42 protein-coding genes and 1 pseudogene are annotated in these 41,268 nt (G+C 63.9%); 24 read left to right on the top strand and 19 right to left on the bottom strand.

What is annotated here, in order from left to right; genetic code table 11:
* The 3 genes from C8E00_RS16875 to C8E00_RS16020 all read left to right on the top strand — a co-directional run.
* On the top strand, positions 1-60 hold a 60-nt coding region (locus C8E00_RS16875; protein WP_133698526.1), incomplete at its 5' end, for an IS3 family transposase.
* A 91-nt stretch (positions 61-151) separates the two neighbouring features.
* Positions 152-574: a TRAP transporter small permease gene (locus C8E00_RS16025; protein ID WP_243833211.1), complete on the top strand. Its 423-nt coding sequence runs from the start codon at positions 152-154 to the stop codon at positions 572-574.
* Positions 575-620: 46 nt separating this feature from the next.
* Entirely contained in the window at positions 621-1,904 is a 1,284-nt protein-coding gene (locus C8E00_RS16020) for a TRAP transporter large permease (protein ID WP_133698523.1), read from the top strand.
* Between the two features lie 109 nt (positions 1,905-2,013).
* Here the strand turns inward: C8E00_RS16020 and dctP are convergent, their stop codons facing one another.
* On the bottom strand, positions 2,014-3,039 hold the full coding sequence (gene dctP, locus C8E00_RS16015; RefSeq protein ID WP_133698522.1) for a TRAP transporter substrate-binding protein DctP: 1,026 nt from the start codon (positions 3,037-3,039) through the stop codon (positions 2,014-2,016).
* A gap of 147 nt (positions 3,040-3,186) precedes the next feature.
* Between dctP and bamJ the strand changes: the two genes are divergently transcribed.
* The gene (gene bamJ / locus C8E00_RS16010; protein WP_133698521.1) at positions 3,187-3,903 is read left to right on the top strand and encodes a BamJ family beta-barrel-assembly machinery protein; all 717 of its coding nucleotides are present in this window, start codon (positions 3,187-3,189) and stop codon (positions 3,901-3,903) included.
* A gap of 378 nt (positions 3,904-4,281) precedes the next feature.
* Here bamJ and C8E00_RS16005 read toward each other — a convergent pair whose 3' ends face one another.
* A complete protein-coding gene (locus C8E00_RS16005) occupies positions 4,282-4,773 on the bottom strand; it encodes a hypothetical protein (protein WP_133698520.1) in 492 nt (163 codons plus the stop codon).
* A 118-nt stretch (positions 4,774-4,891) separates the two neighbouring features.
* On the opposite strand from C8E00_RS16005, the gene C8E00_RS16000 reads away from it, so the two are divergent.
* Positions 4,892-5,806, top strand: coding sequence for an AEC family transporter (locus C8E00_RS16000; protein ID WP_133698519.1), 915 nt, complete (start codon positions 4,892-4,894; stop codon positions 5,804-5,806).
* Positions 5,807-5,809: 3 nt separating this feature from the next.
* Here the strand turns inward: C8E00_RS16000 and C8E00_RS15995 are convergent, their stop codons facing one another.
* The 5 genes from C8E00_RS15995 to C8E00_RS15975 all read right to left on the bottom strand — a co-directional run bounded on the left by C8E00_RS15995 (position 5,810) and on the right by C8E00_RS15975 (position 10,558).
* Positions 5,810-6,805 carry a 2-hydroxyacid dehydrogenase gene (locus C8E00_RS15995; protein WP_279586116.1) on the bottom strand — a complete coding sequence of 332 codons (996 nt, stop codon included), beginning with the start codon at positions 6,803-6,805 and terminating at the stop codon, positions 5,810-5,812.
* Positions 6,806-7,139: 334 nt separating this feature from the next.
* Positions 7,140-7,880: a tRNA (guanosine(46)-N7)-methyltransferase TrmB gene (gene trmB / locus C8E00_RS15990; RefSeq protein ID WP_133698517.1), complete on the bottom strand. Its 741-nt coding sequence runs from the start codon at positions 7,878-7,880 to the stop codon at positions 7,140-7,142.
* A gap of 57 nt (positions 7,881-7,937) precedes the next feature.
* Positions 7,938-8,738: a thiazole synthase gene (locus tag C8E00_RS15985; RefSeq protein WP_133698516.1), complete on the bottom strand. Its 801-nt coding sequence runs from the start codon at positions 8,736-8,738 to the stop codon at positions 7,938-7,940.
* An 82-nt stretch (positions 8,739-8,820) separates the two neighbouring features.
* Positions 8,821-9,021: a sulfur carrier protein ThiS gene (gene thiS / locus C8E00_RS15980; protein ID WP_133698515.1), complete on the bottom strand. Its 201-nt coding sequence runs from the start codon at positions 9,019-9,021 to the stop codon at positions 8,821-8,823.
* Between the two features lie 55 nt (positions 9,022-9,076).
* Positions 9,077-10,558, bottom strand: a complete 1,482-nt coding sequence (locus C8E00_RS15975) for an alanine/glycine:cation symporter family protein (RefSeq protein ID WP_133698514.1) — start codon at positions 10,556-10,558, stop codon at positions 9,077-9,079.
* Between the two features lie 184 nt (positions 10,559-10,742).
* Between C8E00_RS15975 and C8E00_RS15970 the strand changes: the two genes are divergently transcribed.
* Positions 10,743-11,126, top strand: coding sequence for a DUF423 domain-containing protein (locus C8E00_RS15970; protein ID WP_133698513.1), 384 nt, complete (start codon positions 10,743-10,745; stop codon positions 11,124-11,126).
* A gap of 28 nt (positions 11,127-11,154) precedes the next feature.
* On the opposite strand, the gene C8E00_RS15965 is transcribed toward C8E00_RS15970, so the two are convergent.
* Positions 11,155-11,577: a PaaI family thioesterase gene (locus tag C8E00_RS15965; RefSeq protein ID WP_133698512.1), complete on the bottom strand. Its 423-nt coding sequence runs from the start codon at positions 11,575-11,577 to the stop codon at positions 11,155-11,157.
* 237 nt (positions 11,578-11,814) lie between these two features.
* A complete protein-coding gene (locus C8E00_RS15955; protein WP_133698510.1) occupies positions 11,815-14,031 on the bottom strand; it encodes a malate synthase G in 2,217 nt (738 codons plus the stop codon).
* 230 nt (positions 14,032-14,261) lie between these two features.
* Between C8E00_RS15955 and C8E00_RS15950 the strand changes: the two genes are divergently transcribed.
* The 4 genes from C8E00_RS15950 to C8E00_RS15935 all read left to right on the top strand — a co-directional run bounded on the left by C8E00_RS15950 (position 14,262) and on the right by C8E00_RS15935 (position 17,987).
* Positions 14,262-15,263 carry an alpha/beta hydrolase gene (locus C8E00_RS15950; protein ID WP_133698509.1) on the top strand — a complete coding sequence of 334 codons (1,002 nt, stop codon included), beginning with the start codon at positions 14,262-14,264 and terminating at the stop codon, positions 15,261-15,263.
* Positions 15,260-15,751, top strand: coding sequence for a hypothetical protein (locus tag C8E00_RS15945; RefSeq protein ID WP_133698508.1), 492 nt, complete (start codon positions 15,260-15,262; stop codon positions 15,749-15,751). The genes C8E00_RS15950 and C8E00_RS15945 overlap by 4 nt, the downstream gene beginning before the upstream one ends.
* Positions 15,752-15,828: 77 nt before the next feature.
* Positions 15,829-16,938: a pyridoxal phosphate-dependent aminotransferase gene (locus C8E00_RS15940; RefSeq protein WP_133698507.1), complete on the top strand. Its 1,110-nt coding sequence runs from the start codon at positions 15,829-15,831 to the stop codon at positions 16,936-16,938.
* Between the two features lie 2 nt (positions 16,939-16,940).
* Positions 16,941-17,987 (top strand): Lnb N-terminal periplasmic domain-containing protein, encoded by a 1,047-nt coding sequence (locus tag C8E00_RS15935; protein ID WP_133698506.1) that lies wholly within the window; start codon positions 16,941-16,943, stop codon positions 17,985-17,987.
* Here C8E00_RS15935 and C8E00_RS15930 read toward each other — a convergent pair.
* Both C8E00_RS15930 and C8E00_RS15925 read right to left on the bottom strand, forming a co-directional pair.
* Positions 17,984-19,498 carry a YifB family Mg chelatase-like AAA ATPase gene (locus tag C8E00_RS15930; protein ID WP_133698505.1) on the bottom strand — a complete coding sequence of 505 codons (1,515 nt, stop codon included), beginning with the start codon at positions 19,496-19,498 and terminating at the stop codon, positions 17,984-17,986. The two genes, C8E00_RS15935 and C8E00_RS15930, sit on opposite strands and share 4 nt — an antisense overlap.
* A 154-nt stretch (positions 19,499-19,652) precedes the next feature.
* Complete coding sequence (locus C8E00_RS15925) at positions 19,653-20,006, bottom strand: accessory factor UbiK family protein (RefSeq protein ID WP_133698504.1); 354 nt, start codon at positions 20,004-20,006, stop codon at positions 19,653-19,655.
* Between the two features lie 257 nt (positions 20,007-20,263).
* Here C8E00_RS15925 and C8E00_RS15920 point away from each other — a divergent pair, with 257 nt between their 5' ends.
* From C8E00_RS15920 to glnK, 3 genes are all read left to right on the top strand, one after another.
* Positions 20,264-20,602 carry a P-II family nitrogen regulator gene (locus C8E00_RS15920; protein ID WP_011508451.1) on the top strand — a complete coding sequence of 113 codons (339 nt, stop codon included), beginning with the start codon at positions 20,264-20,266 and terminating at the stop codon, positions 20,600-20,602.
* A gap of 27 nt (positions 20,603-20,629) precedes the next feature.
* Positions 20,630-21,880 (top strand): ammonium transporter, encoded by a 1,251-nt coding sequence (locus tag C8E00_RS15915; protein ID WP_133698503.1) that lies wholly within the window; start codon positions 20,630-20,632, stop codon positions 21,878-21,880.
* Positions 21,881-22,038: 158 nt separating this feature from the next.
* A complete protein-coding gene (gene glnK / locus C8E00_RS15910; protein ID WP_133698502.1) occupies positions 22,039-22,377 on the top strand; it encodes a P-II family nitrogen regulator in 339 nt (112 codons plus the stop codon).
* Between the two features lie 114 nt (positions 22,378-22,491).
* Here the strand turns inward: glnK and C8E00_RS15905 are convergent, their stop codons facing one another.
* On the bottom strand, positions 22,492-23,013 hold the full coding sequence (locus tag C8E00_RS15905; protein WP_133698501.1) for an ankyrin repeat domain-containing protein: 522 nt from the start codon (positions 23,011-23,013) through the stop codon (positions 22,492-22,494).
* A 110-nt stretch (positions 23,014-23,123) separates the two neighbouring features.
* On the opposite strand from C8E00_RS15905, the gene C8E00_RS15900 reads away from it, so the two are divergent.
* The 6 genes from C8E00_RS15900 to C8E00_RS15875 all read left to right on the top strand — a co-directional run bounded on the left by C8E00_RS15900 (position 23,124) and on the right by C8E00_RS15875 (position 29,854).
* Complete coding sequence (locus C8E00_RS15900; protein WP_133698500.1) at positions 23,124-24,008, top strand: LysR family transcriptional regulator; 885 nt, start codon at positions 23,124-23,126, stop codon at positions 24,006-24,008.
* A gap of 199 nt (positions 24,009-24,207) precedes the next feature.
* The gene (locus tag C8E00_RS15895; protein ID WP_133698499.1) at positions 24,208-25,104 is read left to right on the top strand and encodes a HalD/BesD family halogenase; all 897 of its coding nucleotides are present in this window, start codon (positions 24,208-24,210) and stop codon (positions 25,102-25,104) included.
* A gap of 57 nt (positions 25,105-25,161) precedes the next feature.
* Positions 25,162-26,430 (top strand): M24 family metallopeptidase, encoded by a 1,269-nt coding sequence (locus C8E00_RS15890; RefSeq protein ID WP_133698498.1) that lies wholly within the window; start codon positions 25,162-25,164, stop codon positions 26,428-26,430.
* A gap of 79 nt (positions 26,431-26,509) precedes the next feature.
* Positions 26,510-27,364 (top strand): glycine betaine ABC transporter substrate-binding protein, encoded by an 855-nt coding sequence (locus tag C8E00_RS15885; RefSeq protein ID WP_133698497.1) that lies wholly within the window; start codon positions 26,510-26,512, stop codon positions 27,362-27,364.
* A 145-nt stretch (positions 27,365-27,509) separates the two neighbouring features.
* On the top strand, positions 27,510-28,490 hold the full coding sequence (locus C8E00_RS15880; RefSeq protein ID WP_133698496.1) for a GlxA family transcriptional regulator: 981 nt from the start codon (positions 27,510-27,512) through the stop codon (positions 28,488-28,490).
* A 92-nt stretch (positions 28,491-28,582) separates the two neighbouring features.
* On the top strand, positions 28,583-29,854 hold the full coding sequence (locus C8E00_RS15875) for a TauD/TfdA family dioxygenase (protein WP_243833210.1): 1,272 nt from the start codon (positions 28,583-28,585) through the stop codon (positions 29,852-29,854).
* A 125-nt stretch (positions 29,855-29,979) separates the two neighbouring features.
* Here the strand turns inward: C8E00_RS15875 and C8E00_RS15870 are convergent, their stop codons facing one another.
* The 6 genes from C8E00_RS15870 to denD form a co-directional block, all read right to left on the bottom strand.
* Positions 29,980-30,465, bottom strand: a complete 486-nt coding sequence (locus tag C8E00_RS15870) for a thioesterase family protein (RefSeq protein WP_133698494.1) — start codon at positions 30,463-30,465, stop codon at positions 29,980-29,982.
* Entirely contained in the window at positions 30,465-31,454 is a 990-nt protein-coding gene (locus C8E00_RS15865) for a 3-hydroxyacyl-CoA dehydrogenase NAD-binding domain-containing protein (protein ID WP_208291952.1), read from the bottom strand. Before C8E00_RS15865 ends, C8E00_RS15870 begins: the two co-directional genes overlap by 1 nt.
* Positions 31,455-31,471: 17 nt before the next feature.
* Positions 31,472-32,353, bottom strand: a complete 882-nt coding sequence (locus C8E00_RS15860) for a beta-keto acid cleavage family enzyme (RefSeq protein ID WP_133698493.1) — start codon at positions 32,351-32,353, stop codon at positions 31,472-31,474.
* Positions 32,354-32,507: 154 nt separating this feature from the next.
* Positions 32,508-33,680, bottom strand: coding sequence for an L-rhamnonate dehydratase (locus tag C8E00_RS15855; protein WP_133698492.1), 1,173 nt, complete (start codon positions 33,678-33,680; stop codon positions 32,508-32,510).
* Positions 33,681-33,715: 35 nt separating this feature from the next.
* Complete coding sequence (locus tag C8E00_RS15850) at positions 33,716-35,104, bottom strand: GntP family permease (protein WP_133698491.1); 1,389 nt, start codon at positions 35,102-35,104, stop codon at positions 33,716-33,718.
* A 125-nt stretch (positions 35,105-35,229) separates the two neighbouring features.
* Positions 35,230-36,189 (bottom strand): D-erythronate dehydrogenase, encoded by a 960-nt coding sequence (gene denD, locus C8E00_RS15845; protein ID WP_133698490.1) that lies wholly within the window; start codon positions 36,187-36,189, stop codon positions 35,230-35,232.
* Between the two features lie 211 nt (positions 36,190-36,400).
* On the opposite strand from denD, the gene C8E00_RS15840 reads away from it, so the two are divergent.
* The 5 genes from C8E00_RS15840 to otnI are packed head-to-tail and all read left to right on the top strand — an operon-like array spanning position 36,401 to position 40,869.
* Positions 36,401-37,156, top strand: coding sequence for a FadR/GntR family transcriptional regulator (locus tag C8E00_RS15840; RefSeq protein WP_133698489.1), 756 nt, complete (start codon positions 36,401-36,403; stop codon positions 37,154-37,156).
* A complete protein-coding gene (ltnD, locus tag C8E00_RS15835; RefSeq protein WP_279586117.1) occupies positions 37,077-38,132 on the top strand; it encodes an L-threonate dehydrogenase in 1,056 nt (351 codons plus the stop codon). The genes C8E00_RS15840 and ltnD overlap by 80 nt, the downstream gene beginning before the upstream one ends.
* The gene (otnK, locus tag C8E00_RS15830; RefSeq protein WP_133698487.1) at positions 38,129-39,400 is read left to right on the top strand and encodes a 3-oxo-tetronate kinase; all 1,272 of its coding nucleotides are present in this window, start codon (positions 38,129-38,131) and stop codon (positions 39,398-39,400) included. Before ltnD ends, otnK begins: the two co-directional genes overlap by 4 nt.
* Positions 39,397-40,056, top strand: coding sequence for a 3-oxo-tetronate 4-phosphate decarboxylase (gene otnC / locus C8E00_RS15825; protein WP_133698486.1), 660 nt, complete (start codon positions 39,397-39,399; stop codon positions 40,054-40,056). The genes otnK and otnC overlap by 4 nt, the downstream gene beginning before the upstream one ends.
* A 24-nt stretch (positions 40,057-40,080) precedes the next feature.
* Positions 40,081-40,869: a 2-oxo-tetronate isomerase gene (gene otnI, locus C8E00_RS15820; RefSeq protein ID WP_133698485.1), complete on the top strand. Its 789-nt coding sequence runs from the start codon at positions 40,081-40,083 to the stop codon at positions 40,867-40,869.
* Positions 40,870-40,953: 84 nt separating this feature from the next.
* On the opposite strand, the pseudogene C8E00_RS15815 reads toward otnI, so the two are convergent.
* Positions 40,954-41,268, bottom strand: a pseudogene (locus C8E00_RS15815) (hypothetical protein); the annotation flags it as partial.

Here is a 41,268-nt window from a genome sequence, read left to right as displayed (position 1 = left end):
CAGAGACTAAAGGGCCTGAGCCCCGTGCAATACAGGACTCAGGCCATGGTCGCCGATTAAGAGAACTAACCGTCCAACGATTGGGGGTCAGTTCATAGTCGGCAACCTGCTATTCGGACAAGGCATCGCCGGTACCTACGAAGTCACCGAGATGCTCATCGTGGTGATCACCTTCATCGGGGTCGGCTATGCGGCACGCAATGCCCGCCATATCAGCATGTCCGCCATCTATGACCAACTCAGCGGCCGCTGGCGCAAGGCGCTTCTTATCTTGATTTGCCTGGGCACCGCGCTCTTGATGTTCTATTTCGCCATCAAGTCCATCGAGTACGTCATGGCCATTTATGACCGCGGGCGCACCAGTGCCTCCTTGCGCATCCCTATGTGGACCGTCTATCTCGCCCTCCCCGTCGGCTTCATTCTCGCCGGCATTCAATACGTGCTCACGGCCGTGCGCAACATGGTCAGCGACAACATCTATCGTGCCTTCAACCAACAGGAGGAATACGACGACGTGCCCCCGGAAGCGGAAGAAGACAGTGACAATAACCACGATGCACGTCGCGATACCTGAAGCGTTTTCCGCCACACGACCGCCATCAACGTGAGGACATAATACAATGCTAACTTGGCTAGCCGTGATCATGCTGGTTCTGCTGCTGCTCGGGTTCCCGATGATGGTTCCCCTGGCGGCAGGTACGCTGTTCATGATGTTCACCGGCATGACGTTTTTCGGGCCCGATCAAGCCGTGAGCTGGATGATCAACGGCATCGGCAGTTGGGTGCTCGCCGCCGTGCCGATGTTCATCTTCGCCGCCGACATCCTGACCAAGGGCCATACCGCCAACCGGTTGCTGGATGTCGTCGACGCCTTCACCCGCCATATCCGTGGCGGCTTGCCCATCACCACCGCCGCCTCCTGCGCCCTGTTCGGGGCCGTGTCCGGCTCCACCCAGGCCACGGTCGTGGCGATGGGCGGCCCCATGCGCCCACGGCTGCTGGCCAAGGGGTATAAAGACGACTTCGCCCTGGGGCTGATCGTCAATGCCAGCGATATCGCACTGCTGATTCCCCCCAGCATCGGCTTCATCGTCTACGGCGTGGTCATGAAAACCTCGATCGGCGATCTGTTCCTCGCGGGCATCCTGCCCGGCCTGCTGATCCTGGCCATGTTTGCCGTGTATTGTTACATCTATTCGCGCATCAAGGGCATCGAGGCGGAGCCCAAGGCCAGCTGGAGCGAACGCTTGCGTGCCATGCGCCGCGTGATCCTGCCGATGGGCTTCCCGGTACTGGTGGTCGGTGGTATCTACGGTGGGTTCTTCAGTGCCGTTGAAGCCTCGGCGGTCGCGGTAGCCTATGCCCTGCTGCTGGAAGTGGTCATCTATCGCCAAGTCTCGATCCGCGATCTGGGCAGCCTGGCACTGTCCACCGGCATGATTACCGCCGTGGTCTTCATCCTCGTCGCCATCGGCGCCGCCTTCTCCCAGACCCTGGGCACCGCCGGCGTGCCGGACAAGATTCTCGGTCCGATCATCGACGGCATCGGTGACAACCAGTTCCTGGCACTGCTGCTGATCGCCGCCGCCTTCTTCGTCGGCTGCATGTTCGTCGACCCCATCGTGGTCATCTTGATTCTGGTGCCGATCTTCAAGCCACTGGTCGAATCCACCGGCCTGGATCCGGTGCATGTCGGCGTGATCGTCACCCTGCAGGCCGCCATCGGCTCGGCCACACCGCCATTTGGTTGCGATATCTTCACCGCCATCGCCGTGTTCCGGCGCCCCTATATGGAGGTGATTCGCGGCACGCCCCCGTTCATCTTCATCCTGCTGGTGGCGACGCTGGTTCTCATCGCCTTCCCGCAGATATCGCTGCTGCTGCCCTCGCTGGGCGGCGACTAGGCATTGTCACCCACCCACCACGGCCAAGCATGAAAAACCCCGGAAGCCGAAGCTTCCGGGGTTTTTGCTTGCGCCATATGGCGCATCGGTCAGGCGTTAGCGGTGCGACTTACTCTGCTTTGTCGCTGGACTGCCCGACATGCTTGAGCACGATATCCAGCGCCTCCTGGCCACGCTCGCCAACCATGTCGACATAGGTCTGACGCACCGGCTTGGCCAATTCACGGAAGGCCGCACGCTCTTCCTCGTTCAGGTGAATGATGTTGATGTCACTTTTTTCCTTGATAGTCTCGAGGCGCTCGGAGTTGAACTGGGTCTGGATGTCGTGACCCTTTTGCACCATCTCGTCAAGCGTGGACGTCAGGATCTGTTGCTCTTCATCGGACAGCCCCTCGTACCATTCCTCGTTACCGATGAGGTTGGCGATGAACTGCGATTGATCGGCGAAGATCATGTAATCCTGGACTTCATAGAAGCCCATGTTTTCATGCGCGAAGACCGGCTGAATGTTACCTTCCGCCTGGCCTTGCTGCAGCGCGCTGTAGAGCTCGCCGTAAGCGATCGTGATGGGCGAGGCGCCATACGCCTCATAGGTCGCGCGGAGCAGGCTGTTGTCCATGACACGGATTTGCAGCCCCTGCATGTCCTCCGGCGTGCGAATCTCCTTGTTGGCCGTCCAGACCTGATACCCCTCGGGCAAGGTGGCGAGCGGCACCAGACCACGCTCACGGAACGATTCCTGCCAAGCATCACTCTGGAGGAAGTCGTCGGAGTTGAGAATCTTGGCCGTCTCGAGCTGATCATTGGGCATGACGAAGTTGAGACTCATCAGCTGACTTTCAGGGACGGTACCGCCCAGAAAGCCGGAGCCGAAGCCGATCGGGATGGCGCCGTTCTGGATGGCGTCATACAACGCCGAATAGCTCGACCCCCAGGAGCCGTAAGGCAGCAACTCGACCTGGATGTCGCCGTCGCTCTTTTCCTCGATCAACTTCTTGAACTCTTCCGCATAGCCGTACTGCACGCTACCTTCGGTCTCTTCGAGGCCGAAACGCCAGGTATCGGCGGACGCCGTGGAAGCGACACCAGCCAAGCTCAACGCCGTGATACTCAGAACGATATTGCGCAGTTGCATAGAGTTCCCTCTTTCTTATCAATGTAGATTCAGAGAAGAGCAAAGTCGCCTCGATGTCAAGTGGCTCCACGCTGCGCAGGTGCGCAACGGCCCCCAGGCTGGTACAGTTGAAGGGCGGTGTTTTGTTTATCTTGTTAAGGAGTTTTCATGAAGCGTTTAATGACGGCTGTAGCGTTCGGCGGCCTCGTAGCAACGCCGCTGCTGGCCATGGCTGCCCCGCAAAGCGACGAAGCCAAGCTCGGCTATAGCCTGGGCGCCACGCTGGGCCAAAGCGTCAAGCAGGACATCCCGGATCTCGATACCGACGCCTTTACCCAAGCGGTCAAGGATGTCTACGCCGGGGGCGACCTGCAGATGAGCGATAAAGAGATCGCGGCCACCCTTTCTGAATTCCAGAAGCAGAAGATGGCCGAAAAGAAGGCCCAACAGCAAAAAGTGGCCGAAGAGAACCGCAAGGCAAGCGAGGAATTTCTCGCCGCGAACGCCAAGAAGGAAGGCGTGAAGGTGACCGACTCCGGGCTGCAATACAAGGAGCTCGAATCCGGCGACGGTAAAACGCCCGGCCTCGATTCGACCGTCAAGGTCAACTACGAAGGCACGCTACCCGACGGAACCGTCTTCGACAGTTCCTACGAACGTGGCGAACCCGTCACCTTCAAGGTCAACCAGGTGATCAAGGGCTGGCAGGAAGCACTGCAGAAAATGCAGGTCGGCGATACCTGGATGCTCTACGTGCCTTCCGATCTCGCCTATGGGCAAGGTGGCACGCGTGGCCCTATCGGTCCCAACCAAGCACTGACCTTCAAGATCGAGCTGTTGGGTATCGAAGCCGATGACGGCCAGAAGGCGTCGGACGACCAGTAAGCGCGTTATGTGGGGTGCCCCGCGGGGCACCTCTCACCTCCCTGCCCCACCTTTCTTTGTACCGCCTTCCACCCGGAGGCGTGCCTGGTGTTTCCACAGCTTCAATTCCCACGCGGCCTGTGGATAGTTTTGTGGAGCGTCTGTGGCTCGGCGGTGAACATCGGTGTTTTTTGCCCTGCGGGGCCCTTGCATGGCGCTCGCAAACAGTCAAGCGCGGCACGCTGGAATCCTGAAAACAAATAAAAAGACATTGTTTTCATTGCACTTTTCTAAACCGACGTTCCCCGGAGACAAACACGGAGTAAGCATTGGCTTACCCACAAGTCGTATACGTTGGGCACCTGTCACAATGTGGACAAATACGATTTGGTGCCATGACTAGCGGTGAATATCGAAGTCGAACCAACTGCCTTTACGTCCCTCGGGCGTCTTGAGAATGACCTGCGCTCGCCACGGCATGACCGTTTCCGTAAAGGGGTGGAGTTCCCCCACCCCCCGGAAGTGATTATCAGCCACTTTCTCCAGTTCGACCCGCGTGAGGCCCGTGTTCATGTCACGCCCGACGAATTCCACGGCGGCCGACTGCACGTCGAGCCCGGATACCTGCACATCCAGCGTCAACGGTTCGTACGAAGCGAAATCGCCATGCATCGCGAAACGCAACGCCCCATTCAAACCGATATCGGCACGGCACGGGCCGTCGCGCAGATCGCAATGCATCTGCGGGGGATACCAGATGACATCGTCACGCGAATCGCGCAGGTAATAATCGGCCAGGTAACCGGCCGCCACCAGAATCGTTACCAGCGTCAGTAGCGTCAACAGATTGAGCAGCGGCGGCCTTACGGGGTCTTCATCATGGTGTTTCATATCGTTAGGTCGAATCCCATCACCCAGGGGCATCGCGCTAAGCTTACCAGTTCGTGTGCCGGCGAGCTTGGCTGCGATCAGCGTCCGGTATCCATGAAGTTGCTCAAACGGAGGCACAATGAGCGGTGTCACTGGGGCCTTGGGCCCGCTATTTTTACTGATTCTACTCGGTGCCCTGCTGGGCTGGCGACGCTTCCCCGGCGGCGATTTCTGGCCTGCGATGGAGCGCTTGATCTACTTTCTGCTCTTCCCCGCCATGCTGATCGCGACGCTGGCCACGGCGGACGTCGCAGAGGTGCCGGTCATCCGCCTGGCGGTGGTCCTGATGGGCACCATGCTGCTGTTCGCACTCGTGCTGTGGTGCGCGCGTCATCGCCTGACACTGGCGCCACCGGCATTCACTTCGGTGCTGCAAGGCACGCTGCGCTTCAACACCTATGTCGGCGTGGCCGGTGGCGCTGCCCTGCACGGTCAGGCCGGCGCGACGGCGGCGGCAGTCGCCGTCGCCTTGATGGTCCCGCTGGCCAACGTGCTCTGCGTGAGTGGCTTCATCGCCGCCGGCACCCTGGGCGCCTCGAGTCTCGGGCGCAGTCTCGCCGCGCTGGCACGCAATCCCCTGATCCTGGCCTGCGCGATCGGCATCACGCTCAATCTGAGCGGCATTGGCCTGCCAGGCTGGCTGGGCAGTACCATCGAACTCACCGGACGCGCGGCCCTGCCGCTGGGGCTGATCGCCGTGGGCGTTGCCCTGCGGCCCCGCGCCCTGGCGGGGCATGGTCGTGCGTTCTGGTACTCGGCCACGCTCAAGCTGGGCGCCACTCCCGTGATCGTACTGGCCTTGGCCTGGCTCACCGGGCTCGACCCAGTGAGCCGCGACATCGCACTACTGTTCGCCGCCCTGCCCACCGCCACCTCGGCCTATATCCTTGCCCGCCAACTCGGCGGCGATGCCGAGCTGATGGCGGCGCTGATCACCGGCCAGACGCTGCTGGCCATGGTGACGCTGCCGGCATGGATGGCACTGGCAAGTTGAGCGTCAAGCATCGACACGATTGGCACAAGGCGCGCCATCCTGCACGCAGGCCACGTTGTCGAGCGTGACCTCGGCAATCTCGGCCAGTGCCTCCTGAGTGAAAAACCCCTGATGCCCGGTGATCAGCACGTTGGGGAAGGTCACCAGACGCTGAAAGACATCGTCGTCGATGATGTCGCCGGAATGGTCGCGGAAGAACAGCGAGGTTTCCTGCTCATAGACATCGATGGCCAGCCCGCCCAGTCGACGCGCCTTGAGCGCGTCGATCACCGCACGCGTATCGATCAGAGCACCACGCGAGGTGTTGAGCAACAGGGCCCCCGGTTTCATCGCCGCCAGGGCCTCGGCATCGATCAGGTAACGCGTGTCGTCCGTCAACGGGCAATGCAAGCTGATCACATCGCTCTCCGCCAGCAGGCGCCGACGCGAGACATACTCGCCACCCAGCGTCGTGAACGCCTCGCCGGGATAACGGTCCTCGCCCAGCAAGCGACAGCCGAGACCGGCGAAGATGCGTGCCGTGGCCAGCCCGATACGACCGGTCCCGATCACGCCCACCGTCTTGCCATGCAGTGTCATGCCCAACAAGCCCTCGAGCATGAAGTTGCCCTCGCGTACGCGATTGTAGGCCCGATGCGTGCGGCGATTCAGCGTCAGCAGCAAGGCCAGGGCATGCTCGGCCACCGCCTCGGGCGAGTAGGCCGGCACGCGTACCACGGCGATGCCCAAGCGTGCGGCGGCCTCGATGTCGACATTGTTGAACCCGGCGCAGCGCATGGCCACGAACCCTACCCCCTGGGTCGCGAGCGCTGTCAGCACGGTGACGTCCAGGGTGTCGTTGACGAAGGCGCACACGCCGTCTGCACCATGGGCCAGCACGGCACTCTCCGCGTTGAGCGCCACCTCGTGATAGCCGATCTTGAAACCATGGCGCGCATTCGCTGCCTCGAAGAAACGCCGGTCATAAGGCTGGGCACTGAACATGGCGATATGCGTCACGAAAGCCTCCCGATGCATCCAATTGAAAAATATTCTCGTTACGCTTGACGAATCAAATGAGAATGGTTTACCTTAACAATCGTGGCGCCGCCAAGCGCCACTGACCTAAGCAGCGAATGTCAGGTTCCTGCCCATGGTTATCTCCTCATCAAGCTAGTCACGGTCTTTAAGCCGCCCACTCGGGCGGCTTTTTTTAGGTTCATCGCACGCTGCCGAGCGAGCGGGGACTGTGCCAGGGTCCTCACTATGCTGCCGTGATCCAGATCAGGGCAGCATGAAAAAACCGCTGACGGGCAGCGGTTTGCAACGAAAAACAGGTGGGCACGAGCGGCGCTCAGTTCACGCGCGCATAGATCAAGTCCCAGACCCCATGACCGAGCTTCTCGCCGCGGCTTTCGAACTTGGTCAGCGGACGGAATGCCGGGCGCGGCACATAAGGCGCGCTCTCGGCCGGCGCCGTGTTGCGATAGCCCGGTGCTTCCTCCATGACGTCGACCATGTGCTCGGCGTAGGCTTCCCAATCGGTCGCCATGTGCAGATAACCTTGCGGCGCGAGACGCGTGCGCACCAACTCGACGAACGCCGGCTGCACGATCCGGCGCTTATGGTGCTTCTTTTTCGGCCAGGGGTCGGGGAAGAACAGCTGCAGCCCCGCCAGGCTCGACTCGGGCAGACATTTGTCGAGCACTTCCAGGGCGTCGTCGCGATACACGCGCAAATTGGTCAGGCCGCGCTTGTCCGCTTCATCGAGCAACTTGCCCACTCCCGGCGCATGCACCTCGATACCGATGAAATCGGTCTCGGGATTGGCGGCGGCTTGCTCGACGAGCGACAGCCCCATGCCGAAGCCGATCTCGACGACACAAGGTGCCTGCCGACCGAACACAGTCCCCAGCGATTGGTGTCCCTCGGCCACACTCAGGCCCAGGCGCGGCCAGACCTCTTCGAGCCCCCGCGATTGGGCGGCGGTCATGCGCCCGGCGCGCAGTACGTAGCTCTTGATGCCGCGCGGCGGGCGTCCCGGCGACTCGGGGGTCGTCGGGGCATTCTCGGAAGAAGAGGAGGAGTCACTCATGGCAAGTCTGCATTATCGGTCATGTCGTGAAGGCGGCCGGTCAGGCCGTGCGAAAATTCAGGCGTTGATGCGCCCGGCGAAGGGCGATGACGGGCTCGCAGAGGCACGGCGCGGCATGCGCTCGGCAAGATACGCCTCGCGCCCCGCGTCGACCGCCAGTTTCATGGCATGCGCCATGCGCACCGGCTGGCGCGCGTGCGCGATCGCCGAATTGATCAGCACGCCGGCACAGCCCATTTCCATGGCCAGGGCGGCATCCGAGGGCGTGCCGATGCCGGCATCGACGAGGATCGGCACTTCGGCGTTGTCGAGAATGATCGCCAGGGACGTCGGGTTGAGCAGGCCGTGCCCCGAGCCGATCAATGAGCCCAGCGGCATCACCGCGCAACAGCCGATACGCTCGAGCTCCTTGGCGACGATCGGGTCGTCGCTGGTGTACACCATGACATCGAAGCCATCGTTGACCAGCGTTTCGGCGGCCTTGAGGGTTTCGACCACATTGGGGTAGAGCGTGCCGTCGTCACCGAGCACCTCGAGCTTGACCAGATTGTGGCCATCCAGCAGCTCACGCGCCAGCTTGCAGGTCCGCACCGCGTCCTTGGCGGTATAGCAACCCGCCGTGTTGGGCAGGATCGTATAGCGGCTCGTCGGCACGGCGTCGAGCAAATTGGGCTCATCGGGATTCTGGCCCAGGTTGGTGCGGCGCACCGCCACGGTGACGAGCTCGGTGCCGCTCGCCTCGACGGCGGCGGCGGTCTCGTCGAAGTCACGGTACTTGCCGGTGCCGACCAGCAGACGTGACGCGAAGACGCGACCGGCGACGGTCAATGGAATGTCCTGGCGCTGATCAGCGGACATGGCGAACCTCCTCTGGCGTATAAGGGAGCCGCCGACACGCCTGAGCCACTAAGTGGCCCTGCGCAGCGGCGGGCGAGTAATATCAGCCGCCGCCGATGGCATGCACGATCTCGACACGGTCGCCCGGAGACAAACGCGTGTCGGCATGCTGGCTGCGCGGCACGATTTCCTCGTTGACTTCGACGGCAATCCGGCGCCCGGTCAATGCAAGCTGATCGATCAACTCGCTGATCGTCAGCTGGGACGCGAGCTCGCGATGATCGCCGTTGAGCTGAATGTGCATGGCGGCCTCTCACGTAGGTGGGGAGAGACCGTCATTATAACGCCAAATGCCTAGCTCAAGAATCCTTGGACGGCCATACGTCGGCATCCACTTGCTCGGGACGCTTGAGCACCTTGGGGTCGAAGCGCGGTTCATGCACGCCCTCGCGCCGCTGACGCTCGTAATCCTTGAGCACGCGCATGGCAATCGGCGCCAGGATCAGAATTGCGATCAGGTTGGTGGTCGCCATCAGCCCCATGGACAGATCGGCGAAGTCCCACACGAAGGTCAACTGCGACACCGAACCGATCATCACCATCGCCAGCACGGCAAGACGCAATACCTGCACCGCCGCCTTGGCATGGCGCTTGAACATGTACTCGATGTTGACCGTGGCGAACGAGAAATTGGCGATGATCGAGGTAAAGGCGAACAGCAGAATCGCGATGGCGATGAAGATCTCGCCGAAACCGCCGAAGTGATCCGCCATGGCGTCCTGAGTGAGCTGGATGCCCACGATGTCCTGTCCCGGCGAGTTCGCCATCAGCGTCTCATAGACACCGGAAAGCAGGATCACCACCGCCGTGCAGCTGCAGATCACCAGGGTATCGACGAACACGCCGAACGACTGTACCAGCCCCTGCGCGGCGGGATGCTTGACGTTGGCCTGGGCCGCCGCGTTGGGCGCCGAGCCCATGCCGGCCTCGTTGGAAAACAGGCCGCGCTTGATGCCGTTCTCCATTGCCGTCTTGATGGCGTAGCCGGCCGCGCCGCCCACTGCGGGCCCGTAGCCGAAGGCACTCTTGACGATCAACGCCAGCATCTCCGGCACCGCGGTGATGTTGAGTCCCAATACCACCAGCGCCACCAGCAGATAGGCAATCGCCATGATCGGCACGATCTTCTCCGCCGTGCGCGCGATGGACTTGAGCCCCCCGTAGATGACCACGGCCACGACACCGACGAGGATCACCCCGGTAACCCAGTTGGGAATACCGAAGGCCTCGTTCATGCCCTGGGCGATGGTATTGGCCTGGGCGCCATTGAACGCCAGGCCATAGGCCATCAGCAGGAAGAAGGCGAACAACAGGCTCATCCAGCGCCAGCCCAGCGTGCGTTCGATGTAATAAGCGGGGCCACCGCGATACACGCCGTCCTCATGGCGCTTCTTGTAGACCTGCGCCAGGGTCGACTCGACGAACGAGGTGGCAAACCCGACCAGGGCGGTAATCCACATCCAGAAGATCGCGCCGGGGCCACCGATCCACAACGCGATGGCCACACCGGCCAGGTTGCCGGTGCCCACGCGCGCCGCCAACGAGGTCGCGAAGGCCTGGAAGCCGCTGACGCCTTCGCCCGCGCCACGACTATTGAACGTCACGCGCGCCATGTGGCCGAACAACCGGAACTGCATGCCACGCGTCAGCACGGTGAACAACACCCCCGCGCCCAACAAGAGATAAACGAGAATATACGACCAGATGAAATCGCTGACAGGGGTCATCACCGCATAAATAGCATCGTGCAGCGGTGCGACGAGACTGGCGAGAGAGTCCATGGATTAACGCTCCATTGTGATTCTTGAGATCGGCAAGGCCGCGACGATACGCCATCCTGCGGCGCTTGTCATGACGCAGACGACGCCATAGGGTAAGCGCCAGTGTGGCAACACCGAGCCTCCGAGAAACGATGTCTCGGCGCTCGTTCACCCCGTCAGCGTAGTCAGTGATAAAGGATGAGACATGCACAACCGTCGTGGCTGGATACTCGTCGCCTTGAGCGGTTTCGTGGTCGTGGTGGCGGGCGCGTTCGGCGCTCATGCCCTTGAGGGTCGACTCGCGCCCCGGATGCTCGAGGCCTTCGATACCGGTGTGCGTTACCAGGCCTGGCATACCCTGGCCGCCATGGCGATGCTCATCTGGCGGGCGCAGCGTCCCCTGAGGGGTCAGACAACCGTACTCTGGCTATGGAGCCTGGGAATGGCCGCGTTTTCCGGCTCGCTGTACCTGCTGGCCCTGACCGGCACCCCTTGGCTGGGGCCCATCACACCGTTCGGTGGCCTGCTGCTGATGGCCGGCTGGCTGACGCTGGCGATATGCGCCTGGCGACAGCGACCCGCTCACTGAGACCTCGCCCCCCACGTCCCAGGCGCGCTCAATCGTCGTCGCCCTCGTCGGGCAGGGCATAGGTCGCGGTGACGGTGGCCACCGGTTCCTCGTCGCCGGCAGGGAACAAACGCACTTCGCCGACCGCCAGGCGCTGGCCCAGCTTGACGATGTGCGCATTGGCGATGAGGTCGCGGTCGCCGCGGGCGCGGCGCAGGAAGTGGCAGTTGAAGTCCGTGGTCACCGCCATCGGCTCCGGGCCGATCTGGGCCAGAATCGCCACGTACAGGCAGACATCCGCCAGCCCCATCAACGTCGGCCCCGAGATACAGCCCCCGGGCCGCAAGTGCTCATCCTCGATGGCCAGACTCATGGTCGCGCGCATCTCGCCCACGCCTTCGATGGTGCCCTGGCGCTGTGGAAACACCTCGTCGAGAAACTCCTCGATCGCGGCGGCGGTCATCACGGTCATTCGGGCTCTCCCCTGCGGCTATACGGCGAATGCGGCGCTGTCGTCAAGATAGACCAGAGAGCTGGAAGCTGGAAGCTGGAAGCTGGAAGCTGGAAGCTGGAAGCTGGAAGCTGGAAGCTGGAAGCTGGAAGCTGGAAGCTGGAAGCTGGAAGCTGGAAGCCAAGATCAAACCACCACCACAAAACCCAACAACCGGTTTTCGCTTTTGACTTTTCTTCCGACTTCCAGCTTATGACTTCAAGCGCCGGGCGTAGCCCGGCCCGCCTTGTGCACCGCGCGCCAGTGGTGCAGCAGCGGCTCGGTGTAGCCGGCGGGCTGCTCGCGTCCCTTGAAGATCAGATCGGACGCTGCCTGAAAGGCGCAGGACTCCGCCAGGTGCGAGGTCATCGGCGTGTAGTCGGGGTCGTGGGCGTTCTGCTCGTCGACCACCTTGGCCATACGCTCCAGCGTCTCGCGGACCCGCGCCTCGCTGACGATGCCGTGATGCAACCAGTTAGCGATGTGCTGACTGGAGATACGCAGCGTGGCGCGGTCTTCCATCAATCCCACATCATGGATGTCCGGCACCTTGGAGCAACCCACGCCATGCTCGACCCAGCGCACCACGTAGCCGAGGATGCCCTGACAGTTGTTATCCAGCTCCTGCTGGATCTCGTCGTCGCTCCAGCTCGGGTTCTTGTTAGCGCCCGAGGCCGCGCTTTCGACCACCGGCACGCTGAGTAGATCGTCGAGCAGGTCGTCGTTCGGCTTGGCCTCCAGTTCACGCTGAATCGTCGCGACATCGACCTGATGGTAGTGCAGGGCATGCAGCACGGCGGCGGTGGGCGACGGCACCCAGGCCGTGGTGGCACCGGCCTGGGGATGCCCGATCTTCTGCTCGAGCATCGCTGCCATCAGCTCCGGCATGGCCCACATGCCCTTGCCGATCTGCGCTCGGCCACGCAGGCCGCACGCCAAGCCGGTCTGGACATTGTTCTTCTCATAGGCCGCAATCCACTTGGTGCCCTTCATCTCGCCCTTGCGCAACATGGGGCCGGCTTCCATGGCGGTATGCATCTCGTCGCCGGTGCGGTCGAGGAAGCCGGTGTTGATGAACGCCACGCGGGACGCCGCCTCGTGAATGCATGCATCGAGGTTGACCGAGGTGCGGCGCTCCTCGTCCATGATGCCCATCTTGAGCGTGTCGCGCGGCAGGCCCAGCATGTCCTCGATGCGCATGAACAAGCTGTTGGCGAAGGCGACTTCCTTGGGTCCATGCATTTTCGGCTTGACGATATACACCGAGCCGGCCCTCGAGTTACTGGCCTCACCGTGGCGTTTCTTGAGGTCATGTATCGCCAGCAGGCTGGTGATCACGCCATCCAGGATGCCCTCGGGAATCTCGTTGCCCTCGCCGTCGAGCACCGCCGGGGTGGTCATCAAATGGCCGACATTGCGCACGAACAGTAGCGAGCGTCCGGGCAAGCGCACGTCACCACCGTCAGGTGCCGTGTAGTCGCGATCCGGATTGAGATGCCGTGTGACGGTCTTGCCTCCCTTGTCGAACGACTCGGCAAGGTCGCCCTTCATCAGCCCCAGCCAGTTGCGATAGACCAGCGTCTTGTCGTCCGCATCCACGGCCGCCACGGAGTCCTCGCAGTCCATGATGGTGCTCACCGCCGCCTCGACCAGCACGTCCTTGACGTGAGCCGGGTCGGTCTTGCCGATGGGATGCGTGGCATCGAATTGCACTTCCAGATGCAAGCCATGGTTGGCCAGCAGAATCGCCGTGGGCGCATCGACGCCGCCCTGATAGCCCACCAACTGGGCGGGACGCGCCAACGCCGTTTCGCTGCCGCCTTGCAACTGCACCACCAGCTTGCCGTCGCGGATGAGATAACCGCTCGCCTCGGCGTGCGTACCCTCGGCCAGCGGCGCGACCTGATCGAGTACGCCACGCGCATAGGCAACGACCGCCTCACCACGCTTGGGATTGTAGTCCTGTCCCTTCTCGGCGCCATCGGTCTCGGGAATCACATCGGTGCCATAGAGCGCATCGTACAGGCTGCCCCAGCGCGCGTTGGCGGCGTTGAGGGCATAACGCGCGTTGCTTACCGGCACCACCAGCTGCGGCCCGGCCTGGATAGCGATCTCGTCATCGATATCGGTCGTCGTCGCTTGCACTTTCGCTGGCGCCTCGACCAGATAGCCGATGTCTTGCAAGAAGTCGCGATAGGCGTCCATGTCTTGCACCGGGCCAGGATGGGCCTTGTGCCACGCATCCAGCTCAGCCTGTAACCGCTCGCGTTCGGCCAGTAGCGTCTGATTGGTGGGCGTAAGGTCGTGGACCAAAGCATCGAACCCGGCCCAGAAGGACTCGGAGTCGACACCCGTGCCGGGCAGGGCTTCGTCGTTGATGAAACGGTCGAGTTGGCTGGCCACCTGCAAACGATGGCGTGTCGTACGGTCTGTCATGCGGCTCTCCTCGGGTGTCGCCCCAAACGTGGAAAATAATTCCACAAATTAGACGTAAATCCTCGCGCTGTCATCTCCACCATTGGTCTGAGCGTCGCTCGTCGCCCGAATAAAACGGGGCAAATGCTGACACAGACCGAGCAAGAGCTGAAAAAATGGGCCCGGCAACCACTTCCTTGTAGCTTCGAGGACCGCGCGGACGCTAGCATGGAACGCACCGGGAGAATTGAATGACCGACTTTACGCCCCTGAAACAGCTCGGCTCGCTGAGGCCGGTGACACGCCCCGTGTCATCGATCATGAGCGCCTATCTTGAGCACTACCGCCTAGCGTCGCTTTTGACCGCAAACATCGACCTGCATGCCGGCTTCTTCGAGGCTCAGGGGTTTCAGTTGTGGGCTCAGGTATGGAGCCCCCCCCAGCCGCAAGGCACGGCATTCGTCGTGCATGGTTACTTCGATCACTTGGGACTCTACCGTCATCTGCTCGAATTGTTGCTGGCGCGCGGGTGGCGCGTGGTGATGTGGGACCTTCCCGGGCACGGACTTTCCAGCGGCGCACGCGCCTCCATCGACGACTTCGGCGACTATGTCGGCTGTCTGAGCGCACTGACCAAGGAAATCACGCACCTCGAGCTCGCCGATGGCCCTTGGATCGGTATCGGCCAAAGCACCGGTGCGGCGATTCTCGCCACCGACGCCCTTGCTCACGGCCATCAGACACGCTGGGACGGCCTTGCCCTGCTGGCACCGCTGGTGCGTCCCTGGGGCTGGCAGCAATCCAGCTGGCTGCACCGTGTGGTCAGCCCTTTCGTCCGCTCGGTGCCGCGCCGATTTCGCGCCAACACCACCGATCTCGGCTTCGCCGATTTCCTGCGCAGCGGCGACCCCTTGCAGCCCGACCGTTTGGCACTGACCTGGGTCAGCGCCATGCGCGACTGGATTCCACTGCTGCTTTCCATGCCACCCAGCGAATTGCCGGTGCTGATTCTTCAGGGCGAGCAGGATCTGACCGTGGATTGGCAATGGAACCTGGCAACGCTGACGGGTAAATTTCCCAATGCCGATATTCATCGTCATCCAGAGGCACGCCACCACCTGGTCAATGAGGCGAAACCGATTCGAGCTCCGCTCTTCCATGAACTCGCCGATTTCCTGGCGGGTTACGAGCGCCGGCTCGAGCCGAACGATACGCTGCCCAGCACCGACACTTGTCCGCAGGGAACGCCATGAGACGGGCCCACACCGTCGGCATCATCACGCTCTGCCTGCTGTTGTCGGGATGCGCCGGGCTCAGCGAGGCACCGCCCGACGACATGCGCCAGGCCGTGTATGGCATGAGCGACCAAGCCGCCGACGCACTGCTCGAGTCGCCGCCCTGGTCAGGAGACACGCAGAATATGGTCGTGATGCTGGCTCCGCCGACGATCGACGCCACGTTCAACATCAGCGCCGCGCGCTTGACCGAAACATTGGGCCGCGCCCTGCTGGCACTGGAAGATGGCCCCCAGGTGCTCGACTGGACGCCCGGCATGATGACCGACGATGCACCGGACAATCACTGGATTCTCGAAAGCCATTTGAATAGCAACGGCGTGATCCGGCTATCCGATCGCGAGTTGCTACCCTATCAATGGGAAATCACGCTACGCCGTCCCGGCCAGAAGGCGCCCAGTTGGCGGGCCACGTTGTCCGGGGCACTGGATGCCAGCGCGCTGTAACCTCGGCACGGGCCCGGCCACGTTGTGTCGCGTCCGCCGCGGTCGCACAATGCGCCTTTTGCCCTCAGGAGTCTTGCATGTCTCGCTATGCTCGCCACCTCGACCGCTCGGGCCCGACCAATCCCTTCCCCGGCCTCAAGGCGCTGGAGCGCAAGCTGGACCGCGAGGTACCTCATCGGCTGGGCTCCAACGAAGGCCTCGACATGCCCCACCGGGCGCTCAAGGCGCGTTTCGGCGGAGAAGTCGCCACGCTGGCCCGCGCCTACGGCGACGCCGAGGCCATGGAGGTGCGTCAGCGGCTCATCTCGCTGCTCGGCACGCCACTGGAGGCACTGCTGGTCGATGCCGGCGCCGACAGCCTGATGGCGCTCGCCCTGCGCACGCTGTGCGACCCCGGCAGCACGGTGATCGCCAGCGCGGGCACCTATCCCACCTTTCGCTACTTCGCCGAGGGGCAAGGATGTCGTCTGGTCGAGGTCGACTATCACGACGCCCCCGGCCTGCTGGCGCCGGATCTCGACGCCCTGGCCGCCAGTGCGGGGCATGAACATGCCCGCGTGGTCTATCTGGCCAACCCCGACAATCCCAGCGGCCACCTGCACAGCGATGCCGACGTCCTCGCGCTGCGCGACGCCCTGCCCGAGGACTGCACACTGTTGCTCGACGAGGCCTATCACGACTTCCGTGACGATGCCGACGCCCCCGCCGCCGGTGAGGTATGGCCCGGCGTGGTGCGTCTGCGGACCTTCTCCAAGGCGCATGGTCTGGCCGGTCTGCGGATCGGTTACACCATTGCCGAACCGGCACTGATCGATATCATGCACAAGGTGCGCATTCATTATGCCGTCTCGTCGCTGGCCCTGGCGGCCGCCGAGACCGTACTCGATCACCCGGCGGAAACCGCACAGCACATCCGCGACGTAATCGCCCGCCGCGAGGCCCTGGCCGAGCACCTGCGCACGCTGGGCGCCGACGTGCCGCCCAGCGCCACCAACTTCATCGCCGTACGCCTGCCAGAGGCGGAGCTCGCCGCCCGCGTCCATCGCGAACTACTCGAGGCCGGCACACTCGTGCACCGTCCCGCGCATCCGGCGCTGGGCCACGTGCTGCGTATCAGTACGCTCGAGGACGCCCTGGTGCCCGGCCGGTTGGCCGCGCTGGAACGCGCGCTCGAGACACAACGCTGAGTATGGCGCGCGGCTGGGTGGCAGCGCTGTGGCACGGGGTCCTGGCCAGCCTCATGGCGCTGCTCATCGTCGCCAGCAGCGGCTGGGCGGTGCTGGCGCTGTGGTACCGCTTACCCGGCCCCGCCGCGCTGCGCTACGTCGCCACGGGGATATGGATCGCCGCCGCACTGGCCTGTTGCGTCGGGCTCTTCGCCAAGGGCTGGCCGCAGCGGGCGATGCTGGCCTATGGCCTCCTCTATCTCGTGCTGGGCGCCTGGTGGGTCTCGATACAGCCCGCCGCCGATCGCGACTGGGCGCCGGATGTCGCCCATATCGTCGACGCCATACGCCAGGACGATCACCGCGTCACGCTGGAAAACGTGCGCAACTTCCAATGGCGCACCCCGCAGGACTTCGACGAGCGCTGGGACACCCGCCGCTATGACCTGGACCGAATACGCTCCGTCGACCTGCTGGTGTCCTACTGGATGGGGCCGGCCATCGCCCATACGCTGGTCAGCTTCGGCTTCGACGACGGGCGTTACCTGACGTTCTCGGTGGAGATACGCAAGGAGCGCGGCGAGGCCTTCTCCACCCTGGGCGGCTTCTTCAAGGAATACGAAGTCAGCATCATTGCCGCCGACGAGCGCGATATCGTGCGACTGCGGACCAATGTGCGCGGCGAGGACGTCTACCTGTATCGTGTACAGATGCCCAAGCCGGTCATGCAGGACCTGTTTCTCGCCTATCTCGATGAGGCCCACCGACTGCAACGCGAGCCACGCTACTACAACACGCTCACCACCAACTGCACCACGCTGGTCTACGCCATGATGAAGCGCATCGTCCCCGGGCTGCCCTTCGACCATCGCCTGCTGCTCTCGGGCTACCTGCCGGAGTACGTGCACAGTGTCGGCGCACTGGCACCGCACGTGCCCTTCGCAAGGCTCAAGGCCGCCGGTCACATCAACGCCCGCGCCCTGCAAGCGGACGACGCCGAGGATTTCTCTGCCCGCATTCGCGACGGCATCCCCGGCGCCGACGCGCCGTCCTACGACACGGCCGACTAAGCCCCGCCATTGCCACCGATCAGCCGATCCAGCTGACGGTAGCCGATGGCTTCCATCAGTTGCGGCTGGCGGGGACGGGGCTCCTCGGCGAGATCGGCGAGGGTCAAAGCGACGCGCAGCACGCGATGGTAGGCGCGGGCGGAAAGGTTGAGACGATTGAGCACGTCGGCCAGCCAGGTGCGTTCCTGGCCATCCAGGGCGCAAAGCTCCTCCAGCGTACTGCCAGGCAGGTAGGCGTTGAGCGCGCCGCGCTGGGCTTGGCGCTGGCGGGCAGCGAGAACACGCTGGCGAACGACCGCGGAGCTTTCGCCGCGGCGTTGCTCGGTGAGTTGCGCGGCGGGCAGCGCGGGGACTTCCACCTGCAGATCGATACGGTCGAGCAGCGGGCCCGAGATACGCGCCTGGTAGCGTTGCACCTGGGCCGGCGTGCACACACAGGCCTTGCGCGGATCACCGAGATGTCCGCACGGGCATGGATTCATGGCCGCCACGAGTTGAAAGCGCGCGGGAAAGCAGCTCTGCATCAATGCTCGCGAGACGACGATCTGGCCCGATTCCAGCGGCTCGCGTAGTACCTCCAGCGCACGCCGGTCGAACTCCGGCAATTCATCCAGGAACAGCACCCCGTGATGGGCCAGGGAAATCTCTCCTGGACGCGGCTTGCCGCCACCGCCTACCAACGCTACACCGCTGGCGGTGTGATGCGGGGTACGAAACGGGCGCTGTCCCCAGCGTTCGAGAATCGGCAGGCCACATACCGAGCGCACGGCGGCCACTTCCAGCGCTTCATCTTCTTGGAGGGGCGGCAAAATCCCGGGTAATCGACTGGCGAGCATGGTCTTGCCGGTACCCGGTGGGCCAGCGAACAGCAGATTGTGGCCGCCACTGGCGGCGACCTCCAGCGCCCGCCGGGCCTGGTGCTGACCGCGCACCTCGGCGAGATCGGGCTCGGCCAAGCGCGGTACAGGCCGCTCACCAAGTTGGTGCGGCGTGATCGGCGCTTGCTTGAACAGGTGCGCGACGACCTGCGGTAGATCGGCGGCAGGCAGGACGGCCAAATCACCAGCCAACGCCGCTTCATCGGCATTGCTCTCGGGCAGGAGCAGGGCACGCCCGGCCCGACGCGCTTCCAGGGCCGCTGGCAACACCCCGCGCACGGGGCGCAGCTTGCCGTCCAGCGCCAGTTCGCCCAGGCACTCGAGGCCGGCCACGGCCTCGCCGGGAATCTGCCCCGACGCCACCAGGATGCCCAGCGCGATGGGCAGGTCGAAACGCCCGCCTTCCTTGGGCAGATCCGCCGGGGCGAGATTGAGCGTGATGCGTCGCGTGGGGAAATCGAAACCGGCGTTGATCAGCGCGCTGCGTACCCGTTCGCGGCTTTCCTTGACCGCCGCCTCCGGCAAACCGACGATCGCCAGGCCCGGCAGGCCGTTGGTCAGATGCACCTCGACCAGCACATCCGGCGCCTCCAGCCCCAGCCCCGCGCGCGTGTTGATGATGGCAAGCGCCATGCAGCCCCTCCGATCACATCAAGACATGCATATACACTAATGGATTGATGATGGTAACGCACGCGTAGCGGCGATAGGGACTACCGGCAAGGAAGAAGTACAAGGGGCGATGCCGTCTCGACCGGCCGAGACGGCATCCGCTATCGAGCGGCGATCAGCGCTCGTGGGAAGCGTCGGGCGCGTTCGACGCGTCGGCGTCGCCCTTGGCAGCGTGCTCGGCCGCCGGTTCGGCGCCTTCAGCGGCCGCCATCGGGACGCTCTGCCCTACATCCAGCGCCGCTTCCAGTGCCGCCACCTGGGCCTCGAGGGACTCGACACGCGAGCGCGTGCGTTGCAGCACTTCCATCAGAATGTCGAAGTCTTCGCGCGAGACCAGCTCCATGCGATCGAAGGCGCCGCGCATCACGCCCTGAACGCTGCGCTGAATGTCTTCCGGCGCGTGCGAGGCGTCCTGAAGCCGGTCGCCGACTTGCTGTGCGAGACGTGAGAAGAGGTCGTGTGTCGCCATAGAGAGTTCCCTCGGATTGAACGTTTCCTTCTCGCCACAGCATACGCAAGGCCGACGAAATACGCATGCGCCATATTGGTGCATGCCCATCAAGACGGCGCACCAATATCTGGCGAGGGGCGATCCATGTTTGGGCAGCACGCCCGGCAGCGTGCCCGCGATCACACGTAACCGACTGTTTTAAATGGTGCATGGCTAAAATGGCATGGCTTCTGCGTACGTCCCGAGAGGCGAAAGCCGACAACGGGAGAACTGGCATGAAGCTCATTACCGCCATCATCAAACCCTTCAAGCTGGACGATGTCCGCGAGGCGCTGGCCGACAACGGCGTCCAAGGGATCACCGTCACGGAGGTGAAGGGATTTGGGCGCCAAAAGGGTCACACGGAACTGTATCGCGGCGCCGAATATGTCGTGGACTTCCTTCCCAAGGTAAAAATAGAAATCGCGGTTGAGGAAGATCGACTGGAAAGCGTGCTGGAGGCGATCAGCAATGCCGCGAACAGCGGCAAGATCGGCGACGGCAAACTGTTCGTCACGCCGCTCGAAGACGTCATTCGAATCCGCACCGGTGAACGCGGAGCCGACGCCGTTTAAGGCAAGGGCTGAAGGGAGACACAATAAATGACTGAAGATATTACGCAGCTATCGTACGCGCTCGACACCTTCTACTTTCTGGTCTGCGCCGTGCTGGTCATGTGGATGGCCGCCGGCTTCGCCATGCTCGAGGCGGGCCTGGTCCGCGCCAAGAACACGGCGGAGATACTGACCAAGAACGTGGTGTTGTTCGCCATCTCTTGCACCATGTATCTGCTGTTCAGCTATCACTTGATGTATTCCAGTGGCGCGGGCGGCTTCCTGCCGAGCCTGGGCTTCCTGCTGGGCGGCGAAAACAGCGTCGATCAAGTGCTGGGTAGCAACGGCGATATCTATTATTCCAACCGGGCCGACTTCTTCTTCCAGGTGGTGTTCGTGGCGACCGCCATGTCCATCGTTTCCGGCGCCGTGGCAGAGCGCATGAAACTCTGGGCCTTCCTGGCCTTCGCCGTGGTGATGACCGCGATCATCTATCCGACGTCGGGCTACTGGACCTGGGGCGGCGGCTGGCTCGCCGAACTGGGTTACTCCGACTATGCCGGTTCGGGCATCGTTCACATGGCAGGGGCCGCCGCCGCCTTGGCTGGCGTCATTGTCCTCGGACCGCGCAAGGGCAAGTACGGCAAGAACGGCGCGATCTACGCCATTCCCGGCGCCAACCTGCCGCTGGCGACGCTGGGGACCTTCATCCTGTGGATGGGCTGGTTCGGCTTCAACGGCGGCAGCGAGCTGATGGTCTCCAACATCGATTCCGCCAATAACATGGCGCAGGTGCTGGTCAACACCAACGCTGCGGCTGCGGGCGGAGTAATCGCCGCACTGATTCTCGCCAAGATCTGGTTCCGCAAGGCCGACCTGACCATGGCGCTCAACGGTGCCATCGCCGGCCTGGTCGCGATCACCGCCGATCCGCTATCCCCCACCGGCCTGGGCGCCACGCTCATCGGTGCCGTTGGCGGGTTGCTGGTCGTCGTCTCCATCGTGGCGCTGGACAAGCTGAAGATCGACGATCCGGTGGGTGCCATCTCCGCGCACGGCGTGGCCGGCCTGTGGGGCGTTCTGGTGGTGCCTGTCACCAATGCCAGCGCCTCCTTCGGCGCGCAGATCATCGGCGCCGTCGCCATCTTCCTGTGGTGCTTCATCGCGAGTCTGATCGTGTGGCTGATCCTCAAGTCCGTGATGGGCGTACGAGTCAGCGAGGAAGAAGAATACGAAGGGGTCGACCTGGCCGAATGCGGCCTGGAAGCCTATCCCGAATTTTCCGTCGGCAAGAAGTAAGAGAGCCGACACACCGAGTGAGCTGGCGTGCTCCCCTGGCCCCCTTCGGGGGGCTTTTTTTAATCCCGCGACCAGCGGTGTATGCTTGGAAGCATGATCGTTGGGCATAATCGAGGGTGGTATGCGCCACCCGCACATACGATGCGAGGAGAAAGACGATGAAACTGGTGACCGCCATCATCAAGCCGTTCAAGCTCGACGACGTCCGCGAGTCGTTGTCCGAGATCGGCGTTCAGGGGATTACCGTCACGGAAGTGAAGGGCTTCGGCCGTCAGAAGGGGCATACCGAGCTATATCGTGGCGCCGAATACGTGGTCGACTTCCTGCCCAAGGTCAAGCTCGAGGTCGCCGTCGACGACGACATGATCGAGAAGGTGATCGACGCCATCACGCAGGTGGCCAATACCAGCAAGATTGGCGACGGCAAGATCTTCGTCTCGCCGCTCGAACAGGTCATCCGCATCCGCACCGGTGAAACCGGCAAGGACGCGGTGTAAACCACCCCCTGCCAGCGCGCTGTGCAACAGGCCCCTCGCTGCCCCTGGATATCAGGGGCAGCGAGGGGCGTCTTCGTTTCCGGCGGCCCGTTTCCAGGCGATCGTGACCAGCGCTCAGACGGCGTCGAGCATCGCCGGCGTCTGCGTCGCGCCCATCGCCGAGGCGAGTTCGCTCGCCGTCATGCCACGGCTGTCGGTGGCGCGTGGGTCGGCTCCCTGGGCCAGCAGGTATTCGACGACCTCGGCGTTGTCGAACATGGCGGCGAACATCAGGGCCGTCTTGTCGTCGGGAGAGCGGGCATTGACCGAGGCGCCATGCGAGACCAGCAGCTCGGCCATGGCCAGGTCACCCTTGAAGGCCGCGCCGGAGAGCGGATGATGGCCATTGTCGTTGTACATCTCGGGGTCGGCGCCCTGCTCGAGCAGCAGCCGCGTGGCCTCGAGATGACCGTGGTAGCTGGCCAGCATCAGTAAACTGTCGCCCTTGTCGTTACACATGTTGGGCGGCAAGCCTTGGGCCAGCCAGCCGCGCAGTTTTTCCGTCTCGCCGTTGCGGGCGCTGTTGAAGATTTCCGCGGCCAGCCGGATCGTCGCCTCGTCCAGTTCGGCGTTGGCGGTGTCGTGATCCTCCGACATCGTTACTTGCTCCTTGTGGCATCTCCGTGTGACATCTGGTATCGAGCGTAGCATGCCGTTTCACGCGACGCGCCACTCTTCAGCCATCCATCAAGAGCCTCGCGAGTCCCATGCTGGATATCAAGTATTACGTATTGATCGACGCCATCGCGACCCACGGCACGGTACACGATGCCGCCGCCGCCATCGGCATCACCCAGCCGGCGGCGACGCATCGCATTCGGGAGATGGAACGCCGCCTGGGCGTCGCGCTCTTCCATCGCGAAGGCCGTCGGCTGACGCTTTCCGCCTCGGGCGAGCGTCTGCTCGACGCCGCGCACGACGTGCTACCCCGCCTACGCAACGCCGAGCTCGAGGCGTGGCAACTGGCTCGCCGCGCCGAGCCCGCCCTGCGTCTGGGCATCGGCCCCTACGACACCTTCTCGCGGGCGATCCCGCATCTCTACGACCAGCATGAGCGCGATATCGACCTGGTGCGCTTGCCCATGGCGGACATGACCACGGCCCTGCTCGCCAACCGGGTCGACATGATCTGCATGATCGAAGTCCCTTCGCAGCGCGGCATCGCCCACCAGTTGCTGTTCGAGGAGCCGCTGGTGGCCGTGTTGCCAACGGAGCACCCTTATGCACAGCGTGATGCCGTGCCCGCCGAAGTCTTCGATCAGGGGCGCCACTTCACTTACAGCATCACGCCCGAATCCGGCCACGAGTTCGAGCATTTCTTCCAGCCCGCCGGCGTCTACCCCTCGCACATGGTACAGATCGAGTCGGTCGCCCTGATCCTCGAGCTGGTCGCCGCCGGCAAGGGCGTGAGCATCCTGTCGCGCTGGGCCGCCCGGGACGCCCATCAGGCCGGCCACGTCGTCATGCGCCCCCTGGCCGGCGATATCCCGCGCATTCCCTGGTACCTGGCCTATACGCAGACGCCCCACATCGCCGCCGTCGCCGAACCGCTGGCGGACACGCTACGCCATCTCTATCGCGCCGATGAGTGAGCGCGAGACGCGTCGCCAAGCGGCTCAGACCGAATGATAAGAATCTCGTCGCAGATGGCCGGACATTCTCATTAGTTTCACGCTCCCCGGGCTTTTACCGTATCGCCACTTTCTAGTCACGACCGGTTAGCCATGGCCGGCTAGCGCCGACTGGCCGGCCACGACTGGCTAACCACGATCCATCAGGAGGGGCGATCTCATGTCACAGGCAACACTCGCAACACAGACCACCGAGCAAGACGTCACCGCCGAGCATCATCCCCTGGCACGGTTCATCGATCTCGAACGCTACCCGATCCTGGCGCGCGACAGCGACGCCTACCGGGCCACTGTCGAGAGCGTGCGCGATCAACTGCGCACCGACGGCTGCGCCCTGTTGTCGAAGTTCATCCGCGAGGACCTCATCGAGCCGCTGCGCGAGGAAAGCGAGGCCCTGGCGCCCAAGGCGTTCTACTCGGACAACAACGTCAATCCCTACGTCACGCCGGATGATCCGTCACTGCCCGAGGATCACCCCGCTCGCTTCTTCCAGCACTACACCAACGGTTTCGTGGCGCGCGACCTGATTCCCGAGGACGCCATCGTCCAGCAGCTCTATCGCGACCCCGACTTTCAACGCTTCGTGGCCGATTGCCTCGAAGAGTCGGTGATCTACGAGTTCGCCGACCCCATCGCGGGGCTGGTCATCAACGTGATGCCCGACGACACCGAGCTGCCCTGGCACTTCGATACCAACGAATTCATCGTCAGCCTGATGACGCGGCGCCCCAACGAAGGCGGCGAATTCCAGTACGCACCCAACATCCGTCGCCCGGGCGAGGAAAATTTCGCGGCCGTGCAGCGCATACTCGAAGGCGATCACACTGATGTCGAATCATTGACGCTCAACACCGGCGACTTGCAGCTGTTCAAGGGACGCTACTCCATGCACCGCGTCGCCGCCGCCAAGGGACAGCGTCTGTGCACCCTGCTCGGCTACGCCAAGACGCCCGACATGATGGGCAGCCTGGAGCACACCAAGCGAATCTACGGCCGCGTCACGCAACAGCACATCGACGCCGACAATCAGCGCCGTCACGACGCGCTCATGGGCTGACGACACCCCGCGTACGTCACCCAGCATCTCGTTCACTCTTTACAAGGATGCCTTTCAATGGGCGATATCGTTTCACTCGCCGGGTCTGTCCCCACGGGCGGCCCCTACACCGACGGCGGCTTTCGTCACGCCACGCTCGATGCCGCGCTGCTTTCGCGCGTCGAGCGCTACCGGCTGCAACGCCTGCGCCAGCAGATGAAGCACCACGAACTGGACGCGGTGATCCTGTTCGATCCCATCAACATTCGCTATGCCTGCGGCGTGCGCAACATGCAGGTTTACTCGCAGCGCAACCCGGCCCGTTATCTTTACGTCGCGGCGGACGGCCCGGTGGTGCTGTTTGAGTTCAGCGCCTGCCTGCATCTGGCGGCCAACGCCGAATTGCTCGACGAGGTGCATCCCGCCCGGGCGGTAATGCCGCAGTACAGCGGCCCACGCTGCGCAGCACATACCCAGGCCTTCGTCGATGACATCCGGGACCTGTTCATACGTTCACATACCCAAGGCCAGCGCCTGGGCATCGAGTCCGCGCCCACCGGCGCCATCGAGGCGCTGGGCCAGGCCGGTTTCCAACTGACCGACGCCGCCACCGTGGTCGAGGGCGCCAAGTCGATCAAGAGTGTCGACGAGCTGGCGCTCATCCACCGCTCCGTGACCCTGACCGAAGCCGCGATGACCCGTATGGAAGCCGCCATTCGGCCCGGGATGAGCGAAAACGAGCTGTGGTCGATCTTCAACCAGCATGTGCTGGCCACCGGTGGCGAGTACGCCGAGACCCGCCTGCTCAGTTCCGGCGCGCGCACCAACCCGTGGTTCCAGGAATGCTCGGACAAGGTCATCGCCCCGGGTGAGCTGGTCGCCTTCGATACCGACATCGTGGGCTGCTTCGGCTACTACACGGATTTCTCGCGGACCTTCCACGTGCCTGGCGCGGGCGCGCCCAACGCCGAGCAGAAGGCGCTGTATCGCATGGCCGCCGACCAGCTCGAACGCAACATCGCCCTGCTGCGCCCCGGCATGAGCTTTCGCGACTACTCGCAACAAGCGTGGCCGATCCCCGACGGCTATCGCGAGAATCGCTACCTGGACATCGTCCACGGCTGCGGCATGACCGGCGAATGGCCACTGATCGCCCACGACATGGACTGGGACGAGGTCGGCTACGATGGTGACATCGAACCCGGCATGACGCTGTGCGTCGAGGCCTATATCGGCCATCGCGACGGCACCGAGGGCGTCAAGCTGGAAGAACAGGTGCTGATCACCGAAGACGGCATCGAACGCCTCTCGACCTACGGCTATTCCGACACGCTGATGGCAGAATGACCCATCTGCCCGATCGGCGATGCCGATGCACCGCCCGACACCCTCATCATCCACTTGATCCACACAAAAAAGGATACGTATGAAACCGTTGACTCCCCTGTTCCTCGCCTGCGGCCTGGCCGGCCTCTCGATGACCGCCTCGGCCGATGACACGCTGACCATCGGCACCAACAACTGGTCGGAAAACATCGCCGTCTCGCACATGTGGCAGCAATTGCTCGAAGCGCAAGGCTACGACGTCGAGTTGACCACCACCGGCAAAAGCGTGCTGTTCAGCGGGCTGGCACAGGGCGATCTGGATATCTCGCTGGAAGTCTGGCTGCCCAACGGCGACGCCCAGTACCTCAAGCCCTATGAAGACAAGATCGCCGTTCACGATGCCTGGTACGACGGCGCCCAGGACGAACTGGTGGTGCCCGCCTACATGAACGACATCGACAGCATCAGCGACCTCAAAGCCAACGCCGAGCGCTTCGCCTATCAGGGCCAGCCCACCATCATCGGCATCGAGTCGGGCTCGGCCATCTCCGGCGAGACCGTAAACGCCATCGAGCGTTACGATCTGCCGTTCCGTCAGTTGAACAGCTCCGGCCCGGCCATGCTCGCGGCCCTCGAGGAAGCCTACGCCAACGAGGAACCCATCGCGGTCACGCTCTGGCAGCCGCACTGGGCCTACGCGCAGTACGACCTCAAGGCCCTCGAGGATCCCAAGCAGAGCTACGGCGGGGGTGACGATATCATGTGGATGTCGCCCAAGGGCTTCGGCGAGCGCCACCCCGAGGTTACCGAGATGCTCGACACTTGGCACATGAGCCACGCCCAGTTGGCCGATCTCATGCTGACCATCGAGAAGGTCGGCGACCCCACGCAAGGCGCCAAGCAGTGGATCGAGGGACATCGCGATCTCGTCGACAGCTGGCTCGACAAAGAGTGACCTCCCCGGGCCGGTCACCAGGACCGGCCCCCTCTGCCCTGCCCGTGGCGATCCTTCTCCCGACGCGTCCCCCATGCCCGGGGAATTTGCTATGGTGACCACGTCGCGGCGACCGTCGCCCGATGTATCGCCGTGAGGGAGATCGATGCGCTTACACTATGCCGGCCCATTGCCCGAGCCCATCGGCTTTCTGCTGTTGCCGCGCTTCTCGATGATGGCGTTCTTCTCGGCCGTCGAGCCACTGCGCATTGCCAACCGCATCGCTGGAGAGCGCCTGTTCACCTGGCGCGTGATCGGTCTGGACGGCGCCTCGATCACCGCCAGCAACGACATGACGCTGCTCGCCGACGACACCCTCGCCTCGGCACCGGCACTGCCCAGCATCGCCATCTGTGCCAGCTTCGAGCCCGAGGAGCGCCTGACCCACCACTTGCTGCATTGGCTGCATCAGCGCCATCAAGGTGACAGCGTGCTGGGCGGCATCGACACCGGTAGCCTGATCCTCGCCCGCGCCGGACTGCTCGCGGGGCAGCGTGTCACCCTGCACTGGGAAAGCCTGCCGGCGTTTCGCGAGCGCTTCCCCGAGATCGACGCCGTCGAGTCGCTGTTCGAAGTCGGCCCACGCGGTTTCTCCTGCGCCGGCGGCACCGCCGCGATGGACATGACACTGGACCTGATCGCCCGTCGCCATGGCGATGCGCTGGCCGCTGATGTGTCCGAGCAGTTGATTCACGCCCGCATGCGCCCGCGTCACGATCACCAGCGCCATGATCTGACCCAGCGCCTGGGCACCCACAAGCACAGCGTGATCGAGGCCGTCGCCTTGATGGAGCGGCACCTCGAGACACCGCTGACACTCGCCCGGCTCGCCGCGCGCATCGGCATCTCGCTGCGCCAGCTTCAGCGTCTCTTCGAACAGGAGCTCGGCGAGCGGCCACGCGATCACTATCTGCGCCTGCGCTTGCAGCATGCCCGCCAGCTATTGCGGGAAACCGACCGCGATATTTTGAGCATTGGCCTGGCCAGCGGCTTCACCTCGGCTTCCAGTTTCTCGCGGGCCTACAAGCAGCATTTCGGCACCAGCCCGCGCCAGGCACGCCACCCGCACCCTGACGACACAACATGACGGTTTACGGCAAGAAGCCGTCGCTTGGGGTGTAAATAGGGGCCACGCGTCAGGCCATGCTGGGGCCATGTCTTGTAGCCAAGGATGCCGTCATGCCCCTTTCCACGCCTGCTGCCACGTCTGCCAATACGCCCGGCGGCACGCTCCCCGCGACGCCTGATTACGACGCCTGGCCGGTCGAGGTCGCCATCCACAACGTGAGCCACACGCCCCGCCAGGTGGAAGTGCGCTGGGAAGACGGTCGCGTCAGCCAGTACCACAGCATCTGGCTGCGCGAAAACGCCGCCGACGACAGCACCGTCAATCCGGCCACGCGCGAGCGCATCCTCGACCTGTCGCGTCTCGAGGCGTGGCCCACCGTCGTCGAGGCGCGCCTCGACGACGCCGGTGCGCTGGAGATCGTCTTCGCCCCGGAGCAACGCCGCCTGCGCTTTCATCCCGGCTGGCTCCGCGCCCACGACTATACGCATTTGGCGGAACTCGACGCCCCACTGCCCCCTGCCAGATTATGGAAAGGCAGCGAACGCGACGCGCCCACGACCCTCGATGCGCGCGACTGGCTGGACACCGACGATGATCCTCTGGTACCGGATGCCTGCCTGGAAAGCGCCCTCGAGGCCGTCATCGGCGAAGGCCTGGTGCGGCTACGCAACCTGCCCACCGAGCCCGGCAGCCTGGATGCCATCGCCCGGCGCATCGGCCCGCCGCGCGCCACCAACTTCGGCACGCTATTCGACGTGCGTGCCAAGCCCGATCCCGATTCCAATGCCTACACCTCGATCGCCCTGCCACCGCACGTCGATCTGCCGACCCGCGAGTATCAGCCGGGCTTGCAGCTGCTGCATTGCCTGGAAAACGACACCATCGGCGGTGAAGCGGTGATGATGGACGGCTTCGCCATGGCCGAGGCCCTGCGCGAGCGTCATCCCGAGCATTTCGCGACGCTCACGCGTGTACGCTGGTGCTACGCCAATACGGCCCGCACCACCGATCATGTGTGGTACGCACCGATGATCAAGCTCGATGACGACGGCAATTTCGACGAGGTGCGCATCGCCGATTTCCTGCGCGGCCCGCTGATGGCACCGTTCGAGGACGTGGAGCCTGCCTATGCCGCCTTGATGGCGCTGCAGCGCCTGCTCAGAGAGCCCGAGTTCGCGCTGCGTTTTACCTACACCCCCGGCGACCTGGTGATCTTCGACAACCGCCGCTTGTTGCATGCCCGCGATGCCTTCGATGTCGGCCAGGGCGGGCGCCGTTGGCTGCAAGGCTGCTATCTCGAGCGTGACGAAGCCCGCTCGCGGCTACGCATGCTACGCCGTGCCCACCGCCGGCAACGCGTCGAGGTACTCGGCCAGGGCTGATCCAGTCGCGCAGTAGCACCTACAAATACAAAAAACCCGCCCATGGCTTGCCGTGGGCGGGTTCCTTGCCGCGAGGAAAGACGTCATGGCGCGTTTTGACGCTCGCCGATTTACCCGGCGCTTCCTTAGCGGCGCACGATGCCGATACGCCGCCCCGCGGCGCTCGGCCACTCGTCTCCAGCGGGCGGCAATGTCTCGATAACCGCCGCCACCGGTGCGGGGAACGGTCCGGGCCTACCGCTAGCGACATCGATGCCCATCAGCATCTGCTCGCTGGTCGCCAGCGGGTCGCCGTCAACGTTGCGCAGAGTGAAGAAGACATGCAACCGCTTGGCATCATGGTCGAGCAGCGTCAAATCGACCATCAGTGCCTCGCCGCGATGCGCTTGCTGGCGGTAGCAGAGATGCGTCTCCAGGGTATAGAGCGTGTAACCATGCTCGGCGCGCCCCGCCACATCGAGGCCGATACGCGCCATCAATGCCTCGACGGCCAGCGAGAAGACCCGCGCGTACTCGGCATCGTTCATGTGGCCGTTGTAGTCGACCCAGGCGTCGGCCACCCGGGTTTCCAACAAGGGGCCGAACGTTGAGCTGTCTGGTATCCGGCTCATCAGATGCGCCCCTCGAGCCCCTCGGCTTCCGGCCAGTACTTGCGAGTCAATGCCAGCAGTTCGGTCAGGAATTCGTCACGCCGCGTCTCCAGTTCGGCGACGCTGCGCCCGGCGGCTTGATGCTCGCAACCATCGGCGACCTTCTCGATCAGCTCGTCGGTCAGTTCCGGCGCCTCGAGCTTGGTCCACGGCAGCTTCAGTGCCGGCCCGAACTGGTGCAGCATGTGGCGCATGCCACCCTCGCCACCCGCCAGGTGGAAGGTCAGGAAGGTGCCCATCAGTGACCAGCGCAGGCCCGCGCCGTAGACCACGGCAGCATCGATTTCCTCGGTAGTGGCGACACCGTCGTTGACCAGGTGCAGCGCCTCACGCCACAGCGCCTCCATCAGGCGGTCGGCCACATGGCCCTCGATTTCGCGACGCACCACCAGCGGCCGCATGCCCAGCGCAGCATACTGGGCCCGGGCGCGCTCGGTGACGACCGGCGCGGTGTGCTCGCCGCCCACCAGCTCGACCAGCGGCAGCAGATACACCGGGTTGAACGGGTGCGCGACGATGACGCGACCGGGGTCGCGCGTGCAGGCCGATTGCAGCTCGCTGGGCTTGATGCCGGACGTCGAGGAGCCGATCACCACGCCCTCGGGGGCATGTGCATCCAGCTCCGCCAGGACGCGATGCTTGATCTCGAGCCGCTCGGGCACGTTTTCCTGGACCAGGTCGGCCTTCTCGACGGCCTCGCTAGCCGAGGCCGCGAAACGCAGCCGGCTCGGGTCCGCCGTGTCGGCGAGGCCCATCGTCGCCACCGAATCCCAGACCCGTTCCAAGAAGGCGCGCGTCGTCGCCTCGGCGCCGGGGGCCGGGTCGAACGCCACCACATCGCAACCCGCCGCCAGGGCCCGCACGATCCAGCCATTGCCGATCACGCCGGTGCCGATCACGGCGACCCGCGCGGGCACATCGCCCGCCGCGGCCGTGTCTTGTCGAGACATCATGTTCTCCTTGTCGCTCACGGCTGGCGCAGACCCAGCGTCTGGCGTGTTTCGGCCGGCGTCTGCACGCGGCCACCCAGGTTCTCGGCGATCGTCGCGGCGCGTTCCACCAGTTGAGCATTGGTGGCGAACACGCCGCGGCTGAGGTAAAGATTGTCCTCGAGGCCGACCCGCACGTGACCGCCGAGCAGCATCGACTGCGCGACCATCGGCATCTCGCTGCGTCCGATGCCGAACGCCGACCAGTGCGCGTTGGCGGGCAGCTTGTTGCGCATCGCGAGCATGGTCTCGGTGTCCGCCTCGGCTCCCCAGGGAATCCCCAGGCACAGTTGAAACAGCGGATCGTCCTCGATCAGGCCTTCCTCGATCAACTGGCGCGCGAACCACACGTGGCCCAGATCGAAGCACTCCAGTTCGGGTTTCACCCCCGCGTCCTTGACCAGGCGGGCATGCTCGCGCAGCCAATCGGCGGTGTTGAGATAGACCATGTCGCCGAAGTTGAGACTGCCGCAATCCAGGGTGCAGATTTCCGGCAACAGCTCGCCGACCGGCGCATGGCGCTCCGCCGGCGTCTGCAGGTCGGTGCCTTCGAGACCGTGGATGGCGCCATCACGAACCTCGGGGAACAGATCGCCCCCGCCGCCCGCGGTGATGTTGATGACCGCATCCACATCCGCCTCGCGGATGCGCCCCACCGCCTCGCGGAAGTACTCGGTGGAATGGCTCACCCCACCGGTTTCCGGGTCACGCACGTGCAAGTGCACGATGCTCGCCCCGGCGCGCGTGGCCTCGATGGCGCTATCGGCGATCTGCTTGGGCGTGATGGGCAGGTCGGGATGCTTGTCGGCCGTGTCACCGGCACCGGTGATGGCGCAGGTAAGAATGACGTTTCGGTTCATGGTGGCGTCCTGAGCGTCTGAATGGGCGGCACGATGCCGTCGAACTCCTCCATTATCGAAAGCTCGCCACGCTTTAGATTGACATGAAACGTCATGCGATTGGCGTGTTACGTCGCGGCGTCGCTTTCCCTCGGCAGGGCGACGCCGCGCGTCGTCACTCGATGATATGGAAGCGATCGAGATGGCGCGTATTGAGCGTCAGCCCGAGGCCGGGCGTCGTGTCATCCAGATCGAGATACCCCTCGACCGGCTCTGGATCGCCCTCGAACAAGTAGTAGAAGAGCTCGTTACCGATCTCGACGTCATGCACCGGGAAGAACTCCGACATCGGCGAGGCCAGCGAGGCCATCGTCAGGTGGTAGTTGTGCATCTGACCCGCATGCGGAATCACCGGGATCTCGAAGGCCTCGGCCATGGCGTTGATCTTGCGCGCTACGCTGATGCCGCCGACCCGGTTGGTATCGTACTGAATCACCGACACCGCCTTCTTCTCCAGGAGTTGTCGGAAACCGTGCACGGTGAATTCGTGCTCGCCGCCGGAGATCGGCATCGGTGCCATGCGATTGAGCTCGGCGTAACCGTCGATGTCATCGGCGATCACCGGCTCCTCCAACCAACGCAGCTCAAAGGGTTCCAGTTTCGGCAGCATGCGTCGCGTGTAGTCGAGGTTCCATCCCATGTAGCAGTCGGCCATCAGGTCGATGTCCTCGCCGATCACCTCGCGCACCGCGGCCACGCTTTTGAGGTTCTCACGCATGCCGCGGGGCCCGTCCTTGGGCCCGTAACCGAAGCGCATCTTCATCGCCGCGAATCCCTGGTCGAGATAGGCTTGTGCCTCGCGCTGCATCGTCTCGCGATCGGTGTTGTAGAGCTTGGAGGCGTAGCACGGGATCTTCTCCTTGGTCCGACCGCCCAGCAGCTTGAACACCGGCTTGCCGAGCGCCTTGCCCATGACGTCCCAGATGGCGATGTCGACTCCCGAGATTGCCGCCATGCCGATGCCGCGCCGGCCCCACGCCAGCGTCGCGCGATACATGCGCTGCCACAGGTACTCGTAGTCGAACGGGTCCTGGCCGATGACCAAGGGGGCGAGGTGCTGATCGACGATCGTCTTGGCGACACGTGGCGCCAGGGCCACGTTGCCGAGCCCGACGATCCCTTCGTCCGTTTCGACCTCGACCACCGTCCAGCCATGGAACCGGAAACTGCCCATGGCATCGCCACGATCCCACAATACGTCCATGGCGTTGGTGCAGAAGTGTGGCTGCGGCGGCACCGTGTCGCCTTTCCATTCGAAGACACGGGCCCTGACTCGCGTGATTTTCATAGCATCTTTCCTCTTCCATGCGGACCGGAAGTCGCTCAACCCACGAAGGCATTGGCGATGAACAAGGCGACCAGCGCAGCCGCCCACCCCAGCGTCGTGGGCACCGATAGCACCAATAGCTGGTGTTTGGCGGTTCTCACGCCGAGCATGCGATTGACGACCCAGAAATAGCTGTCATTGAAATAGCTGAAGAACAGCCCACCGAGACACGCTGCCTGAGCCGCCAGCACCAGATTGACATCCGGTATGGACGATAGAATCGGCGCAGAAATCGATGCCCCGGTGATCATCGATACAGTGCCGCTACCCTGTACGAAACGCACCAGCGTGGCGATAATGAAGGGAATCAGGAAAGCCGGCATGGCCAGCGATGCCACGCTTTCGCCGATGTAATCGCCAGCCCCGCTGGCACGCAATACGGCCCCCAGAGCGCCCCCGGCGCCGGTCACCAGCAAAATGATGCCGGCGCTTTCGACGCCTTTTTCGAGATGCGACAACACTTGGTCGCGCGGCATCTTGGGTACCAGTCCGTACACCGCCACCAGGACCCCGATGCCCACGGCAATTACCGGGTGGCCCACGAACTGGACGATCTGCACCACCAGGGCGGGATCGTCGCCCTCACCCACTATCGCGGTCACCAACGTATTGAGAAAGATCAAAGCGATTGGTAGTGCGATGGGCATTACCGACTTCAGCAATGTGGGCAGCTCTTCCATGGGACGCTGACCGGCGAGAGGGTCTTCTTCATCTTCATCGCGACGTAACGTATCGGGTACATCACGCTCGATCATCGCCTCGATACGCGGCCCCATGAACCGTGCGTAAAGCACCATGACGATCAAGGCAGGTATCGTGAAGACGATCCCCCAGGCGATCATCAGGCCGACATCGACACCGAAGATACCCGCCACCCCGAGTGGCCCGGGTGTCGGCGGCACGGCACTGTGGGTGATGGCCAACCCCGACGCCAGGGCGATGCCCAACGCCAGTACAGACCGGCCGCTGTTGCGTGCCAGCGCCCTGACCAGGGGGTTGAGGATCACGTAGGCAGAGTCGCAGAAGATCGGAATCGAGACGATATACCCGGTCAGTGCCATCGCCCAGTCCTCGCGCTCCTTGCCGAGCATCTTGAGAATGGAGTAGGCCATGCGCTGACCGGCGCCCGAGACTTCGAGGATACGTCCCATCATCACCCCGAAGCCGATGACCAACCCAATGGTCGACAGCGTGCTACCGAAACCGTCAGTGATCGCTCCGATCACCGCATTGGGCGGCATGCCGCCGATCAAGCCGGCGATCGAGGCAGCGATGATGAGCGCCAGCAAGGCGTGCACGCGGGTTTTCAAGACCAGCGCGATCATTACGAAGATAGCGATACCCAGGCCGATGATGACCTGTGGGCCTGCAGCGGTTTCCGTCATGGTGGCGTACTCCTGTGCATTGTTGTGACTGGCTAAGCAGCGTTGTTGTATCCAAGGATGCAAGCGTGCGTGGAATGTCGCCGATGCCACGGGCGGCCACTAACGCCGCCGGGCCTCGACGGGCGTCAGGTATTCAAGTAATCCTCGCGATAGGCATGAATGACGGCGTCGACATCGGCGTCGGCCTGGAACCCCAGCGATAGCGGACGCTCGATATCCAGACCTCCCGGCCAGCTCGCGACGATCTTGTCGATGGCAGCATCCGGCTCGAAATCCACCAGCGCCCGCGTCTCGGCCCCTGCCTGGCGTTCCAAGGCGCCCAGCAGTTGCGCCACCGTGACGGTGATGCCTGGCAAGTTGAGCGTACGCCACTCGTCCAGCGCGCCACCGCCGAGCTGCAAGGCATGGCACAGGTTGCCGACTACCGCGCGCGGCGACGACAGCCAAAGCGGCAGGTCGGGATCCACAGGGCACACGGCACGCTGTCCCGCCAGCGGTTCGCGAATGATCGAGCTGGCAAACGAAGAGGCCGCCTGATTGGGCTTGCCGGGTCGCGCCACGATGGTCGGTAGCCGGCAGACGCGTCCGTCGATGAAGCCCCGCCGGCTGTAGTCGTTGACCAGTAGCTCACCGATGGCTTTTTGCGCGCCATAGGAAGAACGCGGCTGAGGGCCGGTCTCTTCGGGTACCGGCTGTGCCAGTCCGGGGCCAAACACCGCCAGAGAGCTGGCGAACAAGAAACGCAAGCGGCGCGGATGGGCACGACAGACATCGAGCAGGGCCTGTGTTGCCTCGAGATTGACGCGCATGCCCAGCTCGAAATCGGCCTCCGCCTGGGAGCTGACCACGGCCGCCAGATGGCAGACGGCGAGCGTATCGTCCTTCAGAGCACGCTCGATCAGCGCTTTGTCGGCGACATCCCCGACCCACGACTCGACGCGTGGATCGTCGAGAGGACAGGGCGCGAGGTCGATCGACGTCACCCGTGTAATCGTCTCTCCCTCAATACGCCGTCCACCCTCGAGCAGCGTCTGGATCAAGCGTGCGCCGAGAAAGCCGGCACCTCCGGTCACGATGACTTGCATTCACTTATCCCCGGTCGAGCGAAGCGATACTTCGCATGAATCTCTACTGGCAGTGCGACATTGATCCAAAGACGTATTGTGTCGTCACCGCGTTATTTATAATGTTGTCTGACAAATCCATTGAGGCAACACCGCCATTAGTCGGAGACGCCTCAGCGCTATCACTGGCGAGGCCGTACCACGCTTCGCGGCGATCAACGAAGGAACAGCGGTGATCACTACCCCAGAGACCCAACCGACCCGTGGCACCCAACTCTCGGAGCAGGTCGCACGGCAGTTGACGCACGCCATCCATACCGGCGAGATGCGCCCCGGGGAGCGTTTGCCCACCGAGGCGGCGCTCGGCGAACGCTATGGCATCAGCCGTTCGGTGGTGCGCGAAGCCATTTCGATGCTGCGTAACGCCGGCCTGGTCACATCGCGTCGCGGCAGCGGCAGCTTCGTCGCCGAGGTACCCACCGTGGCACTGCGCCTGGCGATTCCCGACCCATCGCTGCAATCGGTCATCCGCCTGCTCGAACTGCGCCGTGCCCTGGAAGTCGAGGCGGCGCGGCTGGCCGCGCAGCGCCGCACGCCCTCCCAATTGCGCCGCATCCGTAATGCCATGGTCGATATCGACGAGGCCGTCGAAATCGGCGCCGACGGCGTCGATCAGGACATGGCCTTTCATCGCGCCATCGCCGAGGCGTCGAACAACACGCACTTCACGGCGGTCATCGACTTCTACAACCGTTTCTTGCATCACGCCATTACCGTGACACGCACCAATGAGTCGTTGCGCGACACGTTCATGGCGCAGGTCATCGAAGAGCATCAAGCGATCGTCGATGCCATCGCCCAGGGCGACGAAGAGGCCGCCGCCCAGGCCGCCGCACGCCACCTTGAGCATGCCGAATGGCGCCTGCGCCAGGCACCGACGGATCTGCTGGAACGTCTCGAGGACACCGCAACCGACACGCCGATCTGACCAACGGCCGTTTCATCAAAGAACCACAGACAAGGAACGCGAGATGACACAAGCACGACGCGCGCGGGTGGGGATCATCGGCCTGGGGTCGATGGGAATGGGCATGGCGACCTCATTGGTCGATGCCGGCTTCACGACCTGGGGATGCGACCTGAGACCCGACGCCAGGCAGGCATTAGACGCTCATGGTGGCCGGGCGGTCGCCTCGCCCGCCGAGATGGCCGCCCACGTCGATGTCGTCGTCAGCGTGGTCGTCAACGCCGAACAGACCCGCGAGGTCCTGTTCGGGCCGCAGGGCATCGCCGACGGCCTGGCGCCCGGCAGCGTGGTCATCTCATGCGCCACCTGCGCGCCGGAGGCCGTAGTCGCCCTGGGCGACGAGCTCGCCACCCGGGGCCTGCGTCTGCTCGATGCGCCGATTTCCGGTGGCGCCGCCAAGGCCGCCCAAGGCGCGCTGACGATCATGGCCTCGGGGCCTGACGATGTCTTCGACAGCGTCGAGGAGGTCCTCGACGCCCTCGCCGCCAAGGTCTTCCGGCTTGGCGATGCGATGGGACAGGGATCGCAGGTCAAGCTGGTCAATCAGCTGTTGGCGGGCGTGCACATTGCCGCTGCCGCCGAGGCCATGGCCTATGGCATACGCGGCGGCTGCGACCCACGGGTGCTGTATGAGGTCATCACCCAGAGCGCCGGCAACTCATGGATGTTCGAGAATCGCGTACCGCACATTCTCGACAACGATTACACGCCGCGTTCGGCGGTGGATATCTTCGTCAAGGATCTGGGGCTGGTTCACGACACCGCCCATCGCGACAAGTTTCCCCTGCCGCTGACCAGTCAGGCGCTCAGCATGTTTACCCACGCCTCGGCGCTCGGCCACGGCAGCGACGATGACGCCGCCGTGGTCAAGACGTTTCCGGGCTTCGGGTTGCCGTCTCACGCGGCCAACGATGCCGACACAGGGGAGGAGGAATGACGATGCCCATCATCGGTTGCATTGCCGACGATTTCACCGGCGCCACGGACGTGGCGAGCATGCTGGTCAGTGCCGGCATGCGCACGCTGCAGACCATCGGCGTCCCGTCGACGGCGCTGGACGATGACGTCGAGGCGGTGGTCGTCGCCCTTAAATCACGCACTCTGCCGGCCGACGAGGCCGTGGCGCAGTCTCTCGAAGCGCTGGCGTGGTTGCAGGCCCAGGGCTGCGAGCAGTTCTACTTCAAGTACTGCTCGACGTTCGACTCCACGCCCGCAGGCAACATCGGGCCGGTGACCGACGCGCTGATGACGGCACTGGACACCGACTTCACCGTGGCCTGTCCGGCACTGCCCGCCAACCAGCGCACCGTCTACAACGGCTACCTGTTTGCGGGGGGCGTGCCGCTCAACGAAAGCGGCATGCAGGATCACCCCCTCACGCCCATGACGGATGCCAATCTGGTGCGCGTTCTCGGCGCCCAGACGCACCAGCGGGTCGATCTGATCGACTACGCCACGCTCAGCGAGGGTGTCGAAGCCGTCGAGGCCCGCATCCAGGCGCTGCGCGCGGCGGGCGTGGGCATCGCCATTTGCGACGCCATCGACACCCAGCATTTGCATACCCTGGCGCACGCCTGTCGCCACCTGCCCCTGGTGACCGCCGGCTCCGGGCTGGCCCTGGGCTTGCCCGCCAACCTGGCCGACCGCTTGCCTGCGGCAGGACAAGCCGATGCATTGCCCGCCATCGCCGGGCGAGAGGCGATCTTGAGCGGCAGTTGTTCGCGCGCCACCCTGGCGCAGCTCGAACATGCCCGCGATCACTACCCGAGCCATTACCTCGACGCCCTGGCCCTGGCCGATGATTTCGAGGGGGTCATCGCGGCGGCGCTCGCGCTGGCCGAAGAACATCTCGATCGCGGCCCGGTGCTGCTGTATGCCAGCGCCTCGCCGGAAGACGTGCGACGGGCGCAGGAGGCCCTCGGCGTCGCGGAGGCAGGGGCCCTGGTCGAACGCGCCATGGCCGAGATCGCCCAGTCCCTCGTCGAGCACCATGGCGTACGGCGCTTGCTCGTGGCGGGAGGCGAAACCTCCGGCGCGGTGGTCAACGCCCTTGGCGTGCAGGGCTTGCGCATCGGCCCGAGCATCGACCCCGGCGTGCCCTGGACCACCACCTTTGGCACGCCGGCGCCGCTCGCCCTGACTCTCAAGTCGGGCAACTTCGGCGCCCGGGACTTCATGACCAAGGCATGGGGGATGTTGCCATGAGCCACATCAGCACCACGACCACCGAAAACCGCCTGCGCGAAGAGATCGCCGAGATCGGCCGCGCCTTCCGACTATTGGGCATGGCGCCCGGCACCTCCGGCAACATCAGCGCCAAGCTCGATGACGGCTGGCTGATGACGCCGACCAACGCCAGCCTCGGCGCCCTCGATCCCGCCGCGATTTCCAAGCTGGACTGGGACGGCAACCTGCTCGACGGCGAGCCACCGACCAAGGAGTCGTTCCTGCATCGCGCCTTCTACGATCAGCGTCCCGATACCGGCGGCATCATTCACCTGCATGCCACGCACTCAGCGGCGGTCTCGTGCCTCAATGGCCTCGATGAACGCTCCTGCCTGCCCCCCATCACGCCGTATTTCGTCATGCGCGTGGGGCGTTTGCCGCTGATTCCTTACTACCGTCCCGGCGATCCCGCCCTCGGCGACGCGATACGCGAACACGCCAAGTCCCATGGCGCGGTGTTGCTGGCCAACCACGGCCCCGTGGTGGCGGGCAAGACCCTGGAAGCGGCACGCAACGCCATCGAGGAACTGGAAGAAACCGCCAAGCTGTATCTCCTGCTACGCCAGCACGATGTGCGCACCCTGGGCGAAGCGGAAATCGACGAGCTGCGTCAGGCCTTCGGCGCCCACTGGTAAGCACTTTCTGAAAGGAGTCTCCCCATGCCCCGCTTTGCCGCCAACCTGTCCATGATGTTCAACGAGGTGCCCTTCATGGAGCGCTTCGCCGAGGCCGCCGCCTGCGGCTTCGAAGGGGTCGAGTTCCTGTTCCCCTATGCGTTCGAAGCCGATGACATCGCTGCCGAGTTGAAGCGTCATGGCTTGCAGCAGGCGCTGTTCAACCTGCCGCCGGGCGACTGGGACGCCGGCGAGCGCGGCATCGCCGCCCTGCCGGGGCGCGAGGCGGAGTTCCGCGACAGCGTCGAGACCGCGATTCGTTACGCCCGGGCGCTGAATTGCTCGCGTCTGCATGCCATGGCCGGGCTGGCCCCCGCGGGTGTTTCACGGGAAACATGGCGTGCGGTGTACCTGGACAACCTGCGCCATGCCGCCCGCCGCCTCGCCGAGCACGACCTCGAATTGCTGATCGAGCCCATCAATACCCGCGACATGCCGGGGTACTGCCTCAACCACCAGGCCGAGGGACACGCCATCGTGGCCGAACTGGGCGAGCCCAACGTCAAGGTGCAGATGGATTTCTACCACACCCAGATCATGGACGGGGATATCTGGACGACCTATCAGCGTCATCGCGCGGGGGTCGGCCATCTTCAGATCGCCGGCGTGCCCGAGCGCCACGAACCCGATACCGGCGAAGTGAATTATCCGTGGCTTTTCCAGCAGTTGGACGCAGACGGCTTCGAGGGCTGGATCGGCTGCGAATACAAGCCCCGTGCCGACACGCGGGCGGGACTGGGATGGTTCGAGGCGTGGAGGCGGCCAGCCGGCTAGCGGCCGAGACGCTGGCAGGCCCGTTTGAATGAAGACGACGAGCCATGATGGCCCGCCGTCTTCAAGACATGGGAATGACGTGCATCAGCCCTTCTGGTCGGCGGTAACTTCCTCGATGGTCTTGCCGCCGAGGTTGGAGGCCTTGGCCGCATCGATCACGTCCTGGCCGATCTCTTCGGAGAATTGGTTCCACACCGGCTTCATCGCCTCGACCCACTTCTGACGTTGCTCCGACGTCAACTCGATGATCTCGGACTTGCCGGAGGCAATGATGGCTTCCTTGGCTTCCTGGTTTTCGCGCGCAGCGATCTTGTTACCGTAAGCAATCGCCTTGTCGAGGGCCTTTTCCACCACCGGGCGCACATCGTCGGGCAGGCCGTTCCAGAAGCGCGCGGACGA

The sequence above is a fragment of the Chromohalobacter marismortui genome (assembly GCF_004364315.1).
GTDB lineage: Bacteria > Pseudomonadota > Gammaproteobacteria > Pseudomonadales > Halomonadaceae > Chromohalobacter > Chromohalobacter marismortui.
The sequence above is the reverse complement of the archived record's forward strand: the minus strand, read 5'-3'. Positions and strand labels throughout refer to the sequence as shown.

What these genes read in the sequence shown, in the direction of transcription:
- C8E00_RS16025 (WP_243833211.1), top strand. Translation starts at nt 152, where the DNA reads ATGCTCATCGTGGTGATCACCTTCATCGGGGTCGGCTATGCGGCACGC.
- C8E00_RS16020 (WP_133698523.1), top strand. Translation starts at nt 621, where the DNA reads ATGCTAACTTGGCTAGCCGTGATCATGCTGGTTCTGCTGCTGCTCGGG.
- dctP (WP_133698522.1), bottom strand. Translation starts at nt 3,039, where the DNA reads ATGCAACTGCGCAATATCGTTCTGAGTATCACGGCGTTGAGCTTGGCT.
- bamJ (WP_133698521.1), top strand. Translation starts at nt 3,187, where the DNA reads ATGAAGCGTTTAATGACGGCTGTAGCGTTCGGCGGCCTCGTAGCAACG.
- C8E00_RS16005 (WP_133698520.1), bottom strand. Translation starts at nt 4,773, where the DNA reads ATGAAACACCATGATGAAGACCCCGTAAGGCCGCCGCTGCTCAATCTG.
- C8E00_RS16000 (WP_133698519.1), top strand. Translation starts at nt 4,892, where the DNA reads ATGAGCGGTGTCACTGGGGCCTTGGGCCCGCTATTTTTACTGATTCTA.
- trmB (WP_133698517.1), bottom strand. Translation starts at nt 7,880, where the DNA reads ATGAGTGACTCCTCCTCTTCTTCCGAGAATGCCCCGACGACCCCCGAG.
- C8E00_RS15985 (WP_133698516.1), bottom strand. Translation starts at nt 8,738, where the DNA reads ATGTCCGCTGATCAGCGCCAGGACATTCCATTGACCGTCGCCGGTCGC.
- thiS (WP_133698515.1), bottom strand. Translation starts at nt 9,021, where the DNA reads ATGCACATTCAGCTCAACGGCGATCATCGCGAGCTCGCGTCCCAGCTG.
- C8E00_RS15975 (WP_133698514.1), bottom strand. Translation starts at nt 10,558, where the DNA reads ATGGACTCTCTCGCCAGTCTCGTCGCACCGCTGCACGATGCTATTTAT.
- C8E00_RS15970 (WP_133698513.1), top strand. Translation starts at nt 10,743, where the DNA reads ATGCACAACCGTCGTGGCTGGATACTCGTCGCCTTGAGCGGTTTCGTG.
- C8E00_RS15965 (WP_133698512.1), bottom strand. Translation starts at nt 11,577, where the DNA reads ATGACCGTGATGACCGCCGCCGCGATCGAGGAGTTTCTCGACGAGGTG.
- C8E00_RS15955 (WP_133698510.1), bottom strand. Translation starts at nt 14,031, where the DNA reads ATGACAGACCGTACGACACGCCATCGTTTGCAGGTGGCCAGCCAACTC.
- C8E00_RS15950 (WP_133698509.1), top strand. Translation starts at nt 14,262, where the DNA reads ATGACCGACTTTACGCCCCTGAAACAGCTCGGCTCGCTGAGGCCGGTG.
- C8E00_RS15945 (WP_133698508.1), top strand. Translation starts at nt 15,260, where the DNA reads ATGAGACGGGCCCACACCGTCGGCATCATCACGCTCTGCCTGCTGTTG.
- C8E00_RS15940 (WP_133698507.1), top strand. Translation starts at nt 15,829, where the DNA reads ATGTCTCGCTATGCTCGCCACCTCGACCGCTCGGGCCCGACCAATCCC.
- C8E00_RS15935 (WP_133698506.1), top strand. Translation starts at nt 16,941, where the DNA reads ATGGCGCGCGGCTGGGTGGCAGCGCTGTGGCACGGGGTCCTGGCCAGC.
- C8E00_RS15930 (WP_133698505.1), bottom strand. Translation starts at nt 19,498, where the DNA reads ATGGCGCTTGCCATCATCAACACGCGCGCGGGGCTGGGGCTGGAGGCG.
- C8E00_RS15925 (WP_133698504.1), bottom strand. Translation starts at nt 20,006, where the DNA reads ATGGCGACACACGACCTCTTCTCACGTCTCGCACAGCAAGTCGGCGAC.
- C8E00_RS15920 (WP_011508451.1), top strand. Translation starts at nt 20,264, where the DNA reads ATGAAGCTCATTACCGCCATCATCAAACCCTTCAAGCTGGACGATGTC.
- C8E00_RS15915 (WP_133698503.1), top strand. Translation starts at nt 20,630, where the DNA reads ATGACTGAAGATATTACGCAGCTATCGTACGCGCTCGACACCTTCTAC.
- glnK (WP_133698502.1), top strand. Translation starts at nt 22,039, where the DNA reads ATGAAACTGGTGACCGCCATCATCAAGCCGTTCAAGCTCGACGACGTC.
- C8E00_RS15905 (WP_133698501.1), bottom strand. Translation starts at nt 23,013, where the DNA reads ATGTCGGAGGATCACGACACCGCCAACGCCGAACTGGACGAGGCGACG.
- C8E00_RS15900 (WP_133698500.1), top strand. Translation starts at nt 23,124, where the DNA reads ATGCTGGATATCAAGTATTACGTATTGATCGACGCCATCGCGACCCAC.
- C8E00_RS15895 (WP_133698499.1), top strand. Translation starts at nt 24,208, where the DNA reads ATGTCACAGGCAACACTCGCAACACAGACCACCGAGCAAGACGTCACC.
- C8E00_RS15890 (WP_133698498.1), top strand. Translation starts at nt 25,162, where the DNA reads ATGGGCGATATCGTTTCACTCGCCGGGTCTGTCCCCACGGGCGGCCCC.
- C8E00_RS15885 (WP_133698497.1), top strand. Translation starts at nt 26,510, where the DNA reads ATGAAACCGTTGACTCCCCTGTTCCTCGCCTGCGGCCTGGCCGGCCTC.
- C8E00_RS15880 (WP_133698496.1), top strand. Translation starts at nt 27,510, where the DNA reads ATGCGCTTACACTATGCCGGCCCATTGCCCGAGCCCATCGGCTTTCTG.
- C8E00_RS15875 (WP_243833210.1), top strand. Translation starts at nt 28,583, where the DNA reads ATGCCCCTTTCCACGCCTGCTGCCACGTCTGCCAATACGCCCGGCGGC.
- C8E00_RS15870 (WP_133698494.1), bottom strand. Translation starts at nt 30,465, where the DNA reads ATGAGCCGGATACCAGACAGCTCAACGTTCGGCCCCTTGTTGGAAACC.
- C8E00_RS15865 (WP_208291952.1), bottom strand. Translation starts at nt 31,454, where the DNA reads ATGTCTCGACAAGACACGGCCGCGGCGGGCGATGTGCCCGCGCGGGTC.
- C8E00_RS15860 (WP_133698493.1), bottom strand. Translation starts at nt 32,353, where the DNA reads ATGAACCGAAACGTCATTCTTACCTGCGCCATCACCGGTGCCGGTGAC.
- C8E00_RS15855 (WP_133698492.1), bottom strand. Translation starts at nt 33,680, where the DNA reads ATGAAAATCACGCGAGTCAGGGCCCGTGTCTTCGAATGGAAAGGCGAC.
- C8E00_RS15850 (WP_133698491.1), bottom strand. Translation starts at nt 35,104, where the DNA reads ATGACGGAAACCGCTGCAGGCCCACAGGTCATCATCGGCCTGGGTATC.
- denD (WP_133698490.1), bottom strand. Translation starts at nt 36,189, where the DNA reads ATGCAAGTCATCGTGACCGGAGGTGCCGGCTTTCTCGGCGCACGCTTG.
- ltnD (WP_279586117.1), top strand. Translation starts at nt 37,077, where the DNA reads ATGCCGAATGGCGCCTGCGCCAGGCACCGACGGATCTGCTGGAACGTC.
- otnK (WP_133698487.1), top strand. Translation starts at nt 38,129, where the DNA reads ATGACGATGCCCATCATCGGTTGCATTGCCGACGATTTCACCGGCGCC.
- otnC (WP_133698486.1), top strand. Translation starts at nt 39,397, where the DNA reads ATGAGCCACATCAGCACCACGACCACCGAAAACCGCCTGCGCGAAGAG.
- otnI (WP_133698485.1), top strand. Translation starts at nt 40,081, where the DNA reads ATGCCCCGCTTTGCCGCCAACCTGTCCATGATGTTCAACGAGGTGCCC.